The organism is Micromonospora sp. WMMD1155, from assembly GCF_029581275.1.
Classification (GTDB): domain Bacteria; phylum Actinomycetota; class Actinomycetes; order Mycobacteriales; family Micromonosporaceae; genus Micromonospora.
Genome location: NZ_CP120742.1, coordinates 449,072 through 504,020, shown reverse-complemented (window position 1 = coordinate 504,020; position 54,949 = coordinate 449,072). Strand labels below are relative to the sequence as shown.

The 54,949-nt window shown below is 71.9% G+C and carries 58 protein-coding genes (2 of these 58 cut by a window edge); 26 read left to right on the top strand and 32 right to left on the bottom strand.

Going from position 1 to position 54,949, the window contains the following annotated elements; translation table 11 throughout:
* The 7 genes from O7617_RS02065 to O7617_RS02035 form a co-directional block, all read right to left on the bottom strand.
* Window positions 1–747, bottom strand: partial view of a glycosyltransferase gene (locus tag O7617_RS02065; RefSeq protein ID WP_282261095.1) — the 5' portion only. Its footprint begins 675 nt before the window's first position; the window shows 747 of its 1,422 coding nt (coding positions 1–747); its start codon is at window positions 745–747; its stop codon lies off the left edge, out of view.
* A gap of 17 nt (window positions 748–764) precedes the next feature.
* Window positions 765–1,421 carry an SIS domain-containing protein gene (locus O7617_RS02060; protein ID WP_282261093.1) on the bottom strand — a complete coding sequence of 219 codons (657 nt, stop codon included), beginning with the start codon at window positions 1,419–1,421 and terminating at the stop codon, window positions 765–767.
* On the bottom strand, window positions 1,418–2,203 hold the full coding sequence (locus O7617_RS02055; protein WP_282261091.1) for a hypothetical protein: 786 nt from the start codon (window positions 2,201–2,203) through the stop codon (window positions 1,418–1,420). Before O7617_RS02055 ends, O7617_RS02060 begins: the two co-directional genes overlap by 4 nt.
* On the bottom strand, window positions 2,200–3,147 hold the full coding sequence (locus O7617_RS02050) for a transketolase C-terminal domain-containing protein (protein ID WP_282261090.1): 948 nt from the start codon (window positions 3,145–3,147) through the stop codon (window positions 2,200–2,202). Before O7617_RS02050 ends, O7617_RS02055 begins: the two co-directional genes overlap by 4 nt.
* Entirely contained in the window at window positions 3,144–4,013 is an 870-nt protein-coding gene (locus O7617_RS02045; protein ID WP_282261089.1) for a transketolase, read from the bottom strand. Before O7617_RS02045 ends, O7617_RS02050 begins: the two co-directional genes overlap by 4 nt.
* Window positions 4,014–4,615: 602 nt before the next feature.
* Window positions 4,616–5,596 carry an aldo/keto reductase gene (locus O7617_RS02040; RefSeq protein ID WP_282261088.1) on the bottom strand — a complete coding sequence of 327 codons (981 nt, stop codon included), beginning with the start codon at window positions 5,594–5,596 and terminating at the stop codon, window positions 4,616–4,618.
* Between the two features lie 52 nt (window positions 5,597–5,648).
* Window positions 5,649–6,950, bottom strand: coding sequence for an MFS transporter (locus O7617_RS02035; protein WP_282261087.1), 1,302 nt, complete (start codon window positions 6,948–6,950; stop codon window positions 5,649–5,651).
* 76 nt (window positions 6,951–7,026) lie between these two features.
* Between O7617_RS02035 and O7617_RS02030 the strand changes: the two genes are divergently transcribed.
* Entirely contained in the window at window positions 7,027–8,067 is a 1,041-nt protein-coding gene (locus tag O7617_RS02030; protein ID WP_282261086.1) for a LacI family DNA-binding transcriptional regulator, read from the top strand.
* Between the two features lie 51 nt (window positions 8,068–8,118).
* Here the strand turns inward: O7617_RS02030 and O7617_RS02025 are convergent, their stop codons facing one another.
* Both O7617_RS02025 and trmB read right to left on the bottom strand, forming a co-directional pair.
* Window positions 8,119–10,632, bottom strand: coding sequence for a DEAD/DEAH box helicase (locus O7617_RS02025; RefSeq protein WP_282261084.1), 2,514 nt, complete (start codon window positions 10,630–10,632; stop codon window positions 8,119–8,121).
* Window positions 10,633–10,736: 104 nt separating this feature from the next.
* Window positions 10,737–11,366: a tRNA (guanosine(46)-N7)-methyltransferase TrmB gene (trmB, locus tag O7617_RS02020; protein WP_282264612.1), complete on the bottom strand. Its 630-nt coding sequence runs from the start codon at window positions 11,364–11,366 to the stop codon at window positions 10,737–10,739.
* A 433-nt stretch (window positions 11,367–11,799) separates the two neighbouring features.
* Between trmB and O7617_RS02015 the strand changes: the two genes are divergently transcribed.
* Together O7617_RS02015 and O7617_RS02010 are read left to right on the top strand one after the other, a co-directional pair.
* A complete protein-coding gene (locus tag O7617_RS02015; RefSeq protein ID WP_282264611.1) occupies window positions 11,800–12,435 on the top strand; it encodes a hypothetical protein in 636 nt (211 codons plus the stop codon).
* Between the two features lie 310 nt (window positions 12,436–12,745).
* Window positions 12,746–13,411 carry a class F sortase gene (locus O7617_RS02010; RefSeq protein WP_282264610.1) on the top strand — a complete coding sequence of 222 codons (666 nt, stop codon included), beginning with the start codon at window positions 12,746–12,748 and terminating at the stop codon, window positions 13,409–13,411.
* A gap of 123 nt (window positions 13,412–13,534) precedes the next feature.
* On the opposite strand, the gene O7617_RS02005 is transcribed toward O7617_RS02010, so the two are convergent.
* The gene (locus O7617_RS02005) at window positions 13,535–13,759 is read right to left on the bottom strand and encodes a GntR family transcriptional regulator (protein ID WP_269680043.1); all 225 of its coding nucleotides are present in this window, start codon (window positions 13,757–13,759) and stop codon (window positions 13,535–13,537) included.
* Window positions 13,760–13,999: 240 nt separating this feature from the next.
* Here O7617_RS02005 and O7617_RS02000 point away from each other — a divergent pair, with 240 nt between their 5' ends.
* The gene (locus O7617_RS02000) at window positions 14,000–14,203 is read left to right on the top strand and encodes a hypothetical protein (RefSeq protein ID WP_282261083.1); all 204 of its coding nucleotides are present in this window, start codon (window positions 14,000–14,002) and stop codon (window positions 14,201–14,203) included.
* 197 nt (window positions 14,204–14,400) lie between these two features.
* Here O7617_RS02000 and O7617_RS01995 read toward each other — a convergent pair whose 3' ends face one another.
* From O7617_RS01995 to O7617_RS01985, 3 genes are read right to left on the bottom strand one after another with little or no spacing between them, the layout of a single operon-like run.
* Window positions 14,401–14,718, bottom strand: coding sequence for an antibiotic biosynthesis monooxygenase (locus tag O7617_RS01995; protein WP_282261082.1), 318 nt, complete (start codon window positions 14,716–14,718; stop codon window positions 14,401–14,403).
* A 19-nt stretch (window positions 14,719–14,737) separates the two neighbouring features.
* Entirely contained in the window at window positions 14,738–15,535 is a 798-nt protein-coding gene (locus O7617_RS01990) for an exodeoxyribonuclease III (RefSeq protein ID WP_282261081.1), read from the bottom strand.
* Window positions 15,536–15,572: 37 nt separating this feature from the next.
* Complete coding sequence (locus O7617_RS01985) at window positions 15,573–16,493, bottom strand: PAC2 family protein (protein WP_282261080.1); 921 nt, start codon at window positions 16,491–16,493, stop codon at window positions 15,573–15,575.
* Window positions 16,494–16,617: 124 nt separating this feature from the next.
* Between O7617_RS01985 and O7617_RS01980 the strand changes: the two genes are divergently transcribed.
* The 4 genes from O7617_RS01980 to O7617_RS01965 all read left to right on the top strand — a co-directional run bounded on the left by O7617_RS01980 (window position 16,618) and on the right by O7617_RS01965 (window position 18,817).
* Window positions 16,618–16,914 carry a hypothetical protein gene (locus O7617_RS01980; protein ID WP_282261079.1) on the top strand — a complete coding sequence of 99 codons (297 nt, stop codon included), beginning with the start codon at window positions 16,618–16,620 and terminating at the stop codon, window positions 16,912–16,914.
* Window positions 16,914–17,759 carry a peptidase M23 gene (locus tag O7617_RS01975; RefSeq protein ID WP_282261078.1) on the top strand — a complete coding sequence of 282 codons (846 nt, stop codon included), beginning with the start codon at window positions 16,914–16,916 and terminating at the stop codon, window positions 17,757–17,759. The genes O7617_RS01980 and O7617_RS01975 overlap by 1 nt, the downstream gene beginning before the upstream one ends.
* A gap of 106 nt (window positions 17,760–17,865) precedes the next feature.
* On the top strand, window positions 17,866–18,012 hold the full coding sequence (locus tag O7617_RS01970; RefSeq protein WP_165435705.1) for a hypothetical protein: 147 nt from the start codon (window positions 17,866–17,868) through the stop codon (window positions 18,010–18,012).
* Window positions 18,013–18,061: 49 nt separating this feature from the next.
* A complete protein-coding gene (locus tag O7617_RS01965) occupies window positions 18,062–18,817 on the top strand; it encodes an EcsC family protein (RefSeq protein ID WP_282261077.1) in 756 nt (251 codons plus the stop codon).
* A 16-nt stretch (window positions 18,818–18,833) separates the two neighbouring features.
* Here O7617_RS01965 and O7617_RS01960 read toward each other — a convergent pair whose 3' ends face one another.
* Complete coding sequence (locus tag O7617_RS01960) at window positions 18,834–19,685, bottom strand: GDSL-type esterase/lipase family protein (RefSeq protein ID WP_282261076.1); 852 nt, start codon at window positions 19,683–19,685, stop codon at window positions 18,834–18,836.
* 120 nt (window positions 19,686–19,805) lie between these two features.
* A complete protein-coding gene (locus tag O7617_RS01955) occupies window positions 19,806–20,399 on the bottom strand; it encodes an antibiotic biosynthesis monooxygenase (RefSeq protein WP_282261075.1) in 594 nt (197 codons plus the stop codon).
* Window positions 20,400–20,521: 122 nt separating this feature from the next.
* Here O7617_RS01955 and O7617_RS01950 point away from each other — a divergent pair, with 122 nt between their 5' ends.
* The 5 genes from O7617_RS01950 to O7617_RS01930 are packed head-to-tail and all read left to right on the top strand — an operon-like array spanning window position 20,522 to window position 25,084.
* On the top strand, window positions 20,522–20,785 hold the full coding sequence (locus O7617_RS01950; RefSeq protein WP_282261074.1) for a DUF6343 family protein: 264 nt from the start codon (window positions 20,522–20,524) through the stop codon (window positions 20,783–20,785).
* Window positions 20,786–20,797: 12 nt separating this feature from the next.
* Window positions 20,798–22,213, top strand: a complete 1,416-nt coding sequence (locus tag O7617_RS01945) for an NADP-dependent succinic semialdehyde dehydrogenase (RefSeq protein ID WP_282261072.1) — start codon at window positions 20,798–20,800, stop codon at window positions 22,211–22,213.
* Window positions 22,214–22,255: 42 nt separating this feature from the next.
* Window positions 22,256–23,221: a TIGR03885 family FMN-dependent LLM class oxidoreductase gene (locus tag O7617_RS01940; RefSeq protein WP_282261070.1), complete on the top strand. Its 966-nt coding sequence runs from the start codon at window positions 22,256–22,258 to the stop codon at window positions 23,219–23,221.
* Window positions 23,222–23,258: 37 nt separating this feature from the next.
* Complete coding sequence (locus tag O7617_RS01935; protein ID WP_282261067.1) at window positions 23,259–24,830, top strand: Na+/H+ antiporter; 1,572 nt, start codon at window positions 23,259–23,261, stop codon at window positions 24,828–24,830.
* Window positions 24,827–25,084, top strand: coding sequence for a UBP-type zinc finger domain-containing protein (locus O7617_RS01930; protein ID WP_282261065.1), 258 nt, complete (start codon window positions 24,827–24,829; stop codon window positions 25,082–25,084). The genes O7617_RS01935 and O7617_RS01930 overlap by 4 nt, the downstream gene beginning before the upstream one ends.
* On the opposite strand, the gene O7617_RS01925 is transcribed toward O7617_RS01930, so the two are convergent.
* The 4 genes from O7617_RS01925 to O7617_RS01910 all read right to left on the bottom strand — a co-directional run bounded on the left by O7617_RS01925 (window position 25,060) and on the right by O7617_RS01910 (window position 28,695).
* Window positions 25,060–26,334 carry an MFS transporter gene (locus O7617_RS01925; RefSeq protein ID WP_282261063.1) on the bottom strand — a complete coding sequence of 425 codons (1,275 nt, stop codon included), beginning with the start codon at window positions 26,332–26,334 and terminating at the stop codon, window positions 25,060–25,062. The genes O7617_RS01930 and O7617_RS01925 overlap by 25 nt on opposite strands.
* A 68-nt stretch (window positions 26,335–26,402) precedes the next feature.
* Window positions 26,403–26,678 (bottom strand): hypothetical protein, encoded by a 276-nt coding sequence (locus O7617_RS01920; protein ID WP_282261061.1) that lies wholly within the window; start codon window positions 26,676–26,678, stop codon window positions 26,403–26,405.
* A gap of 59 nt (window positions 26,679–26,737) precedes the next feature.
* Window positions 26,738–27,988: an HNH endonuclease signature motif containing protein gene (locus O7617_RS01915; protein ID WP_282261059.1), complete on the bottom strand. Its 1,251-nt coding sequence runs from the start codon at window positions 27,986–27,988 to the stop codon at window positions 26,738–26,740.
* A 140-nt stretch (window positions 27,989–28,128) separates the two neighbouring features.
* Complete coding sequence (locus tag O7617_RS01910) at window positions 28,129–28,695, bottom strand: hypothetical protein (protein ID WP_282261058.1); 567 nt, start codon at window positions 28,693–28,695, stop codon at window positions 28,129–28,131.
* A gap of 394 nt (window positions 28,696–29,089) precedes the next feature.
* Here O7617_RS01910 and O7617_RS01905 point away from each other — a divergent pair, with 394 nt between their 5' ends.
* Window positions 29,090–29,755: an HAD family hydrolase gene (locus tag O7617_RS01905; RefSeq protein WP_282261057.1), complete on the top strand. Its 666-nt coding sequence runs from the start codon at window positions 29,090–29,092 to the stop codon at window positions 29,753–29,755.
* A gap of 50 nt (window positions 29,756–29,805) precedes the next feature.
* Here the strand turns inward: O7617_RS01905 and O7617_RS01900 are convergent, their stop codons facing one another.
* The gene (locus O7617_RS01900; RefSeq protein WP_282261056.1) at window positions 29,806–32,415 is read right to left on the bottom strand and encodes a glycoside hydrolase family 9 protein; all 2,610 of its coding nucleotides are present in this window, start codon (window positions 32,413–32,415) and stop codon (window positions 29,806–29,808) included.
* 260 nt (window positions 32,416–32,675) lie between these two features.
* On the opposite strand from O7617_RS01900, the gene O7617_RS01895 reads away from it, so the two are divergent.
* The gene (locus O7617_RS01895; RefSeq protein ID WP_282261055.1) at window positions 32,676–33,401 is read left to right on the top strand and encodes a protein phosphatase 2C domain-containing protein; all 726 of its coding nucleotides are present in this window, start codon (window positions 32,676–32,678) and stop codon (window positions 33,399–33,401) included.
* Between the two features lie 9 nt (window positions 33,402–33,410).
* On the opposite strand, the gene hrpB is transcribed toward O7617_RS01895, so the two are convergent.
* From hrpB to O7617_RS01880, 3 genes are read right to left on the bottom strand one after another with little or no spacing between them, the layout of a single operon-like run.
* Window positions 33,411–35,951, bottom strand: a complete 2,541-nt coding sequence (gene hrpB, locus O7617_RS01890) for an ATP-dependent helicase HrpB (RefSeq protein ID WP_282264609.1) — start codon at window positions 35,949–35,951, stop codon at window positions 33,411–33,413.
* Window positions 35,952–35,979: 28 nt separating this feature from the next.
* Entirely contained in the window at window positions 35,980–36,180 is a 201-nt protein-coding gene (locus O7617_RS01885) for a DUF397 domain-containing protein (protein ID WP_282261054.1), read from the bottom strand.
* A gap of 41 nt (window positions 36,181–36,221) precedes the next feature.
* The gene (locus O7617_RS01880; protein WP_282264608.1) at window positions 36,222–37,046 is read right to left on the bottom strand and encodes a helix-turn-helix transcriptional regulator; all 825 of its coding nucleotides are present in this window, start codon (window positions 37,044–37,046) and stop codon (window positions 36,222–36,224) included.
* 183 nt (window positions 37,047–37,229) lie between these two features.
* On the opposite strand from O7617_RS01880, the gene O7617_RS01875 reads away from it, so the two are divergent.
* From O7617_RS01875 to O7617_RS01865, 3 genes are read left to right on the top strand one after another with little or no spacing between them, the layout of a single operon-like run.
* Entirely contained in the window at window positions 37,230–37,856 is a 627-nt protein-coding gene (locus tag O7617_RS01875; RefSeq protein WP_282261053.1) for a GPP34 family phosphoprotein, read from the top strand.
* Window positions 37,857–37,904: 48 nt separating this feature from the next.
* On the top strand, window positions 37,905–39,416 hold the full coding sequence (locus tag O7617_RS01870; RefSeq protein ID WP_282261052.1) for an APC family permease: 1,512 nt from the start codon (window positions 37,905–37,907) through the stop codon (window positions 39,414–39,416).
* Window positions 39,413–40,003, top strand: coding sequence for a GNAT family N-acetyltransferase (locus O7617_RS01865; protein ID WP_282261051.1), 591 nt, complete (start codon window positions 39,413–39,415; stop codon window positions 40,001–40,003). The genes O7617_RS01870 and O7617_RS01865 overlap by 4 nt, the downstream gene beginning before the upstream one ends.
* Before the next feature lie 93 nt (window positions 40,004–40,096).
* Here the strand turns inward: O7617_RS01865 and O7617_RS01860 are convergent, their stop codons facing one another.
* Window positions 40,097–40,921, bottom strand: a complete 825-nt coding sequence (locus O7617_RS01860) for a SigB/SigF/SigG family RNA polymerase sigma factor (RefSeq protein WP_282261050.1) — start codon at window positions 40,919–40,921, stop codon at window positions 40,097–40,099.
* Window positions 40,922–41,299: 378 nt separating this feature from the next.
* On the opposite strand from O7617_RS01860, the gene O7617_RS01855 reads away from it, so the two are divergent.
* Window positions 41,300–42,049 carry a hypothetical protein gene (locus tag O7617_RS01855; protein WP_282261049.1) on the top strand — a complete coding sequence of 250 codons (750 nt, stop codon included), beginning with the start codon at window positions 41,300–41,302 and terminating at the stop codon, window positions 42,047–42,049.
* On the opposite strand, the gene O7617_RS01850 is transcribed toward O7617_RS01855, so the two are convergent.
* Window positions 41,998–43,587, bottom strand: a complete 1,590-nt coding sequence (locus tag O7617_RS01850; RefSeq protein WP_282261048.1) for a phospholipase D-like domain-containing protein — start codon at window positions 43,585–43,587, stop codon at window positions 41,998–42,000. The genes O7617_RS01855 and O7617_RS01850 overlap by 52 nt on opposite strands.
* Before the next feature lie 135 nt (window positions 43,588–43,722).
* On the opposite strand from O7617_RS01850, the gene O7617_RS01845 reads away from it, so the two are divergent.
* Entirely contained in the window at window positions 43,723–43,851 is a 129-nt protein-coding gene (locus tag O7617_RS01845) for a hypothetical protein (protein WP_282261047.1), read from the top strand.
* Window positions 43,852–43,915: 64 nt separating this feature from the next.
* Here the strand turns inward: O7617_RS01845 and O7617_RS01840 are convergent, their stop codons facing one another.
* Together O7617_RS01840 and O7617_RS01835 are read right to left on the bottom strand one after the other, a co-directional pair.
* Entirely contained in the window at window positions 43,916–44,902 is a 987-nt protein-coding gene (locus O7617_RS01840) for a pirin family protein (RefSeq protein WP_282261046.1), read from the bottom strand.
* Between the two features lie 9 nt (window positions 44,903–44,911).
* Entirely contained in the window at window positions 44,912–45,394 is a 483-nt protein-coding gene (locus tag O7617_RS01835) for a MarR family transcriptional regulator (protein WP_282261045.1), read from the bottom strand.
* A gap of 157 nt (window positions 45,395–45,551) precedes the next feature.
* Here O7617_RS01835 and O7617_RS01830 point away from each other — a divergent pair, with 157 nt between their 5' ends.
* Window positions 45,552–46,106, top strand: a complete 555-nt coding sequence (locus O7617_RS01830; RefSeq protein WP_282261044.1) for a GNAT family protein — start codon at window positions 45,552–45,554, stop codon at window positions 46,104–46,106.
* Here O7617_RS01830 and O7617_RS01825 read toward each other — a convergent pair.
* Window positions 46,096–46,584: an FBP domain-containing protein gene (locus O7617_RS01825; RefSeq protein ID WP_282261043.1), complete on the bottom strand. Its 489-nt coding sequence runs from the start codon at window positions 46,582–46,584 to the stop codon at window positions 46,096–46,098. The two genes, O7617_RS01830 and O7617_RS01825, sit on opposite strands and share 11 nt — an antisense overlap.
* A 48-nt stretch (window positions 46,585–46,632) precedes the next feature.
* Between O7617_RS01825 and O7617_RS01820 the strand changes: the two genes are divergently transcribed.
* Window positions 46,633–47,202 carry a TetR/AcrR family transcriptional regulator gene (locus O7617_RS01820; RefSeq protein WP_282261042.1) on the top strand — a complete coding sequence of 190 codons (570 nt, stop codon included), beginning with the start codon at window positions 46,633–46,635 and terminating at the stop codon, window positions 47,200–47,202.
* A gap of 33 nt (window positions 47,203–47,235) precedes the next feature.
* Window positions 47,236–47,823 (top strand): DUF1684 domain-containing protein, encoded by a 588-nt coding sequence (locus O7617_RS01815; RefSeq protein ID WP_282261040.1) that lies wholly within the window; start codon window positions 47,236–47,238, stop codon window positions 47,821–47,823.
* Between the two features lie 49 nt (window positions 47,824–47,872).
* Here the strand turns inward: O7617_RS01815 and O7617_RS01810 are convergent, their stop codons facing one another.
* Window positions 47,873–48,454 carry a general stress protein gene (locus O7617_RS01810; protein ID WP_282261039.1) on the bottom strand — a complete coding sequence of 194 codons (582 nt, stop codon included), beginning with the start codon at window positions 48,452–48,454 and terminating at the stop codon, window positions 47,873–47,875.
* 118 nt (window positions 48,455–48,572) lie between these two features.
* On the opposite strand from O7617_RS01810, the gene O7617_RS01805 reads away from it, so the two are divergent.
* Entirely contained in the window at window positions 48,573–50,402 is a 1,830-nt protein-coding gene (locus O7617_RS01805; protein WP_282261038.1) for a glycoside hydrolase family 15 protein, read from the top strand.
* 62 nt (window positions 50,403–50,464) lie between these two features.
* Entirely contained in the window at window positions 50,465–50,965 is a 501-nt protein-coding gene (locus O7617_RS01800; RefSeq protein ID WP_282261037.1) for a YfcE family phosphodiesterase, read from the top strand.
* A gap of 367 nt (window positions 50,966–51,332) precedes the next feature.
* Here O7617_RS01800 and O7617_RS01795 read toward each other — a convergent pair whose 3' ends face one another.
* Window positions 51,333–51,548 carry a DUF3072 domain-containing protein gene (locus O7617_RS01795; RefSeq protein ID WP_282264607.1) on the bottom strand — a complete coding sequence of 72 codons (216 nt, stop codon included), beginning with the start codon at window positions 51,546–51,548 and terminating at the stop codon, window positions 51,333–51,335.
* 478 nt (window positions 51,549–52,026) lie between these two features.
* Entirely contained in the window at window positions 52,027–52,905 is an 879-nt protein-coding gene (locus O7617_RS01790) for a transposase family protein (protein WP_282261036.1), read from the bottom strand.
* A gap of 352 nt (window positions 52,906–53,257) precedes the next feature.
* Between O7617_RS01790 and O7617_RS01785 the strand changes: the two genes are divergently transcribed.
* Window positions 53,258–54,199: an FAD-dependent oxidoreductase gene (locus tag O7617_RS01785; RefSeq protein ID WP_282264606.1), complete on the top strand. Its 942-nt coding sequence runs from the start codon at window positions 53,258–53,260 to the stop codon at window positions 54,197–54,199.
* Window positions 54,200–54,208: 9 nt separating this feature from the next.
* On the opposite strand, the gene O7617_RS01780 is transcribed toward O7617_RS01785, so the two are convergent.
* Window positions 54,209–54,949, bottom strand: the 3' portion of a protein-coding gene (locus O7617_RS01780) for a cation:proton antiporter (RefSeq protein ID WP_282261035.1). The gene runs 549 nt beyond the window's last position; 741 of the gene's 1,290 nt are visible here — the last part of the coding sequence; the start codon falls outside the window, past its right edge — the gene reads right to left on this strand; it ends in the stop codon at window positions 54,209–54,211.

Here is a 54,949-nt window from a genome sequence, read left to right as displayed (position 1 = left end):
CACCGGCACCGGCGACCTCGCCGGTGCCCCGGCCGGGTCGAGACCGCACTGCGCCAGGCAGGCGCGGACGGTGTCGGCCGGGAGGTCGACGTTCTTGGCGTCGAACGGGGAGATGAACGGCGGTTGGATCCGTACGGTCCGGTCACGCAGCCGGATCGGGACGTGGTCGGCCACCGAGAAGATCAGCGAGTCGACCTCGTCCAGCAGTTCGGTCAGGAAGTCCCACCCGCGCTCGGAGGCGTCGGTGGGCTCGTCCACGCCGACGTGACAGCGCCAGTGCACCGACGCGACCCGGCCCGCCAGCGCCGGGACCAGCCCGGCGGTCTGGTGGTCGTGCAGGATGACCACGTCGCGACCGTCGACGGTCTGGACGAGGCGGTCCGCGGCGGGTTTGAGGGCATCGAGGTACGCCGCGCGTTCGGCCGCACCGAGCGGACCCCCGTCGCCGTCGCTGCCGTAGAGCGCCACGCCGAGGCGTTTGGTGATCCGGAAGAAGGCGTCGTCTCCGCTGACCACCGCCCAGCGGGCTCGCACGCCCAGTTCACCGTAGAGGGGCAGCAGTGTCCGCAGCATCTCGGCCACCCCACCGCCGGTGGGTGTGGAGTTGACGTGCCACAGTGTGCCGCCGTCGAGCCTGTCCTGGATCTCCGCGGCGGCCCGCCGGAGCCGGTCGGCCCGCTGCGGGCCGATGAGCCGTTCCAGGGAGGCGAGCACCGGCCTCGACCGGACTGGATTGATCGTCAACATCGGGCCACCTCCTGCGGCTACGCGGTCGGCTGGACCGGTCGGGCCGCCTGCCCGACGCGTTGCTTGAGCAGGCCGACCAGCATGTGGTTGACCGAGAGCATCAGGTCCTCGAAGTGGAAGTTGTTGTCGTTGCGCCCGGTCTGCCCCGGGAACCGGGAGGTGCCCGGCACGACGAGGCACACGTCGGCCAATTCCCGGCAGCGACCGCCGTCGCCCTTGGTCATCGCGAAGGTGCGCGCCCCGGCCTTCGTCGCGGCCTGCAGCGCCCGCACCACGTTCGGCGAGTTGCCACTTCCGCTGTACGCCATGACCAGGTCGCGCTCGGTGGCGAACGGTTCGAGCGAGGCGGAGAACATGGTGTCCGGGCCGAGGTCGTTGACCAGCCCACTGAGCTCCGCGGAGGAGCCGCACAGGTTGACGAAGGTGAGCCGCCGCACCGACGCCGACACCGGTCGGCTCTTGTCCTCGGAGACGAACGGGTGGTGCTTGAAGTCGCAATAGGCGTGGTCGAGGGTGCCGGCGTTGCCGCCGTTGCCCATCGCGTACACCGTGCCGCCCTCGTCGTAGGTGCGGAACAGCATCTCCGCCGCGGCCACGACGGCGTCGACCGGGAAGTGGTCGATGATGGCGCGCTTCTCCGCCAGGTAGAGCTGGATGTCGTCGACGGTGCTCATACCCGCGCCCCCACGTGCTCGACCTCGATGCGACCGTTGCCGCGGTTGGTGTCGTCCGCCCACCGGATCACGTCGTCCAGTTCGGGGGTGGAGACCTCGACGGAGGTGTAGTCCGATTCGGCGATCACCCGGTGCAGCACGTTCGCGGCCGAGGACCAGCCCGACCGGCGGCCGTGCACGGCGCGCGGCAGCGCGTCGGTGTCGATGACGGCGTCGGTGTCGCCGGGGGCCGGCGTGCCGTTGAGGACGGTCGCCTGACCGTCGACGACGTAGTTCGTCTCCACCTTCTGCTGGTGCGACTGCAACGACGACTGGTGCCCGGCGGTCATGTGGATCTGCTTGAGGGCGTACGGGATGCCGCCGAGGTTGTTCGTGTACCAGACCTCGTGCCCCCACGGCTTGTCGACGCGGTAGGAGTCGACGTCGCGGCAGTGCGCTGCTGTGGTGGGGGTGACCGGGACGTCCCAGGACTCGTGCACGGGACCGGTGGTGGATCCGGCCTCCACCACCACGGCCGGCCCGACGCCGACCTGGGTGAAGCGGTAGGTCGCACCCGGCTCCGCGTGCCAGCCCTGTAGGTAGCCGTACTCGCGGTGGCCGCTGCCGTCGGCGTGCCGCGACTCGACGCGGACCCGGCCGCCGATCACGATGAAGCTGCGGTGGTCTGCGGGGTGGCACCGGTACGGCGAGCCGGCGCCGAGGACCAGCTCGTGCTCGACGAAGAGGTAGGGGGCCTGGGCGAGGTCGTGGGCGAGGTTCTTCGGCGGGTCGATTCGCGTCATCGCTGGCTGTCTCCGATCTCGGGGGAGGGGGTGGTCGCGGCCCGGATCCGGCTCGCCACACCGGGCGCGTCGAGTTCGTAGCGTTCGTAGAGTTCCTCCGGGGAACCGGCCTGGCCGTAGTCGTCGACGCCCCAGGCGTGGAACCGGACGTGCCGGTCGAGCCCCAGCACGATCCGGCCGACCTCGTCGATGAGGCCGCCGCGGATGAAGTGGTCCTCGAAGACCAGGACGTGCCGGTGTCGCCGCAGCAGCTCGGTGGTGGCGGGCACGTCCAGGGGGAGGGACGAGGCGTTCACCACGGTGGGTCGCAGACCGGTCGGGGCGAGCAGTTCGACGGCGTCGAGCACCACGGGCACCATTCCGCCCATCGTCACGACGGCGACGTCCGTGCCGTGGCTGACGACGTCCGGGTGGCCGGAGCGGAACCGGTAGTCAGGGTCGTGCACCTCACGCTGGGGCTGCCGGCACAGCCGTAGGTAGATGGGTCGGTCATGGGTCACGGCGTAGGCCAGCATGGCGCGCGTCTCCACCCCGTCGGCCGGTTGCAGCACCTCCACGTTCGGCAGGCTGCGGATCACCGCCAGATCGCGAAGGCCCATCTGGGTCGGGCCGTCCTTGCCGATGGCGAGCCCCGCGTGCGTGCCGACCAGGACGACACCGGCGTTGTTGAGCCCCACCGACTGGAAGATCTCCAGGAACTTGCCGGTCAGGAAGTGGCCGAAGCTGGCGACGAACGGCCGGTACCCCTCCTGGGCCAGGCCCGCCGCGACGCCGATGGCGTTGGCCTCGGCGATGCCGATCTCGAAGAACCGGTCGGGGAAGGTCTTCTTGAACTGCGTCGTCTTGGTCGCCGAGGCGAGGTCGCAGTTGACGACCAGGACGTTCTCGTGGTCCGCGGCGACGTCCACCAACGCGTCGCCGAACCAGTCGCGGGTCGCCTTCACACGCTCACCCGCCCCAGGTATGCGATGGCGTCCTCGTACACCTCGGGGGTCATGGTGCCGCTGTGCGAGCCGTTGAGCAGGATCTGCCCGGGGCCGAGATAGCCCTTGCGGGTGTGCGCGATGATCACGGAAGGCTGCATCCAGTTCTCCCGCGCGTTGGCGACGGCGTCCCGGATCGCCAGATGGGAGTGGCCGTTGACCTCCTGCACGTGCCAGTGGAACGACCGCAGCTTCTCCGGCAGGGGATGCAACGGCAGGATCTCTTCGAGCGTCCCGTCGTTCTGGCTTCGGTTGTAGTCGACGAGCAGCACCACGTTGCCCAGGCCCCGGGCCCCGGCGTACATGATGGCCTCCCACATCTGCCCTTCCTGCAACTCGCCGTCACCGACGAGGCAGTACACGGTGGAGCCCTCGCCCCGCAGGCGTCGTGCCTGGGCTCGCCCGATGCCGACCGACAGGCCCTGGCCGAGCGCGCCGGTGCTCACCGCCACCAGGTCGAGCCGGGTGCGGTCGGGGTGGCCCTGGAGCCGGCTGTCGATCCGGCGCAGGGTGCCGATCTCGGCGACGTCGAGGTCCCCGGCGACCATCAGGGCCGCGTACCAGGCCGGCGCCGCGTGACCCTTGGAGAGGATGAAGACGTCGTCGCCGGCGGTGTCCATCTGGTCGAACTTGAGCGTGCTGACCAGGTCCACGCAGGAGAGCGACGACCCCACATGGCCGGAACCGGCGAGGTGGATCATCTTGAGCAGATGCGCCCGTACGTCGTTGGACAACTGCGCCAGCCGGGAAAGTCGATACGGCAGCTCGAATTCGTCGTCCACCAGGTTCGGGTGACGGTCCGGTGGTAGAGCGTCGAGATACGTCATGCTGGCAGTCACAGAATTCCGCCCTTCGCAACGAAGTGAGGTGAGGTCATTTCGAACCTCTCGATGTCTCGGATTTCGGGCAGCATTCAACGCGCTTTCCGTTGCTGGAAAAGTGTCGCCAGAATGCACGCCGAATCAGCTGCGCGAATGAGGCGCAGCTTTGTCGGTCGCGTATTTTCCATGCGGCGCGCCAGGCGGGCACTCGTGCCGCCGAGGCTCTAGAGGGAGACGACGCAACGCCTCGCAGTGCGAAACTTAATGACACCCCCGGCATAGACATTGTTGACTATCTTCCTGTCACGAGATTTCCACAGGGCGCCATAGGCGTCAAGCGCTCGGTCACAGAAACATCGCCCGATCGGCTATTTTCTCTTCAAACAGTGATCCGCGTCACACCTGAGTCGGCGCAATTCCCATGGGCCTTGGAGATGTATTTAGAGGGATACAGCGACGTCATTTACCGGAAACACATATCACGCCGTCGAGATCAAACGACTCGGCAATGCGGCGATGGTCGGCGAACGCCGAAAAGGTGCCGACGCGGCCTGCGGGCGTCCCTTTTCGGGATAGCCGCCGTCAGGCGCCACGGCGGCCCGTCGTGATCAGTCCAGCGCCACCACGGCGTGCGGCTCGTAGCGCTCCTCGAGCTGGTCGACCTCGTCGGGTGACAACTCGATGTCGAGGGCGCCCAGTGCGTCGTCGAGCTGCCGCACGTCCGTCACGCCGATGATCGGGGCGGTCACCGGCGGCTGCCGCAGCAGCCAGGCCAGCGCGATCTGCGCCCGAGGTGCCCCTCGCGTCCGGGCGACATCGCCGAGTCGGGCCGCGACCGCCCGGTCCGAATCCTCGGTCCGGGCGTACAGGCTGTGCCCGAACGCGTCGTCGGCGGTGCGCCGGGTGCTCGTCGTCCATTCGCGGGCCAGCTTGCCCCGAGCCAACGGACTCCACGGCAGAGTGCCGATGCCCCGGGCCCGGCAGAGCGGGAGCATCTCCCGCTCCTCCTCGCGGTAGATCAGGTTGTGGTAGTTCTGCATGCTGACGAACCGGGACCAGCCGTGCTGCTCGGCGACCTGCAACGCGGTGGCGAACTGCCACGCGTACATCGAGGACGCCCCGAGATAACGGACCTTCCCGGCCCGTACGACGTCGTGCAGGGTCTCCAACGTCTCCTCGATCGGCGTCGTCGGATCCCAGCGGTGGATCTGGTACAGGTCGACGTAGTCGGTGCGGAGCCGGCGCAGGCTGTTGTCCAACTCGGCGAGGATCGCCTTGCGGGACAGCCCCCGCTGGTTGGGCCCCGGCCCCATCGGGCCGAAGACCTTGGTGGCGATGACCACGTCGTCGCGCCGCGCGTACTCGCCGAGGGCGCGGCCGAGGATCTCCTCACTGGAGCCGTCGGAGTAGACGTTGGCGGTGTCGAAGAAGGTGATGCCGGCGTCGAGCGCACTGCGGATCACCCGCCGGCTCTCCTGCTCGGGCAGCGTCCACGAGTCGGCCCCACGGTGTGGTTCGCCGAAGCTCATCCCACCCAGGCAGAGTCGGGAGACGGTGAGCCCCGTCGAGCCGAGCCGCGCATACCGCATCGCCGAACCTCCTGTCACCGTGCCCGGAGACCGTGTCGTGCGGGCGGCCGGGTCACCGGACCGCCCGTGGCAGCGCGCCCAGCACCAGCGCGGCGCCGACTGCCATGATCGCGAAAACCATCCCCATTCCGAACGCGTCGGTCAGCGGCCCCACCACGATCGGCGCCGAGATGGCACCTACCCGGGACAGCGCCGAGACCATGGACGCCGTCCGGGCCGGGGGAATGCCGTGCCGCACGCTGAGCTGGTCCGCCGAGCCGAAGAGCAGCGGGAAGGCCGGCCCGGCCCCGAAGCCGGCCACGGCGACCGCGGCCAGCGCCCACCACACCGGAGCGGCGAGGAGTGTGCACAGCAGACCCACCACCACGGCCGTCATCATCGTGGCGCCGCTGACCGCCGCGACTCGGGCCTGGCCGACCCGGGACACCGCCGCGTCCAGCAGCAGGCGCGAGGCCAGCAGTCCGGCTCCGAAGAGCACCGGTGCCGCGGCCGCCACCTGCGGTGTCGCGTCGAACCCGCGGCTCAGCAGAAGCCCGGTCCACTCCTGCCCCGGGCTCTCCACATAGCTGGCGGCCACCGCCGCGAGCCCCAACACCGGCAGCACGTACCGCAGCCGACGAAGGGTACGCGCCGGTCGCGCCGGGCCGTCACCCGTCCGGACCGGCGTGGACGGGCCGTCGCCTGTCGGGGCCGGTGTGGACGGGCCGCCGCCCGTCGTGGCGGAGGCGGCCGGGCCGTCCACCGGCGGGGTCGGCGCGGGCGTGCCCTCGACCACCATCCCCTTGTGGCCGAGGGCGATCGCGAGCTGGGCGGCCAACGCCACCGTGGCGGCGAGGCCGACGTGCAGGGCCACCGGCACCCGGAGCCCGGCGGCGACCGTTCCGAGCACACCCGCCCCGGCCAGCGAGAGTGACCAGGTGGCGTGCATCCGGCCCATCAGGGTCGTGGCGCGGTGCTGCTGCACCCGGACCGCGAAGGCGTTCATCGCCACGTCGTGCGCGCCGTCGAGGACGCCGAGCAGCAGCAGGGCCCCGCCCAGCAGGATCAACTGCGGTGCCCACGCCACGCCCACGGCCAGCAGCGCGTAGCCCGCCCCGGCGAGCAGGGTGGCCGACCGCTCGCCGACGGCGCGGGCGAGCAGGGGAGCGACGAGGGAGCCGAGCAGCCCGCCGATCGCCGCCGCGAAGAGCACCACACCGAACTGGGTTTCGCTGGCGGACACCCGGTCGGCGATCTCGGGGAAGCGGGTGAGCAGGCTGCCGTAAAGTGCGCCGTTGACCGCGAAGGCGACCGCCGGTATGCGCCAGTCGCTGCTGGTGCGGCCGTCCAGGCCGTCTGCGACATCGACGCTCATGTGGCTAACTTATACGTATCAGAGGACCGGCACAACGCAGGGAGGTTCTCCAGTGCCCAGCGATCCACCCCCACGGATGCGAGACGTCGCGCGAGCGCTCGGCGTCAGTCAGGCCACGGTGAGCAACGCCTTCAACCGGCCCGACCAGCTCAGCCGCGAGCTGCGCGACCGCATCCTGGCCGCGGCACGCGACCTCGGCTATCCCGGCCCCGATCCGATCGCCAACACCTTCCGCCGAGGCCGCACCGGCGCGATCGGGCTGATCATCCACGAGCCCCTGCAGTACCTCTTCGAGGACCCCGCCGCCCGCCTGACCATGGCCGGCGTCGCCCGCGTCTGCGGTGAACACGGCTCCTCACTGGTGCTGGTGCCCCGCGCCGAGCCGGGCCTGCCGGACGTCGTTCCCACCGCGCTCGTGGACGGGTTCGTCGCCTTCTGCGATCCCTTGGAACCCGAGCGGCGGGAGCTGCTGCGGGCCCGGCGGTTGCCGGTCGTCGGGCTCGACGCCCCGGTGACGCCGGGAGAGCCGTATGTCGGCATCGACGACCGCGCGGCGGCCCGCGCGGCGGCGGCCCACCTGGTCGAGCTCGGTCACCGCCGGATCGGCGTGATCAGCTTCGCGCTGGCCCGCCACTCGGAGACCACGGTGGTGCCCGCCGGGCTCGACGCGCCCACCGGGTACGTCGCCAACCGGGCCCGCCTCGACGGCTACCGGGACGCGCTCGGCCCCGCGCTCTCCGACGGCGACGGCCGGATCGTCGTCGTCGCGGCGCGCGGGGTCGAGGAGGCCGACGGGGCCGCCGCCGCGGTGCCCCTGCTCGACCACGCCGAGCCGCCCACCGCGATCCTGGCGATGAGCGACCGGCTCGCGCTCGGTGCGATCGCCGAAGCCACCCGTCGCGGCATCGACGTCCCCGGTGACCTCTCCGTCGTCGGCTTCGACGACGTACCGGCGGCGGCAGCGGCCGACCCGGCGCTCACCACCGTGCGGCAACCGCACGCCCGCAAGGGCGCGGAGGCGGTACGCATGCTCCTGCGGCCCGCGCCGACCCGTCAGGCCCTGATCCTGCCGACCGAGGTCGTCGTCCGCGCCTCGACGGCACCACCTCGGCGGTAGGCCGCTGCCGTCCTGGCTGGGCGCCCCCGACGGCCCGTCGGGGCAGCCGCCTCAGAGTTGACCGACGTCGGTGATCCGGACGACGGCGGCACCGACCTCGTCCGAGGCCGCCAGGTCGACCTCGGCGCTGATGCCCCAGTCGTGGTCGCCGTCCGGGTCGTCGAAGATCTGCCGTACGGTCCACCGCTCCCGACCCTGCTCGATCATCAGCAGCGCCGGCCCCCGGGCGTCCGGGCCGACCCCGATCGAGTCGTACGCCTCGAAGTACGGCCCCAACGCGTCGGACCACGCGTCGTAGTCCCAGCCGTCCTCGGCGTCCAACTCGGCGAGCAGGTCCCAGCGGCGAAGCGCGGCCAGCTCGACGCGACGGAACAACGCGTTGCGCACCAGCACCCGGAACGCCCGGGCGTTGCGGGTCACCGCCGGAGGCCGGTCGGTGAGCGCGGCGTGCGCCTGGGCGACCTCGGCCACGTCGGACGGGTTGCGCAGCCGTTCCCACTCGTCGATCAGGCTGGAGTCGACCTGGCGGACCAGCTCGCCCAGCCACTCGATGAGGTCGATCAGCTCCTCGGTCTTGGCGTCCTCGGGCACGGTCTGCCGCAGCGTCTTGTACGCGTCGGCCAGGTAGCGCAGGACCAGCCCCTCCGAACGGGTCAGCCCGTAGAACTGCACGTACTCGGTGAAGGTCATGGCCCGCTCGTACATGTCCCGGACGACGGCCTTGGGGGAGAGCTGGTGGTCGGCGACCCAGGGGTGGCCCTGCCGGTACATCTCGTAGGCGGCCTCCAGCAGCTCCGCGAGGGGCTTCGGGTGGGTCACCTCCTCGAGCAGTTCGAGGCGGGCCTCGTACTCGATGCCTTCGGCCTTCATCGCGGCGACGGCCTCACCGCGCGCCTTGAACTGCTGCGCGGACAGGATCTGCCGGGGGTCGTCGAGGATCGACTCGATCACGCTCAGCACGTCGAGCGGGTACGACGGCGACTCGGCGTCGAGCAGTTCGATGGTGGCCAGGGCGAGCGGGGAGAGCGGCTGGTTGAGAGCGAAGTCGAGCTGGAGGTCGACGGTGAGCCGGATCCGCCGGCCCGTCTCGTCCGGCTCGGGCAACTCCTCGACGACCCCGCCCGCGCGCAGCGCCCGGTAGATGGCGATCGCCCGGCGGATGTGCCGGCGCTGCGCGGCGGCGTCCTCGTGGTTGTCGGTGAGGAGGTGCCGCATCGCGCTGAACGCGTCCCCGGGGCGGCCGATGACGTTGAGCAGCATCGAGTGGCTGACCTGGAAGCTCGACGTCAGCGGCTCCGGCTCGGCGTCGACGAGCCGGTCGAAGGTGGGCTGCCCCCAGCCGATCGAGCCCTCCGGTGGCTTCTTGCGGACCACCTTGCGCCGCTTCTTCGGGTCGTCCCCGGCCTTGGCGAGCGCCTTCTCGTTGTCGATGACGTGCTCGGGGGCCTGCACCACGACCCGGCCGATGGTGTCGTACCCGGCTCGACCGGCCCGCCCGGCGATCTGGTGGAACTCCCGGTTCTTCAGCAGCCGGGTCCGGACCCCGTCGTACTTGGACAGACCGGTGAACAGTACGGTGCGGATCGGCACGTTGATGCCGACGCCGAGCGTGTCGGTGCCGCAGATGACCTTGAGCAGGCCGGCCTGGGCGAGGGTCTCCACCAGGCGGCGGTACTTGGGGAGCATGCCGGCGTGGTGCACCCCGATGCCGTGCCGGACCAGCCGGGAGAGCGTCTTGCCGAAGCCGGCGGTGAACCGGAAGTTGCCGATCGCCTGGGCGATCATGTCCTTCTCGGCGCGGGTCGCGACGTTGACGCTGGTCAGCGCCTGGGCGCGTTCCAGCGCGGCGGCCTGGGTGAAGTGCACCACGTACACCGGGGCCTGCTTGGTCTCCAGCAGCTCCTCGAGCGTCTCGTGCAGCGGCGTCATCGCGTACGAGAAGATGAGCGGGACCGGCCGCTCCGCCGAGCGCACGACGGCGGTCGGCCGCCCGGTGCGCCGGGTCAGGTCGTCGACGAAGCGGGTGGTGTCCCCCAGGGTGGCGGACATCAGGATGAACTGGGCCTGCGGCAGCTCGATGATCGGCACCTGCCACGCCCAACCCCGGTCGGGTTCGGCGTAGAAGTGGAACTCGTCCATGATCACCTGGCCGACGTCGGCCCGGTCGCCCTCGCGCAGCGCCAGGTTGGCCAGGATCTCCGCGGTGCAGCAGATGATCGGGGCGTCGGCGTTGACGCTGGCGTCGCCGGTCAACATGCCGACGTTCTCGGCGCCGAAGACCTCGCAGAGCGCGAAGAACTTCTCCGACACCAGGGCCTTGATCGGCGCGGTGTAGAAGGTCGTCCGGTTGTCGGCGAGGGCCGCGAAGTGCGCCGCGATCGCCACCAGGCTCTTACCCGAGCCGGTCGGAGTGTTCATGATCAGGTTGGCGCCGGAGACGATCTCGATGACCGCCTCCTCCTGATGGGGGTAGAGGTCGAGGCCGCGCTCCTTCGCCCAACCGGCGAACGCGTCGAAGAGGGTGTCGGGGTCGGCGCTTCTCGGTAGCGCGGCGGTGAGCGTCATAGCCTGTCCATGGTGCCTGGATCATGCCCCGGTACGCCAACCCGGCCTCCGCCGGCCCCTCCACGGGCGGCCTCCGTCGGCCCACGGCGGGTGGCCTCCCTCGGTCAGCGGCGTCGGTAGATCAGGTCGGCGACCGGTCGACCGGCCGTGATCGCCCGCCGCTCGAACTTCGTCACCGGGCGGTGCGCCGGACGCGGCACGAAGCCGCCGTACGCGTCCACCAACTCCGGATCCGCGTCCAGGGTCTCCCGCATCGCCTCGGCGTACTCGGCCCAGTCGGTCGCGCAGTGCAGCGTGCCGCCGGAGCGCAGCCGGGACCGCAGCAACGCCACGTGCGCCGGCTGGATGATCCGCCGTTTGTGGTGGCGCGTCTTCGGCCACGGGTCTGGGAAGAAGACGTGCACGGCATCGAGCGCACCCTCGGGCAAGCCGCTGACCAGGGACAACGCATCGCCCTGCGCGACCCGTACGTTGCGCAGGCCACCCCGCTCCACCAGGTCGAGCAGGTTGGCGATTCCCGGCGTGTGCACCTCGACCGCCAGATAATCTCGGTCCGGGTCGGCGGCAGCCATCGCGGCGGTGCTGTCGCCCATGCCCGAGCCGATCTCCAGCACGACCGGCGCCCGGCGACCGAACAGGTCGGCCAGGTCGACGGGCACGACCGGTCCGTCCGGCACATCCAGGCCGTACGCGGGCCAGAGCCGGCCCAGGGCGTCGGTCTGCCGGTCGCTCATCCGACCCCGGCGGGGGTGGAACGTGCGGATCGTCCGGCTCACGGGCGGGACGGCGGGGTCATGGTCGGTGGTGGTCACAGCGACCCGAGCGTACGCGACCCCGTCGGCTGATCGGATGTGATGTGCGACCGGAAATGAGAGGATCCAACTGGTACGGCAGGTCGGGTGCTCCGCTGCCCGACACGGCCGCACGGCGTCGAGAGGGGGCATCGTGACAGTGACCCGTGGCGGCGTGATCCTTTCCGTGCTGACCGCGCTCGTCGGCCCGCTGCTTGCCGCCCCATTGCTTGCCGCCCCATTGCTTGCCGCCCCATTGCTTGCCGCCCCTGCTGCGGTCGCTGCTCCTCCCTCGCTTGCCGGTTCTGCCGCGCTCGCTGCCCCTCTCTCGCCTGCCGGTTCCTCCGTGCCCGTCGTGTCCGAGCCGGTCGGCGCGGTGCTCGCTGCCCCTGCGGCCGTCGGCGGGGCGCTCGCTGCCCCTGCGGCCGTCGGCGGGGCGCTCGCTGCCCCTGCGGCCGTCGGCGCGGTGCTCGCTGCTCCTGCGGCCGTCGACGCGGTGCTCGCCGTGCCGCAGTACGCCGCCGCCGCGGCGCCCGCGCCGCAGCCCGGAGGGCCGCCCGGTGGCGCGCCCCAGCCGGGGCCGGTGGACATCTTCGTCGAGGTGAGCCCGAGCACGGTGCAGCCCGGCTACCTGGTCGGCATCCGGGCCAGCTGCCGGGACAACTCGGTGGGTGCGACGGTCGTGTCGGACGCGTTCGGCGCGGTCGGCGTGCAGCCGCAGCGCGGGGTGCTCACCGCCGCGCCGATGGTGCGCGAGCGCACCCGCCCCGGCAACTACCGGGTCAAGTTGGAGTGCCGGGACGGCGAGACGGCCTCGACCATGCTCCAGGTGGTCAAGAAGGTGCCGTCCCCCCAACCCAGTCGGGGTCCGGCCACCGGCTTCGGTGGTGGTGCCGGCGGAGTCAGCGGGCAACTGCTGCTGCCCGTCGGTGCGGCGCTGACCATCACGGGGTTGGTCCTCGCTGTGGTGGCGCTGCGTCGGCCGCGTCTGGTCCGTGGCGCCGGGCGCTGAGTCGGCCATGGAGATCTTCCGACCCGCGTCGCCGCCGCCCGGTCCCCGCCCGTCCCCCGGTGCCCGTCCGTCGTCGGGCCCACGCCCGTCGTCGGGCCCACGCCCGTCCTCCGGCCCACGCCCAGCGCGCGACGACCGCCTCGACGACCGCCGCGCCCGGGACGACCGCACGCCGCCGGACGACCGCTTCGACGACCGGTTCCCGCGTGACGACCGGCTTCCGCGTGACGACCGGTGGCCGACGGACGATCGCTTCGACGTCCACCGGCTACCGCTGGACGACAGTCCGCTCAGCCCCGACCGCCCGACTGTGGCCGCACGCCCGCCGACCGCCGTCACGCCCCGGCGTAGCCGGCCCTCTGGTCGTAGCCCCTGGTCGGTGCCGCTGGCCGTGGTGCTGGTGCTGGCCGGGGTCTTCGCCACCGGGGCGGGGTTGGGCCGCTCGGTCGGCCCGTTCGACTTCGCCCCGACCGGCGGCGACCGACCGCCCCGCAGCGAGTCCGTGGGGTTGTCGGCCAGTCGCCCGGTGCGCCTCACCATCCCGACGATCAAGGTGGCCGCGCCGGTGGAGCCGGTCGGGCAGGCACGGGACGGCTCGATCGCCGTACCGCCCTTGGAGCGGCACAACGAGACCGGCTGGTACGACCGTGGGCCCACGCCCGGCGAGCCCGGCCCGTCGGTGATCGTCGGGCACGTGGACACCAAGACCGGCCCGTCGGTCTTCTACGACCTGGGCAAACTGAAGCCCGGCGACCTGATCGAGGTGGCCCGCGCGGACGAGTCGGTGGTGGTGTTCCGGGTCGACACCGTGGAGCACTTCCCGAAGGACCAGTTGCCCGCCGAACGGATCTACGGCCACGACGGGCCTCCCGGTCTGCGGTTGATCACCTGCGGCGGGCAGTTCATCGGTGGACGCACCGGCTACGCCGACAACGTCATCGCCTTTGCCACCTTCCAGTCCACCCGCAAGGCCTGAGGCCACGCTCCGGCGCTTGATCCACTCGCCTTCGCCGAAGTCGGGGTATCCCAGCGGCCCGGACACCCCGAGTTCGCCGAACCGGAGTGGACCAAGCTCTGGGGCGGCCCGTCGGGTGCAGCGCTACTCGGCCTCGGCGACGAACACGCCTTGGCCTTGCTGTCCGTAGACGAGGTTGCGGTCATGCAGCTCTTTGACGGCGCGGTACGCGGTTGACCGGGCGACGTTGTAGATCTCGCCGATCTCCGAGACGGACGGCAACTGGTGCCCAGGTCGGTATTCACCGGAGCGGATCTTCTGCTCGATGTCGTCCGCGACGCGGCGGTAGTGCGGTGGTCTGGTTGGCATGATCGACTCTCCTGGACTTCAGCGGAGATCATGTTTCCAGCCCTGGCACGAACAGGACAAGGCGACGATCCAGCAAAGTAGATACAGTGAGAACCTGACTACACTGAGACAGTGGATACAGTGAGACAGTCGGGTGGTTCTGGACTTCAGCACTCCGAGGTATCCGGCGCCCCCCGGGGAGCAAGACGTCAGACTCTGCCCCCGGGGCAGTTGCTTCCAGGACGCATGGAGGTGTCGCACATGCCCATCGACGAGCCGGTGTCCAGGGCGACCGAGTTGTTCGTGGCGAAGCGCGTACTCGACGCGCATTGGACTCGGGCGGTCGACGGGCCCTGGCAGGCAGGTGGCTGCCTAGAGCGCCGAGGTCACGGTGACTGTCCGCAGCTCGATTGGTCGCTGGCGCTCCTGGCGGACGTCGCCGCAGTCATGTTCCAGAAACAGTGACCACTCGTCCCCGCGGTGTACCGACAGCGACATCGCCGGCCTTCAGTTTCTCCGATAAGCAGCGAGGCGCTCTAGCGCTTGATCCACTCGCCTTCAAGGAAATCGGGGTGACCGAGTCGTCCGGACACCCCGACATCAAAGAAACCGAGTGGATCAAGCCCCGGGTGGGGCTGTGGGCAGGGCTGGGGAGCGGCCGGTCAGGGTCGGGGGACGTGCAGCGCCACCTCGAACTCCAGCAGGCTGGCTCCGGTGGCGACCGGGGGGCGCGGCTTCTCGCCGGGGGCGCTGGCGTGGGCGGCGCGAGAGGGGCCGGCGGCCCACGCCTGGTACGCCTCCTCGCTCTCCCACTTGGTGTAGACGAAGTAGCGGGTCTCGCCGGCCACGGGGCGGAGCAACTCGAAGCCGAGGAAGCCGGGGGAGTCTTCCACGGTGCCGGCTCGGGCGGCGAACCGCTTCTCCAGCTCGGCGCCACCACCGGGCGGGACCTCGATAGCGTTGATCTTCACGACTGCCATCTGCCCACCCTAGCCAGGCTCAGAACGTCTCCACCGCAGGCACCAGGTCCGCGTCGACGACGATCGGCGCGTGGTCGGAGGGGCCCTTGCCCTTGCGCGCCTCCCGGTCCACGTAGGCCGAGCGGACCGCTCGGGCGAACGGCGCGGACGCGTACACCAGGTCGATCCTCATGCCCTTGTTCTGGTGGAACATCCCGGCGCGGTAGTCCCAGTAGGTGAAGGGGTGTGGCCCCTTCATCGGGGTGGGTACGACGTCGCTGAGGCCGAGGTCGCGCAGCGCGGCGAGGGCTGCCCGCTCGGCCGGGGTGACGTGGGTGGAGTGGGTGAAGACCGCCGGGTCCCAGACGTCGGCGTCGGTCGGGGCGACGTTGAAGTCGCCGCTGACCACCAGCGGAAGCCCGCCGGCCAACTCCGTGTCCAGCGCGTCGCGTAGTGCCGCGAACCAGGCCAACTTGTACGCGTAGTGCGGGTCGTCCGGCGTCCGGCCGTTGGGCACGTACACCGACCAGACCCGGACCCCGTCGCAGGTCGCGGAGATGGCCCGGGCCTCCGGGGCGGGGAAGCCGGGCTCGCCGGCGAACCCGACCCGCACGTCGTCCAGCCCGACCCGGGACAGGATGGCGACCCCGTTCCAGCGGCCGTCGCTGTGGCTGGCGACGGTGTAGCCCAGCTCGCCCACCTCGGTCACCGGGAAGGCGCCGTCCGGGCACTTGGTCTCCTGCAGGCAGACGACGTCCGGCCCGGTGTCGGCCAGCCACTCCAGTAGCCGGGGTAGGCGGGCCTTCACCGAGTTGACGTTCCAGGTCGCCAGGCGCATGCCCCCAGCCTGCCGCATCCGCCGCCGCGACGCCGGGTCAGCCGGCCGGGGTGTCGCCGGGACGGGTCTGTTCGGCCAGGAACCGCTCCAGTTCCGCGCCGAGTTCGTCGGCGGTGGGCAGGGGCCCGGCGTCCGGGGCGAGCAGGCTCTTCTCGCCCCGGCCTCGGGCGAACGCGTCGTACTGCTCCTCCAGGGCCTGGACCAGGGCTGCCGCGTCGTCGGTCTGGGCGACCTGCCGGTCGATCTCCACCCGAACCACCTCGGCGGCCGAGCGCAGCCCGTCGCCGGGCAGCAGCAGGCCGGTGCTGCGGGACACCGAGGTGAGCAGCACCTCGGCGGCGGCCGGGTACTCGGTCTGCGCCACGTAGTGCGGCACGTGGGCGGCGAAGCCCAGCGCGTCGCGGCCCTGCTCGCCGAGGCGGAACTCCAGCAGGTGACCGACGCTGCCGGGCACCTGGACGCGTTGCAGCCAGGGCTCGTAGCCGGCGATCAGCTCCGGGCGGGTGGCGTGCGCGGTCACCCCGGTGGGACGGGTGTGCGGCACCGCCATCGGGATCGAGTTGAGGCCGACGGTGAGCCGGACGTCCAACCGGGCGGCGAGCCCGGCTACGGCGGCCACGAACCGTTCCCACTGCAGGTCCGGCTCGGGGCCGGTGAGCAGCAGGAAGGGGGTTTCGTCGTCGTCGTGCAGCAGGTGCAGCTCCAGCGTGGGCGAGTCGACGCTCTCCCAGTGGTCCTCGACGAAGGTCATCACCGGTCGTCGCGATCGGTAGTCGAAGAGCTGGTCGACGTCGAAGGTGGCGATCGGCCGGCCCTCCAGCGAGGTGAGCAGTTGCTCGCGCGCCAGCCGGCTGGCGTTGCCGGCGTCCACGAACCCGGTGAGGGCCTGGATCAGGACCGGTTGCCCGAGGTCGGGCAGATCGTCGGTGAGCTGGTAGAGCTCGTGTGGGTCGAGCACCGGTGCGGACCTCCCTGAAATGTGCCTGCGGGGTGCCGTCGCGACGGAGGGCACCCGTTCGGGCAACGTACCCGCCATCCTGGCGCATTCCTGCTCCGGGCGATCCGCCGCCCGGGGGATGGGCGTGACCGGACCAATCACCTCTTTTCGTCGCGAGGTGTTCCGCGTTGACCGTTCGGTGGAGGTCGAGTTCGGCCCAAAGGCCGAGTTTGTCGATCATGTCAGGTCCGAGGGTTCGATGTCCCGGCCTGTCAACGACCGGACCGACCTGAGTGGGCTGCCGTTTTCATCCGGTACGCGAGGTCTGTTCCCCGACCGGGTCGACCCGACCCGGTCGTCCACCGGTGCGGGCCGGATGTGTGGCGATCGCCACGTGATCACCGTGCGTGATCGGCGTTTCGCCCTGCCTAGCCTCGGTTGATGCGTGACGACGGCACCCTCGACGACCCGTACGCCCCGAGCAGCCCCACTGCCCATATGGAGGACGGCACCTCAACCGAACGGACAACCGCCGCGAGTCGGCTCCGGGCGTACGCCCGGGACCTGACCGGTCGACGGCGGGCGCAGGTGGCCCTCGCCACCGGGGTGGTCTGCTGCCTCGGGCTGGCCGCCGTCGCGCAGGTCCGGTACGAGAGCGCCGACGCCGCGACGCGGGGCGCGTCACCGGCCGGCTCCGAGCTGGCGCAGCGTGCCGAGCAGCAGACCGCCTCGCGTGGCCTCGACCGGACGGCTGCCCCGAGCGCCTCCGCCACGGCGACCCCGGCCGACCCGGACACCACGGCTCCGGCCCGCAAGGCAGCCCCGGCTCGCCCGACCCGTCCGGCTCCCGTCGCCGGCCTGGACCGGGCCCAGATGCAGAACGCCGAGACGATCGTCCGTACCGGCCGGAAGATGGGGGTGCCCCGCCGCGGGTTGGTGATCGCGGTGGCCACCGCCATGCAGGAGAGCAACCTCTACAACGTGGCCAGCGGCGTCCTGCCCGAATCGCAGGACTACCCGCACCAGGGCGTCGGCTGGGACCACGACTCGGTCGGGTTGTTCCAGCAGCGGTCGAGCAGCGGTTGGGGCCCGGTGGGTCGGCTGATGGACCCGGAGTTCGCCACCCGGCAGTTCCTCGCCGCGCTGGAGCAGGTGCCCGGCTGGGAGGGGATGCGGCTGACCGACGCCGCGCAGGCGGTGCAGGTGTCCGCGTACCCCGAGCACTACCAGCAGCACGAATGGCGCGCCACCCGGGTCGTCGACGCCCTCGTACCGGCGGGGCGGTAACCTACCGACCACTATGGACGGTCAGGGTTGAGGCTGTCGCATCCCGGGTACATGTGTTGCGGGTTAGGGGTACACATGACGCAGGGATCATCGACAGGAGGACGCCATGTCACTGATGCAGCGAATCACCACGTTCCTCAGATCGCCGAAGGGGCAGCAGTTGGTGGAGCGAGGCCGCCGGGAGATGGCGAAGCCGGCCAACCAGCAGAAGCTCAAGGGGCTGGCGGCCCGGCTGTCCAACCGCCGCCGCTGACCGCTCCATCGGCCGCCCTGTCCGCCATCTCCACCCCTGGGGAGACCCGGTGACCGACACCCCACCCGTCGGCGGCCAGCCCGCCGTTCCCACTCCACAGCCGTCCGCCGGCCAGCCGGCCGGGCCGGTGGACGCCCCCGAGGGTCCGCCGGCCCGCCTCTGGGACCGGATGCGCGACGACCCGCAGTACGCACCGGAACACCTCGCCCTGGAGGCCGTCCGCCGGCTCGGGCCGGAGGCCGCGCAGTGGGCCGCTCGGGCCCGGGCCGAGCAGCCCGGCGTGTCGGCCGACGTCCTCGCCGACCAGGCGACCCGCAAGTTCGTCAACCTGGCCCGGCTGTCCGGCGCGGTGTCGGGAGCGGCCGGGCTGCCCGGGGCCGTGATCGACGTGGGCGTGCTTGCCTGGACCCAGGCGCGGATGGTGCTGCACATCGCCGCCGCCTACGACGTCGACCCGCTGCACGGCGACCGGGCCACCGACCTGCTGGTCCTCCAGCGCGTGCACAAGGTCGCCGAGAGTGCCCGGTTGGCTCTCGGCGTGGCCGCCGGTCGGGAACGCGCCGACGCGCTCTTCGGCCTGCGTGGCCAGCGCCCGCTCGGTCGGGTCATGCTGCAACTCGGCGTCCGCCTGGCCCAGATGGCCGGTGTCCGGGCCGCCAAGCGGATGGTCGCCAAGGTCATCCCCGGTGCGGCGATAGTGCTCGGCACCTGGGCCAACTCGTCGGCCACCAAGGATCTCGCGAAGCGGTCCCGGGCTCTCTTCCGCTCCCGGGGCGCCTCCGTACCGGAGCCCCGCCAGCGCTGACGGTCGGCCGGGCCGGTCAGCTCGCCAGGCCGGAGGAGCGCCAGGTGACCTCGGCGATGCGGCCCTGACCGGTGGCGTTGGGGTGGAACCAGTCCAGCGGGTTGAGCAGGTCCAGGGTGAACCGGACCTTGTGCACCGCGCCGCCGTCGTGCCGGCAGCGTGAGCCGTACGCCCGGCAGGCCGCCACCAGTTCGGTGTTGTACGCCTGGATCCGCTCCCGCACGGCGGCCCGGCGTGCCCGGTCGGCGGGCGCCGTCGAGGTCGCCTCGGCCAGCAGGGCCGGGCAGATGCCCCGCCGCCAGGCGCGGACGGCCCGGGAGTCGCCGTGCCCGACCTCCCAGAGCCGGTACAGGTCGGGGATGCTCACCACCAGCACCCGGGCCTTCGGGCGGCCCGTCCGCAGCACCCGTAGGCCCCGGTCGACGTCGGCGCGGAACTCGGCGACCGGCGTCATCGCGTCCGCCCCGCCCCGGCAGACGTCGTTGGCGCCGATCAGCACGGTGACGTAGTCGGGGCGGTCGCGTACCGCCGCCCGGGCCTGGCCCTCCAGGGCGTCCGCGCGGGCGCCGGGACGGGCGTGGTTGTACGTCCGGTCGCGGATCGCCGAATCCTGCTCCAGCAGCCGACGGTAGTGGCTCTGCACCCGCAGGCCGTCCCCCGTCGACCAGGAGTTGCGCTCGCAGGACGTCAGCACCAGGCAGGACGCGAAGCCGGTGGTGATCGAATCGCCGAGTGCGGCGATGCCGCCCGGCCCGCCCGACGGCGGGGTGCTCCTGGTGGGGCGGGGGTCCGCGGACGTGCCGCCCTCGCAGGCCAGTGCCACCAGGGCCGCGAGACAGGCCAGGGCGGCGACCCAGCGTCGAGGCATGATGTCTCCCGTTCCGGCAGCACAGAGCGACAGCGCGGTAACTCTATGCGCAGGACGGGGTTTGTCGGGAAGTTGCTGTCGGCTATGCGGCAGAGCGCCGACGTGGGCGCTGGCGGGGTGCTATAAGCCCCGCCAGGGCGCCCGCTGGCCGTGCAGCCACCAGTGCAACGCCCTGGTGATCCGGGGCAGCACCAGGTACGTCATCAGCGGGGTCAGGCAGAGCGTCATCAGCAGCACCCGCGCCGCCAGCGGCACCGCGTCGAGGAAGTGACTCGTCAGCAGTGTGGCGCTGAGGCTCAGCGGAAAGAACGCCAGCCAGATGGTCACCGCCTGCTTCCAGCGGGGCGGCGACGCGGGCGGGGCCGGCTCCACCGGGTCCACCGAGTGCTCCGACGGCGGGTCGAACCAACCCTCGATCCCGGTACGCCGCTCGACCCGGGTGTGCTCGACGATGCCCTGCGCCGAGCTGAGCCACCAGTGCCGCTGCGGGGACTCCTCCCACCGGCGCAGCGTCTCGGCGTCGGCGAATCGGTAGAGCATGTGCCACTCCGGCGAACCCGGGCCGCTCTGCACCCAACCGGCGCCGAGGAACCCGGGGAACGCCTCGGCCAGCGCGGTGCCGGCCCGCATCCAGGCCACCATCTCGCTGGACCGGCCCGGGTCGACACGGCGGGCGATGGCGACGGTCACCGGCACGGTGAGGGTCATTGACATGCGCCCATCCTGCGGTCGGCGGGGCTGCGGCGCGAACGGATGTAATCGAGCACACCAGCCCGCCGGGGGCTGGGAGCGCGCACCGCCGGTTAACCCGGCCGATCGGGGGTAGGTGCGTGGGTATGACGAGATCGCAGCCCCGGCGCGCCCGTGGCACGGTCGGCCACGCCTACAGCGCGCTGAACCTCCGGCTCACCCTCGCCGGCTTCGGGCTGGTGATCATGGTGATCTTCGCGGTGTTGGCGTTCTGGGCCGGCATCGCCTGGCTCGGCGTGCTCTGTGCGATCTTCGCGGTGGTCGCCGTGGTCGACCTGGTCGTGATCCAGCGCCGCCGCGCCGCCCGCCGCCGCGAGGAGCCGGGCGTACGACACTCGCTGTTCGAGTGACAGGAGGACGAGATGCCCCACATCGCCACCACCAACCCCGCCACCGGACAGGTGCTCAAGACCTATGAGGCGATGTCCACCGAGCAGCTCGACGGCGCCATCGAACGCACCGACCTCGCGTACCGGCAGCTGCGGACGACGACAGTCGACCAGCGCGCCCGGTGGATGAACGCCGCCGCGGACCTGCTCGACGCCGAGCGCGACGAGATCGCCCGGATCATGACCACCGAGATGGGCAAGACGTACGTGGCGGCGCAGGCCGAGGTGACCAAGTGCGCCACGGCCGCCCGCTTCTACGCCGACAAGGCCCCCGCGTTCCTCGCCGACGAGCCGGCCGACGCCGCCGCCGTGAAGGCGACCAGGGCGTTCATCCGCTACCAGCCGATCGGTGTGGTGCTCGCCGTGATGCCGTGGAACTTCCCGCTCTGGCAGGTGATGCGTTTCGCGGCACCGGCGTTGATGGCCGGGAACACCGGCCTGCTCAAGCACGCCTCGAACGTGCCGCAGACCGCCCTGCTGCTGGAGGACGTGTTCCGCCGGGCCGGCTTCCCGGAGGGTGCCTTCACCACGGTGCTGGTCGGCTCGGACGCCGTCGACCGGATCCTGAGCGACCCCCGCGTGCGCGCCGCCACGCTCACCGGCAGCGAGCCCGCCGGTCGGTCCATCGCGCAGATCGCCGGGCGGGAGCTGAAGAAGACCGTCCTGGAACTCGGCGGCAGCGACCCCTTCGTGGTGATGCCCTCGGCGGACGTGGACCGGGCCGCCGAGGTGGCCACCACCGCCCGGTGCCAGAACAACGGCCAGTCCTGCATCGCCGCGAAACGGTTCATCGTGCACACCGACGTGTTCGACGCCTTCGCCGAGAGGTTCGCCGCGAACATGGCCGCCCTGCGCGTCGGCGACCCGATGGACTCGAACACCGACGTCGGCCCGCTGGCCAGCGAGCGGGGCCGCGACGAGGTGCACGCCCAGGTCCGCGACGCGGTCGACAAGGGCGCGACGGTGCTCTGCGGCGGCGAGCTGCCCGGCGGTGACGGCTGGTTCTACCCGCCGACGGTGGTCACCGACCTGACCCCGCAGATGCGGATGTGGTCCGAGGAGGTCTTCGGTCCGGTCGCCGGTCTGTTCCGGGTCTCCTCCTACGAGGAGGCGATCGAGGTCGCCAACGGCACCAGCTTCGGCCTCGGCTCGAACGCCTGGACCCGGGACCCGGCCGAACAGGAGCGCTTCGCCACCGACCTGGACGCCGGGAACGTCTTCGTCAACGGCATGACCACCTCCTATCCGGAGCTGCCCTTCGGCGGGGTGAAGAACTCCGGTTACGGGCGGGAGTTGTCCGAGCTGGGTATGCGGGAGTTCTGCAACACCAAGACGGTGTGGGTGGGCGAGGGCGCCGCCTCGGCCGGTGCGGGGGCACACGCGGAATAGCGCACGCATCAGGCGACGCCGACGTGGGTAGGAAGTGCGCCCATGACGACGTTCGGATTCCACGCCTCGCACGAGCAGATCGGTCCGCGCGCCCTCCTGAAGGCGGTGACGCACGCCGAGCGGGCCGGCTTCGACGCCGCCATGTGCTCCGACCACTTCTCCCCGTGGAGCGCCCGGCAGGGCCAATCCGGCTTCGCCTGGTCCTGGCTGGGCGCCGCGCTGCAGGCCACCGGTCTGCCGTTCGGGGTGGTCAACGCACCCGGTCAGCGGTACCACCCGGCGATCATCGCGCAGGCCATCGGCACCCTCGGCGCGATGTACCCGGGCCGTTTCTGGGCGGCGCTGGGCACCGGCGAGGCCAGCAACGAACACATCACCGGCGACCCGTGGCCGCGCAAGGACGTCCGCGCCGCCCGGCTGCGCGAGTGCGTGGACGTGATCCGCGCGCTGCTGGCCGGCGAGGAGGTCAGCCACGACGGTCTGGTCCGGGTGGACCGGGCCCGGCTGTGGACCCGCCCGGAACAGCCGCCCGCGCTGGTCGGCGCCGCCGTCAGCGTCGCCACCGCCCGCTGGTGCGCCGAGTGGGCGGACGGGCTGATCACCGTGAACGCGCCGACCGCGCACCTGCGCGAGATGATCGACGCGTACCGGGACGCCGGTGGGCGCGGGCCCCTGCACCTGCAGGTGCACGTCTCCTGGGCGCCCGACCAGGCACGGGCCGAGGCCATCGCGTACGACCAGTGGCGCAGCAACGTCTTCGCCCCACCGGTGTGTTGGGACCTGGAGACGGCCGAGCACTTCGACGCGGTCTCCGCCGACGTTCCCGCGCAGCGGGTCGCCGAGGTGGTCAACGTGTCGGCGGACCTGGGCCGCCACGTCGGCTGGCTGGAGGAGTACCTGGAACTCGGCTTCGACCAGATCGCCCTGCACCACGTCGGGCAGGAGCAGCGCGACTTCATCGACGCGTTCGGCGCCGAGGTGCTGCCGAAGCTGCGCCCGGCCGGCTGATCGAGGCCGTCCTCCCGTACCCCTAGGCTCGTACCCCATGGAAAGCCTGTTTCCGGTCGTCGTCTTCCTGGCGATCGCCACCCTGGGCGCCGCGCTGGCCCGCCGGCTCGGCCTGCTCGCGCCGATCGTGCTGGTCGTGCTCGGCCTGGCGCTGTCGTACGTGCCGGGCTTCCCGCAGGTGCACCTCGAGCCCGAGTTGGTGCTGATCGGCATCCTGCCGCCACTGCTCTACGTGGCGGCGCTGGAGACCTCGGTGCCGGCGTTCAAGAACAACATCCGGCCGATCCTGCTGCTCGCGGTCGGCCTGGTGCTGTTCACCGCGTTCGTGGTCGGGTTGGTGCTGCACCTGCTGCTGCCGCAACTGCCGTTCGCGATCTGCCTGGCCCTCGGCGCGGTGGTGGCCCCGCCGGACGCGGTGGCCGCCACGGCGGTGGCCCGGCGGGTCGGCCTGCCCCGCCGGGTCGTCACCATCCTGGAGGGGGAGAGCCTGGTCAACGACGCCACCGCGCTGGTGCTGCTGCGGGTGGCGACGATGGCCACCGTCGGCTCGGCGGTCGGCACGGCCGACGTCGCCATCGAGGTGCTGCGGGCCACCGGCGGCGGCATCCTGATCGGGGCGCTCGGGGCGGTCGTCTTCGGCTTCCTGCACCGGCGGATCAGTGACCCGCTGCTGGACAACGCCCTGTCGCTGATCATCCCGTTCGCCGTGGTGTTCACCGCCGAGCACCTGCACGCCTCCGGGGTGGTCGCGGTCGTCGTCACCGGCCTGGTGCTCGGGCACAAGCTGCCCCAGTTGCTGTCGGCGGCGTCCCGCCTGCAGACCGGCGCGTTCTGGCGGCTGGTCCGCTTCCTGCTGGAGGGCCTGGTCTTCCTGCTGGTCGGACTCCAACTGCGGGAGGTGCTGCGCGACCTCGACGAGCCGATCGGCTCGCTCGCCCTGATCACGTTCGCGGTGCTCGCCGCCGTCTTCCTCACCCGGTTCGTCTGGCTCTTCCCGGCCACCTACCTGGCCCGGTTGGTGCCCCGGGTCCGTCGCCGCGACCCCAGGCCGTCGCCGAAGTTCCCGATCATCATCGGCTGGGCCGGGATGCGCGGCGTGGTGACCCTGGCCGCCGCCCTCGCGTTGCCGCTGACCCTCGCCGACGACGAGCCGTACCCCCGGGCGTTGTTCATCTGGTTGGCCTTCGCGGTGATCGTCTTCACACTCGTCGGCCAGGGAGCCACGCTACCGTTGGTCGCGCGTCGGTTGCGGCTGCCACCGGACGACCCGGTGCAGGACGCGCTGTCCGCGGCCGGTGTGCAGCAGCAGGCCAGCCGGGCCGCTCAGGAACGCCTCGACGAGTTGGCCGACAGCGCCCCGGAGGTGGTGGTGGACCGGCTACGTCGAGCGGTGGAGGACCGCACCAACATGGCGTGGGAACGGCTCGGTGGCACCGAGCGGGAGACCCCGTCACAGGCGTACGGTCGGCTGCGGCAGGAGATGATCGACGCCGAGCGGGACGTGTTCCGGGCTGCCCGGGACTCCGGTCAGATTCCTGAGGAGGTGCTGGTGCGGGCCTATCGTGACCTGGACCTGGAAGAGTCGTTGCTGCGGGAGGTCGAGAAGTGAGCTGTCAGCACCTGACCGAGGCGGGTGCCGTCGAGGCGCGCACCCCCGACGAGTGCGCGGACTGCGTCGCCGTCGGCGACACCTACTGGGTGCACCTGCGTACCTGCCTGAGCTGCGGGCAGGTCGGCTGCTGCGACTCGTCGCCGAACCAGCACGCGAGCAAGCACTTCGCCTCCACCGGGCACCCGGTGATCCGCTCCGCGCAGCCCGGCGAGGCGTGGCGCTGGTGCTACGTCGACGAGGAGATCGGCTGACCAGCGGCGGGTAGCGGCTCGGCGCGGTTCGCCAGGGCCCGTCGGGTCAGCGGTGGCACGGCCAGACCGGTGACCGCGAGCAGCCCGGCCAGGGCCAGCCAACCGGCCGGGCCGCCGCCGAGGACCAACCAGGTCAGCAACGCCGGTCCGGCCGCGCGGGCCAGCCCGGCGAGCAGCGTGTCGGCCCCCTGGTAGGCGCCGATGGCGTCCGGGGCGGCGAGGTCGTAGGCCAACGCCGCCCCGGACGCGCCGTGCCACAGATCGCCCAGCGTGTAGATCACCGTCGCGCCCAGGAGCAGACCGATCGCGGCCACGGTGGGCACGACGGCGGTCACGGCCCAGAGCAGCATCCCGGCCGCGAGCACCAGGCCGGCCCGCCGCATCGTCGCCGCCGCCGGCACCGCGTGCCGGGCGCTCCCGCTGAGCCGTACCGCGAGCAGCACGGTGAGCACCGTGTTGACCAGCAGCACGGCCGCGACCGTCACCGGGGGCGCGTCGGTGCGGGTCACCACCCACAGCGGCAGGATCAGCGTCAGCGCGACCCAGTGCAGGGAGAGCACTGCCGAAGCGCCGGCGACCGCGAGGAAGCGCCCGTCGCGCAACGCGCGACCCGGTCGTGGCCGGACGGACCGCCGGACCGGCGGGTACGACGGCAGTCGCATGATCAGCGCCGCCGACAGCAGATAGGTCACGACGTTGCCGACCACCAGCAGCCGGTACGCCCACCCGGTGTCCGCCACCAGCGCGAACGCGGCCAGCCCCGCGCCGAGCGTGACGCCCAGGTTCGCCACCGCGCGGAGGGTCGCGAAGGCGTGCACCCGGCCCTCCGGACCGCCGACCGCGGCGACCAGCGCGGCGCGGACCGCCAGGTTGCCGGAGACCAGCAACGCGTCCACAGTGGCCACCAACAGGAAAACCGGAAAGGAGCCGACCAACAGGTACGCGGCGGCGACAACGGCCTGTGCCAGCTGCAGGACCGCACGCAACGCTCGGGGATCACGCCGGTCGGCGAGCCCACCGAACGGCACGCTCGCGGTGAGCCCGACCAGGCCTGCGATGGTGAGCCCCCACCCCACCTCGGTCGGCGTGAGCCCCACGGAGCGGGTCAGGTAGAGCGCCGCAGCCGTCACCCACAACCCCGTGCCGACAGTGTTGGCCAGGGTGGCCAGCGACAGCGTGCGCAGCCGACCGGGCGGCGGCAGCGGCGACAACGACCGCCAGCGGCCACGAAACCCCGCCCGGGTGCCCATCCACCGACCCTAGAGCCGCTGCCCGCGTACCGATGCCCCGCACAGTGCGGCCCCGGTCACATTCCGTGTCAGGTCATCGACTGATCCCGCCGGCCGTCCTGCCCGGTCGTGCGGACGGAACTGACGAACCAGCCACCTGATCCGACATCTATCGGCTTGTCGACCCAGGGCTGCACGATGGCGGCGACGTCCGAGGTCACCGGCCACACGTCGACAACCCACCCCTGCGGCGTCACGTCGACGTGTGCGCGCAGTGGCTCAACGACATCCGGCGGCAGAACCCACGAACTCTCCAGCGAGTTGTGCGCGCCGAACTCCTCGACCACGTTCACGACCAGCACCATCCCAACCTAGCCATGACAACCCGCCACCTCCCGACCGGCTGGGTGTGGACCGGGGACCGTCAGGTCCGTCGGTGATACTGGTTGCGGCGGGGGAGTTGGTCGGGATCGAGCCAGGCCGGCGGGACGAACTCCGGGTGGCCGTCGCCGCCGAGCCGGACCGCCCACTCGCCTCGGTGGACGTGTCGGTGATGGTGGGCGCAGAGCAGTACGGAGTTGGCCAGGCTGGTGCCGCCACCGTCGACCCAGTGGTGGATGTGGTGGGCGTCGCACCAGCGGGGCGGGCGGTCGCAGCCCGGGAAGGCGCAGCCGCGGTCGCGCAGGACGAGGGCGCGTCGCAGAGGCCCGGTGACCAGTCTGCGTTGCCTGCCCACGTCGAGCGTCTGGCCGCTGCCGCCGAGGACGGCCGGCAGGATCGCCGCGTCGCAGGCGAGGCGACGTACCGTCTCCGGGGTCACCAGTGGCCCGGTGTCGAGGGTGCCTGCGTCGAGCTGCCGGGTCAACACGTCGAAGCTGGTGGTGACGACGACCTGGGCGGGCTCGCCGCCGTGCTCGGGTAGCTCACCGGTGCGCAGAGCGAGCCGGCAGAGGTCGGCGAGCGCGTCGTGACGGCGTTGCCCGGTACAACGACGATCGTCCGGACCGGTCGGCGCGGTCAGGGGATCGAGCGCGGCGCGCAGCAGACCGGCCGCCTCGGCATCCAGGTTGCCGGACAGTCGCAGGCGACCGTCGCGTAGCTGGGAGAGCGTGACGTGACGGTCCCGTTCGGCTCGACGCGCCTCGGCCTCCAACGCCGCCCGCGTCGCGGCTTCGGCGACCTCCGGGGCGACGTGGTCGAGGACCCGGGTGCCCACCTTGCGCAGCAGGGCCGGCTCGAACTGCCCGGCCCACTCGACCAGGACACCTACCGCTTTCTCGGCCGCCTCGGCACCAGCGGCCGTGTGCACAGTGCGGACCGTGTCGCTGATGACCCGGGCCTGCTCCACGCTGATGTCTCCGCTGGCCAACGCGGCGCTCACCCCGGGCGCTCCAGCGTCGAGCGCGGCGGCGAGATCGACCAGCCGGCGAGCGGCGGAGACGCTGAGACGCAACCGGTCCCGCAACCACACCGCCGTCGACGACGCGCCCTGCGTCAGGGCCGTGCCACGGCCGTCCACCTCGCGCACCAGGGCCAGTTGCACGGCCGCCAGGCGCTGCTCGAGCCGGTGCGCGGCGTCGAGTGCCGCGACGAGGTCGTGCTCTGGAAGAGCCCACACTGAGGCGTCGAGGCAGTCCGCGACTGCCGCCTCCGCCTGCGCCAACCCCTCCAACATGAACCGAGATTAGAACACGTGTACGACATTTTCGTCTCCTGGTGCGGACACCGCAGCGCGGCGATCGAAGGGCCCCTGGATGCTCGTCCCCGGCCTTCCCGCCCACGGTCATGGGGTGTGGGGATTGCTCTCGGTCGGCCTCAGTGGGCCACGCGGTCGGCGAGACGTTCGGTGGCGAGGCAGGAGACGAGGCAGCGTTCCTTGGCGTTGCCGCTGAGTCGGGCGGTCCAGTCGGTGAAGCCGCCGTCGCCGATCTCCAGGTCGCCGCCGAGGATGCTGATCCGTAGGGCGCAACCGGTGTAGTAGCCGCGGGCGCGGGTGCGTTCCGGTTCGTCCACGAGCGGCACCGTGCTCCCGTCCAGCGCCGGTCGGACGGTGTCGGCCAGCCGCTCCTGGGTCACCTGGTCGTCGAAGGTCGTGACGTGCAGTTGAGGGGCCGCCGTCGGCGCCAGGTCGGCCAGGACGGTCTGCCGGTAGGTGAGGTGCCGGATCAGCAGTCGGGCCTGGGTGCTGTCCGAGCCGACGGCCCGGGCGCTGGACACCAGGGCGAAGAGCCGGAAGTGCGCCGACATCCCGGGTCCGAAGTCCTGCGCCCGCAGCACGCGGTGGACGGCGGCCAGGTGCACCTCTTCCTGGTGACGGCGGCGCAGGGCCGCCTCGATCGCCAGGGCGTTGGTGGGGTCGCTCACCACCTCGCCGGCCCGCACGGTCGCGGGCCACTCCTAACAGCAGGCTGCGCAGGTCCGCACCGGACAGTCCGGCCAGTGCGGCCCGCGATCCCGCCGGCATCGCCGCCCACACCCGACGCTCCGAGTCGGTCAGATCACCGATGCCCATGGCCCCCACCATGGCCTACCCGGAACGACGGATCCACCGGGTTTGGCGCGCGCGGTTGGTGAATCGTTCACGACATCAGCTCGACAGCACCCGGCAAGCACTGGTGGTCTCCTCGCCCGCCGCCCGCCGCCCGCCGCCCGCCGCCCGCCGCCCGCCGCCCGCCGCCCGCCGCCCGCCGCCCGCCGCCCGCATGCGGTGCGGGGAGCGCGGGCGTCGGTCGCCGCCTATGATCCGCCGAATGGTGCATCAGGACGGGGGCCGGGCGTGATCAGTGCGGTCTTCTTCGACGTCGGCGGGACGATCATCGACGAGTCCCGCGAGTTCGCCGACTGGGCGGACTGGCTCGGCGTTCCACGGCACACGTTCTCGGCGGTCTTCGGTGCGGTTGTCGCCCGAGGGCTGGACTACCAGGAGACGTTCCGAACCTTCCGCCCCGACTTCGATCTCGCCGCCGAACTCGACCGTCGCGCGAGGGCCGGTCGGCCGGAGACGTTCGGCGAGGAGGACCTCTACCCGGACGCACGAGGGTGCCTGACCGCGTTGCGGGACCAGGGGCTGTTGGTGGGCCTGGCCGGTAACCAGCCGGCCCACGCCGAGGCCACCCTGCGCGCTCTCGGCCTTCCCGTGGACGTCATCGGCACCTCGCACGGTTGGGGCGTGGCGAAGCCGTCGGCCGCCTTCTTCGAGCGGGTCGTCGCCGAGGGTGGCGGGGACGCGTCGTCGATCCTGTACGTCGGCGACCGGCCCGACAACGACGCCCGTCCGGCGCTGGCGGCCGGGCTCGAGGCCTGCCTGATCCGGCGTTCGCCGTGGGGGCACATCCTCGACCTCCCGGCCGTGGCCGAGCAGTGCCTGTTCCGGATCGACTCGCTCGACGACCTGCCGGGTCTGGTCGCCGAGCACAACGCGGCACGCGCCCGGGGCGGGTAGCCCTGTGGTGGCCGCCCCGGGGGGAGGGGCGGCCACCACAGGAACCAGCGTCAGGTCAGCGAGCAGGCCGACCCGTTGACGGTCACCAGACCGGGACCGGGATTGGCGCCGCCGGTGGTCGTCGCGTTGAAGCCGAACGTCACCGAGCCGCCGGGTGCGACCTTGGCGTTGTACGACTCGTTGCGCGCGGTCACCGTCGCGCCGGACTGGGTGACCTTCGCCAGCCATGCCTCGCGGACCCGCTGGTCGCCGGTGAACGCGAACCGCACGTTCCACCCGTTGACCGCCGTGGCGCCGGTGTTGCGGACGGTCAGCTGGGCGGTGAACCCGGTGCCACCCTGCCAGGCGCCGTAGTTGGTGTAGGCCACCGAGCAGGTGGTCGCCGGCACCGCGCCGGAGTCACCCTGGTCGGCCAGGAACGAGGCAATCCAGGTCAGCGCCGAGTTCCAGTTGATCGCCACCTCGTTCGTCGAGTACGAGTTGATGTCGTCGACGTAGCAGAACATCGGCTCGCACCCGGCCAGCAACTGCGCCACGAACGGGTCCTGGAGGGCCGCGTTCGGGCCACCGGCGATCGAACCGGCCGGCGGCCGGGGCATCGTCGGGTCGAGTTGGTGGCCGAAGATGCGGCTGTGCTGGTTCTGTGCCGCGTGCTCGCCCCAACCGGTGACGTAGGAGATGTTCAGGGCGTTGCGACCGAGGATGTAGTCCATCGCCTGCACGGCGCCGTCGCGGTAGGCGGCGTTGCGGGTCAGGTCGAAGGCGGTGGCCAGGACGACGGCGTTGTTGATGACGTTGCTGTTGCCGCCCCAGAAGTAGCTGTCGGCGTCACCGGGCATCGGCAGCCCGTACGCCTGCCGGCGCAGCTCGGCCAGGTACGTGTCGGCGGCGGCGGTGACCGAGGCGCGTACCCGGGCCAGGTCGGCGGCGGGTAGCCCGTTCGGCACGGTCGCCAGGTCGAGGCGGCCCAGCGCGGCGACGCTCTGCCAGCCGAAGCCGCGCGGTTCGAACACGTCGCCGGTGTGGTGCGGCGACGCGGTCAGGTCGGTCAGGTAGGTCTGTGCTCCGGTGGTCAGGTACAGCTCGACGGCCGCCCAGTAGAACTCGTCGGAGACGTTGCTGTCGTCGTACGCGCCGCCGCCGGTGCCGTCGGTCGGGCTGGCGTACACCGCCGGGTTGGCCTTGGCCGCGCTGTAGGCGGTCTTCGCCGCGGCGGCGCAGCGGTTCGCGAACGCCGCGTCGTAGGGGGCGAACAGGCGCGCGCACTGGGCGGCGGTGGCGGCCATGTTGAGGGTCGCGGCGGTCGACGGCGGGTGCAGCTCGCGCCGCTGCGGGTCGTCCTCCGGGGCGAGCGGCAGCCCGGTCCAGTTCTGGTCGTGGATCTTGTGGTGGACCATTCCGGCGAGCGGCTTGCCGGCGGGCACCTGCATGCGCAGCAGGAACTCCAGCTCCCAGCGGGCCTCGTCGAGGATGTCCGGTACGCCGTTGCCGCGCTCGGGCACCCGCAGGGTGCTGTCGCCCAGCGCGGCGCCGCCGTCGGCGGTGGCCGCCGTCTTGGTCCGCTCGAAGGTGCTCAGCAGCTGGTAGGTGGCGATGCCGCCGTTGACCACGTACTTGCCGTGGTCGCCTGCGTCGTACCAGCCGCCGCGCACGTCGAGGGAGTAGTCGCAGACGCCCGGCTGGCAGGGCACGTTGGTGTCGCCCTGGTTGGGTGCCACGCCGAGGTGACCGGCGGGGCGGGCGTACTCGTCCCCGATCAGGTCACCGTCGATGGCGATGCCGCTGCGCTGGGCGTAGAAGAACTGCAGCGAGTCGGAGCGCAACCGGTCGTAGAGGGTGCCCGAGATGTCGAACGGGTGGCTGGTCTCGCCGTCCACGGTGAGCGTCAGCCCGCTGGCCGGGGTGCGGTAGCTGGAGAAGTCGACGGTGTGCACGTTCTGCCCGGAGGCGGCGTCGACACCGCGTGCGGTGGTGGTGCCGCTGGCCACGACGGCGCCGGCGGAGGAGCGCAGCTGCCAGGGCAACGCCGCGGTGGCCTCGGTGACGACGGTGGCGTTCTTCGGCCCACCGGGCAGGTAGCCGACCTGGTTGACGCGCACCCGTGGCCCGGTGTCCGGCACGTACGGCTCGGGGGGCTCGCCGCCGCGCAGGGAGACGTCGTCCAGGCAGATGGTCTGCGCCTCGGCGGCGCCACCGACCTGGAAGATCAGTTGGGCGTTGGGGTTGGTGTCCGGCACGGTGAAGGTCTGCTCGACCCGCTGCAGGGTGCCGGTCGCGGTGGCGTCCACCGCCGCGTACGTGGTGTAGGGGGCGCTGCCGAGCTGCAGTACGGCCTTGACGGCGGCGCCGGGGGTGGCGGAGACGGCGAAGCCGAGGGTGTATTCGGCGCCGGCGATCAGCGGCACGCCGTCCTGGCCGATGCCGGCGTCCCACGGGTTGGCCAGCCCACCGGCGACGGTGGTGCAGAGCCGGCCGTCGGTGACCGCGAGCGCGCCGGTGCCGAAGGAGAACCAGGGGCTCACTCCGGCGCTGAAGTCGCCGTTGTCGATCTGCTCGGGTGCGTCCGGGGGTGGGTCGGCGTGGGCCGCGCCGGCGCCCGCGCCGGTGAGGGCCAGAGTGGTCGCCGCAGCCAACAGCAGGCGGCGTCGGGATGACGTCACGGGGAGTCCTTCCGGGACGGAGACGGGACGGTGGTGGCGACAAGAAGCTGGGAGCGCTCCCAATATCGGCTCGATGTTTCCAGCGTCGGTAGACGATGTCAATTGATCCGGTTGGATGGGTTGGGGCGTCCGACGAGGGCGGTCGGTGTGCGGGGTGGGCCGACACGCGGTGGCACCAAGACGTGAGATTGGCCGCGCCACGCGCCGTCGTCCTGATCTCCTAGAGACAACTGCGCCCTTCGCCTGGCAGGCTGCCTCCCATGACCCTGAAGCTGCGTTCCGTGGGAACGAGCGATCCTGGGCTGATCCGCAGCGGGAACCAGGACGCCCTGCACGCCGGCACCTGGCTCGTCGCCGTCGCCGACGGCATGGGCGGGATGGCCGCCGGCGACCTGGCCAGCGCCCTCACCATCGACGCGGTCGCCCCGCTCGACGTGGAGACACCCGAGGACGCCCTGGTGGCCGCGCTCGAAGGCGGCATCGCGTTGGCCACCTCCCGGATCCGCCAGGCGGTCGCCGAGGATCCCGAGCGTCAGGGCATGGGCACCACCCTCACCGCCCTGCTCTTCGCCCGTACCGGCAGTTGCCTGGCCCTGGCGCACGTCGGCGACTCCCGGGCCTACCTGTACCGCGACGGCGTGCTCAAGCAGGTCACCCGCGACGACACGTTCGTCCAGATGCTGGTGGACCAGGGCGTGATCACCCCGGACCAGGCCAGCAGCCACCCGCGACGCGCCGTGGTCACCCAGGCGTTGCAGGGCGACGAGGTCTCCCCGGCGTACGCGACGATGGTGCCCCGGGCCGGCGACCGGTGGTTGCTGTGCAGCGACGGGCTCTCCAACGTCGTCCGTCCGGACACCCTCACCGAGGTGCTCGCCGGTTACCCGGACCGGGCGGAGTGCGTCGGCAAGCTCATCGACCTGGCGCTGCACGCCGGCGCGCCGGACAACGTCACCGTCGTGGTGGCCGACGTCGCGGAGGAGTAGCGCCGACGATCAGCGCCGCCGTGGCGTGGCGTGCCGGGTGGGCGTCGCCGTTCCCGGGTCCTCCGGCCACGGGTGCCGTGGATAGCGCCCGCGCAACTCGGAACGGACCTGCGGGTAGCCGGTGCGCCAGAACGAGGCCAGATCGGCGGTGACCGCCACCGGCCGACCGGCGGGGGAGAGCAGGTGCAGCAGCACCGGCACCCGTCCGTCGCCGACGTGTGGTGCCACCGCCCAACCGAACGTCTCCTGGAGCTTCACCGCCAGCACCGGCGCGGCCGGGTCGGTGTAGTCCACCCGGATCCGGGACCCGCTGGGCACCTCGATCCGCTCCGGGGCCACCGCGTCCAGCCGGGCCGCCAGCGGCCAGGGCAGCAGCCGGCGCAGCGCCGACGTCACGTCCGCCCGGGCCAGGTCGGCGCGGCGTCGGGCGGCTGCCAACTCCGGCCCCAACCAGGTCGGCGCCGCGTCGAGCAACGTCTCGTCGCCGACGTCCGGCCACGGGTCGCCGAGGTGGTGCCGGAGGAACGCGAGCCGCTCGCGCAGCGCCCGCGCCGACGGTGTCCAGGACAGCAGGCCCAGGCCCTCCTGACGCAGACCGGTGAGCAACGCCTCGGCCACCTCGGCCCGGTCCGGCCGGTCCAGTCGCCGCTGGACCAGCTCGATCGCGCCCAGCCGGGTCACCTCCCGGGCCACCACGTCCCCGTCGGCCCAGCCCACCTCCCGTTCCGTGCGCAGCAGTGGGCCCGCCGCCTCCCGGGCCGTCGCCTCGTCCACCGGCGAGGCCCGGCGGATCCGCGCCGCCCGCGCGCCGGGCGTGCGGTCCGCGACGGCCACCGCCAGCCAGTCGGCACCGGCCAGCCCCGAGCCGGCCGTCAGGTCCGCGGCGGTCCCGCCCGTCATCAGGTACGCCGAGCCGCCCGGCCGCCGCACCCGGGCCAACCGTTCCGGGTACGCCAGACCGACGAGCAGCCCGGCGGCGAGATCGTCGCTCAACGCACCCGCGGTGGCCCGTCCCGTCGAGTCGGTGGCCCGACCGTTCGCCCCATCGGTGGGCAGCGCGGCCCGCAGCCGTCGTACCTCCGTGCGCCAGCGGGCGGTCGTGCCCGCGTCGACACCGGCTCGCAGCCGACGCCAGCCGGCCACCAGGTCGTCGCCGGGGCCGGCCACGCTCTCCTCGGCGAGGAGGGCGACCACCTCGGCCGCCCGGTCGGCGCCGACCCGGTCGGCGCCGTCGAGCAGTGCCCGGGCCAGTCGGGGGTGCGCCCCGGCGGCGGCGATCGTCCGTCCCCGGGTGGTGATCCGGCCCTCGGCGTCGACCGCTCCGAGGGTGTGCAGCGTGTCCCGGGCCACCGTCATGGCGGCGACCGGTGGCGGGTCGGGCAGCGCGAGCCCGACACCGTCCGGCCGACCCCAGGCGGCCAGCTCCAACGCGAAGCCGCTGAGGTCGGCGGTGGCGATCTCCGGTTCGGGGCGCGCGGGCAGCCGCTCATGGGTCGCCTCGGACCAGCACCGGTAGACGTACCCGGGAGCCTCCCGACCGGCCCGGCCCGCCCGTTGGGTGGCGGCGGCTCGGGAGACCGGCACGGTGACCAGCGCGCCCAGCCCTCGGGCCAGGTCGATGCGGGGCACCCGGGACAACCCCGCGTCCACCACGACCCGCACGCCCGGGACGGTCAGGCTGGTCTCGGCGAGCGCGGTGGCCAGCACGACCCGGCGTCGATCGGCGGGACGCAGGGCGGCGTCCTGCTCGGTGCCGCGTTGACGGCCGTGCAGCGGCAGCAGCGCGACAGTCTCCCGCAGGTCGGCCAGGCGGCCGGTGACCGCCGCGATCTCGCCGGCCCCGGGCAGGAAGACCAGCACGTCGCCGTCGCGTTCGCGCAAGGCGCGCCGGACGGTGGCCGCCACGTGGTCGAGCAGGGCCCGGTCCACCGGCCCGGCCCCGGGTGGGGCGATCGGGCGTGGCGGCGGCGACCAGATCCGCGTCACCGGGTGCAGAGCCGCGTCGGCCCGTACCACCGGGGCCGGGGCGGACCCGCCGAGCAGCGCGCCGAACCGGTCGGTGTCCGGGGTGGCGGACATCGCCAGCAACCACAGGTCCGGCCGGAGGGTGGCCCGGGCCTCCACGGTGAAGGCCAGCGCGAGATCGGCGTCGAGCTGTCGTTCGTGGCACTCGTCGAGCAGCACGGCACCCGTGCCGGGCAGCTCCGGGTCGTGGTGCAGCCTGCGGAGCAGCAGACCGGTGGTGACCACCTCCACCCGGGTGTGCGGCCCCACCCGGCGTTCGCCGCGGACCGCGTAGCCGACGCGCTCGCCCACCCGCTCGCCGAGCAGCTCGGCCATCCGTCGGGCGGCGGCGCGGGCCGCCACCCGACGGGGTTGGGCGATCACCACCCGGCCGGTGACCCGGTCGGCCACGGCCAGCGGCGCGAGGGTGGTCTTGCCGGTGCCCGGCGGGGCCACCAGGACGGCGGTGCCGGCCCTGTCGAGTGCCGCGACCAGCGCCGGCAGCACCGGGCGTACCGGCAGGTCCACTGTCACGTCGGAGAGCACGGCCCAGTCTCGCACCGGCGGAGACACCTCAGCGGCGACGGACCTCACCGACGCCGGACACGAAGGCCCGCCAGGCTGCCGGGCCGAAGGCGAGCACCGGGCCGGTCCGGTCCTTGCTGTCGCGTACGGCGACTCGACCGTCGGCTGTCGCGACCTCCACGCAGTTGCCGTTGCCACTGCTGCGCGTGCTGGTGCGCCAGGCCGCTCGGGTCGGGTCGTGCGCGGTCATCCGTGGTACCTCTCGTCTGCGTCGGCGTGCCGCCGAAGCGGTCACGCAAAGTTACGAGAAGCATCCGAAAGGCGGGTCAAGGACGCCGTCGGATCGAGCGCCATCCGGCACAGCTCCTCGTGCAGAAGGCTATACCCGAGCACCTGGTCGGCCTCCTCCAGAGCCAGCCCCATCGTGAGGTTATCCAGGTAAACCACGGACGCGTCGGCGGCGTCGGCGAAGTTGAGGATCACGTACGGGGTGCTCATCGCGGGATGGCCGCCGGCTGCGAAGGGAAGTACCTGAATTGTCACGTTGGGTAACTGTGCGATGCGGCTCATGTGGATCAACTGTTCGGCCATCACGGCGGGACCGCCGACCGGGCGCAACAGCACCGCCTCGTTGAGCACCACCGAGAGGTGGACGGGGTTCTCGCGGCGCAGCACCTCCTGCCGGTGCAGTCGGGCGGCGACCTTGCGCTCCAGGCCGTCCTCGCCGGCGGTGCGTCGGAAGATCTCCCGGGCGTACGCCTCGGTCTGCAGCAGCCCCGGCACCGACTCGGCCTCGTACGTGCGCAACGCCGCCGCCTCGGCCTCCAGCCCCACGTAGAACTCGAACCACTCGGGCAGCACGTCGCTGTAGTTCTGCCACCAGCCGCGTTGCTGGGCCCCTCGGGCGATCTCGATCAGGGCCTCCGCGTCCGAGCCGGTGACCTCGTACAGGGCGAGGGCGGCACGGACGTCGCGGGGTTTGATGCCGATCTGCGCGGTCTCGATCCGGGAGAGGTTGCTCTTCGACATGTCGAGCTGGCGGGCGGCCACGTCGAGGGTCATCCCGGCGCGTTCCCGGAGCTGGCGAAGCTCCCGGGCGATGCGTCGGCGGCGCACGGTCGGGCTGGCGGCGGGTCGGCTGGTGGGGGTGGCGGTCACTGTCCGAGTCTGACAGACCAAGATCCGCAGGTCGTGCCTGCACGGAGTGCAACTTTCAAATCTGGGAGTTGCGTTGCAATAGCTCTCGGTGCATCCTTTCCCGGTCACGAACACTGTGGACACACCTGTGCGGGAGGACCGTTGCTCATCGCCGACGAGTTCTTCCTGATCGCCCACAACGACAGTCGTGGCAAGGCCAAGCTGCACCCCGCGGCGACCGGGTTCGGGCTGGCCGGCGGGCTGCTCGGCGAGCTGATCCTCTACGGACACATCACCGTGTCGGGCGGGCAGGTCACCGTCATCGACCGCCGTCCACCGGCGGACGCGCTGGCGCACACCGTGCTCGACCAGTTGATCGGCGAGCCCCAGCACCAGGAGCTGCGTACCTGGCTCAGCTTCCTGGCGCAGAGCGCGACGACCTCGGTGGGGGAGCGCCTGGCCCGGGCCGGCGTGCTGCGTCGGCAGGAGAGTCGACGGCTGCTGCGTACCTCGGTCACCTACCTGCCGATCGACCTCAACGCGGTGGCCTGGCCGGCGACCCGGCTACGGGCGCTGTTGGAGCGGCCCGACCCGCCGAACGTGCCGGACGCCCTGCTGCTCGGCCTCGTCGTGGCCGCGGGGCTGACCCGTGAGGTGCTGTGGAGCGCCGGTCCGCGCGCCCACCACCGGCTGAACGTCCTCATCCCCGCACTGCCGGCGCCGCTGAAGGAACTGGTCGGGCACACCGAGGCCGCCGTCGGCGCCGCCGTGCTGCGCGGCATCCCCTGATTTCCCCGGTAACCCCTGCCCCTCCCCCTCGACGACCGGAGTAGTCGTATGCCCCCGACATCGACAGTCGACCGACCCAGCAACGTCTCCGATGCCCTGGCCCGAGGCCGCCTCGGCATCCCTTCGGTGATCTTCTTCGTGCTCTCCGCGGCCGCGCCGCTGACCGTGGTCGCCGGCGTCGTCACCACCGGCTACGGCGTCATCGGGGTGACCGGCATCCCGCTGGCCTTCCTGCTGGTCGCCGCGGTGCTCGCCCTGTTCTCGGTGGGCTACGTGGCGATGTCGCGCCGGGTGGAGAACGCCGGTGCCTTCTACGCCTACATCTCCCGTGGTCTCGGGCGACCGGTGGGTGTGGGTGCCTCCTGGGTCGCGTTGATCGCGTACAACGCGTTGCAGGTCGGGCTGTACGGCACCATCGGCGCGGCGGCCGAGCCGGTGCTCGACCGGATCTTCGGTGGGCACCCGCACTGGGCGGTCGTGGCCCTGGTGGCGTGGGCGTTGGTCGGCCTGCTCGGCCTGCTCCGGGTGGACATCAACGGTCTGGTCCTGGCCGCGCTGCTGGTCGCCGAGATCGTGGTGATCCTCGTCTTCGACCTGGGACAGATCGGCAACCCGGCCGGCGACCAGGTCAGCTTCGCCGGCTTCGCACCGGACAACCTCTTCGTGCCGGGTGTCGGCGCCGTGCTGGTGCTGGCCATCCTGGGCTTCGTCGGCTTCGAGTCCGCGGTGGTCTTCAGCGAGGAGAGCAAGGATCCCAAGCGGACGGTGCCACTCGCGACGTACCTGTCAGTGGTGATCATCGCGGGGCTGTACGCGCTGTCGTCCTGGACCATGGCGGTTGCCGTGGGTCCGGACCAGATCGTCGCCGAGGCCGGCGAGCAGAGCGTCGGGCTGATCTTCAACCTGGCCGCCGCGCATCTCGGCGACACCGTGGTCACCATCGGGCAGGTGCTCTTCCTGACCTCGGTGCTCGCCGCGATGATCTCGTTTCACAACACCACGGCCCGCTACACGTTCGCGCTGGGCCGCGAGCGGGTGCTGCCCGCGGTGTTCGGGCAGACCTCGGCCCGGTCCGGCGCGCCCCGGGCGGCCTCGGTGGCGCAGAGCGTCCTCGGCCTGGTGGTCATCCTCGTGTACGCGGTCAACGGCTGGGATCCGGTGGTCCAACTGTTCTTCTGGGGCGGCACCACCGGCGGGTTCGGCGTACTGCTACTGATCGCCACCACCTCGGTCGCGGTGATCGCCTACTTCGCCCGCTCCGACGGCGGGGAGAACGTGTGGCGGCGGGCCGTCGCGCCCAGCCTGGCCAGCATCGCGCTCTTCGTGATCATCTGGTTGGCGGTGTCGAACTTCGCCAACCTGCTCGGCGTCGCGCCGGACTCCACCCTGCGCTGGGCGTTGCCCGCCGTGTACCCGGTGGCCGCCCTGCTGGGCATCGGCTGGGCGCTGGTGCTGCGCGCGAACCGGCCGGACACGTACGCCCGGATCGGCCTGGGCGCGGCGAGCAGCGCCGCCGTCGTCACGCCGGCCGCCCCGTCCACCGTGGAGGCGACCCGATGAGCGTGGTCATCGAGCGGCTCGGGCCGGAGGAGACCGCCCTCGTGGCGGGTCGGATCGCCGAGGCGTTCACCGTGCTGGAGGTGACGTACTGGTTGGTACCCGACGCGAGCAAGCGGGAGGCGGTGCTGGCCGGGGACTTCGAGATCCTGGTCGGCCACGCCATGCGGCACGGCATGGTGCACGCCACCGAGGACCGGGCGTCGGTGGCGGTCTGGTTCCCGTCGGTCGGCGAGCCGGCGCCGCCACCGGCGGACTACGACGCCCGACTGGCCGCCGCCTGCGGTGAGTGGACCGACCGGTTCCAGCACCTGGACGAACTGTTCGCGGCGAACCACCCGCACCCGGACCACCACCACCTGGCCTTCCTGGCGACCCGGCCGGACCGGCAGGGGCAGGGGCTGGGCAGCGCGTTGATGCGGCACCACCACGCCTGGCTGGACGCCAACGGGATGCCCGCGTACCTGGAGGCGAGCAGCCCGCGCAGCCGGGACCTGTACGCGAGGCACGGCTATCTGGCGGGCGAGCCGTTCCGGGTGCCCGACGGCACACCGTTCTGGCCGATGTGGCGGGAGCCGGCGGGGAACTGACACCGCCCCGCACCCGCTGTCACGTGAGCGTGACAACACGGAGACGAGCGGAGGGCCGGGTCCACGGACCCGGCCCTCCGCTTCGTCAGGTGCTCAGTACGTGCCGTCCAGCTGGCCGCGCAGCTTGGTCAGCGCCCGGGTCAGCAGCCGGGAGACGTGCATCTGCGAGACGCCGATCTGGTCGGCGATCTGCGACTGGGTCAGGTTGCCGTAGAAGCGCAGCGTGAGGATCTTCTGCTCGCGCTCGTCCAGGGTGGCCAGCGCCGGGCCGAGGGCGACCCGCAGCTCGGCCAGCTCGAACTCGTTGTCCTCGCCGCCGAGCATGTCGCCCAGTTCGGTGGCCCGCTCGCCGTCGCCGGTCGGGGTGGACAGCGACACCGCGTTGTAGGCGCGGGCGCCCTCCAGGCCCTCCAGGACCTCTTCCTCGGTGAGCTTGAGGTGGGCGGCGATGTCGGCGACCGTCGGCGAGCGGCCGAGGGTCTGCAGCAGCGAGCTGTTGGCGTCGGAGATGGCCAGCCGCAGCTCCTGGAGCCGGCGGGGCACGCGGATGTCCCAGGTGCGGTCCCGGAAGTGTCGCTTGAGTTCGCCGATGATGGTGGGGATCGCGTAGCCGGCGAAGTCGACACCCCGGGAGGGGTCGAACTTGTCGATGGCCTTGATCAGGCCGACAGCGGCGGTCTGGGCCAGGTCGTCGGTGGGCTCGCCGCGCCCGCTGTAGCGGTGGGCCAGGTGGTTGGCCAGCGGCAGCCAGGCCTCGATCGCGCGGTCCCGCAGGGCGGCGCGCGACGGGTGGTTGGCGGGCAGTGCGGCCATGGCGTTGAGCAGGTCGGCGGCGCTGTCGGTGAGAGCGCGCGGGTCGAGCTTGGTGGTGGCCTTGACGGCGGTGCTCGGCTGCTCGGTAATCGTTGGCGCGGTCATGGGTGGTCCTCCCTGCACCTCGTCCGCGGACAAAAAAGGTGTGACTCTTTGGTTTAGCTTTCTATTGGCCGTTCGGGAGTCACCTTAGCCTGATCGTCTCGCAGAAATCTAGCCGAAAGGCTGATGTACTTAAGGTGTGTTGAGCAACAAAAGGCGCAAAGCCGACATAAGTCGGTCAGGCTGTGAGGATCCTTACCCGTTCTCTCCGGTCGCGTCGCGTCATCCGGTCATCCGTCCGGCCTGACCGTGCGGTCTTGCCAGACCGCCAAGCGGTCAACATGAAATCCGACATCAGGGCAGCAGTGTCGCCTATCCGTCGTTGTCCCGCTGGCGGGACCGGCCGTAGCGTCGCGGGTACACACCCGGTTCGGAGGCACCGTGCTCGATCCAGCCGCTCCCCAGCTCGTCGTGAACAGTCGAACGCTCTACTTCAGTTGGCTGCCGGCGGACCCGGACGCGGTCGCCGCACTGGTTCCGCCGGGGCTGTGCCCCCGCCCGGACCGCCAGGTGTTCCTCAACCAGTACATCGTCGACGACGAGACCCAGACCTCCGGCTTCGGCGCGTACTCGCTGACCTACCTCGGGGTCTCACTGGTGGGCGTGGACGCCCCCGGTGGCCTCAACCCGGGGGGCTGGTGGAGCCACTACGTGGCCTCCAGCCGGCGGGTCCGTGAGTACGCCGCCGCCCGTGGTGCCCCGGTGCTCGCCGGGCGGACCAGGATCGAGGTGAGGGGCGAGGACCTGCTCTCCGAAACGGAGATCGACGGGACGACGGTGATCCAGGCCCGGTGCCGCGTCGGGCAGACCGGTCACGTGATCAGCAGCGGGCACCACCGCTACTTCACCCGTCGTGACGGTCAGCTGCTCAGCTCGGTGTACCCCTTCATCGCCGAGCCGGTCGCCCCGTTCGAGATCGAGTCGGTGGAGTTCCTCCAGCCGGGGCACCCGTTGTACGCGCTCCGCCCGGCCAACCCGCTGACCATCGGGTTCGGCTACTACGCGCCGCGCTCCTCGTTCGCGTACCCGGGCGGCCTGACCGTGCACCCGGTCGCCGCCCCGGAGCCGCTCCGGCCGGTTCACCAGGTGCCGGCCAACCTCGCCCGCAGTGGCCTGCCGTCCGGGTCGTAGACCAGCCGGTACACCGGCAACGCCCAGGCCCGGGTGTACCACGGCAACCGCTCGGGGCGGTGTGGACGCAGCCGACCGGGCGGCCGTTCGCCCACCTGACCACCGTCGTACCACCGCTGGAGCGCGTCGGCGGCGGCGGTGACCGCCGCGACGGCGGCCGCCGGGTCGAGCAGGTCGGCGTCGTCCGCGCCGTCCGGGTCCCGGTCCAGGTGCTCGCGCCACAGCCGCAGCCGCACGTCCCGGGCGAAGACCCGAGCGCCGTCCCCCTGCCCGGCGGGATCGGTTGGCTCGCGCCGGTCCCGGGTGTCGTCGAGCACCGCGCAGGACAACTCGCTGTCGTGCGTCCAGGACCGGCGGTTGAAGTTGTCGCTGCCCACGCTGGCCCAGACGTCGTCGACGACACACACCTTCGCGTGTACGTAGACCGGGTCGCCGGAGCGGTTCTCCACGTCGAACACGTGCACCCGGTCCGGTGCGGCGCGCTCGCACAGCGACAGTGCCTGCTCCCGCCCGACCATGTTCGGCGGCAGCGCCAGCCGGCCGTCCACGTCCGGGTGTCGCGGCACCACGGCGACCAGGTGCAGCTCCGGGTTGTCCCGCAACGCGTGCGCGAACAGGTCCGCGACCTCGGCGGACCAGAGGTACTGGTCCTCCAGGTAGATGAGTCGGCGGGCACGGTGCACCGCCTTGGTGTAACCCCGGGCCACGGTCCGCTCGCCGTCGGGCGCGAACGAGTAACGAGGGCGGACGGCCGGGTAGGTGCGCAGCACCTGGATCTGGTGCGGACCGCAGGGCGGTGGGTCGGCCGGCTGCTCGGGCAGTGGGTCCGGGCGCAGGTCCGCGCCGCGCAGCCGGTCCCGCAGGTAGGCGATCGGGTTCTCCGAATCCAGCGGCATCGGGTCGGTCCAGCGTTCCCGGAACAGGGTGTCCAACGCGCCCACCACCGGGCCGCGTACCGCGAGCTGGACGTCGTGCCAGGGCGGGTTAGATCCGTAACGGGGGGACATCTGCACCGGTTGCGGGTCACCACGATGATCGGCGTCGTCGCGGCGGCTGTGGCACAGGTCGATCCCGCCGGCGAACGCGATGTCCCGCTCCGGTGCGCCCGGATGCCGCAACACGACGAGCTTCTGGTGGTGTGACCCGCCGCGCCGGACCCGCTGGTCGAGCAGCACCTCGCCACCGGCTGCCGAGATCGACTCGCTGAGGTCGCGGTTCTCCGCCTCGCTGTAGGCCAGCACGTCGAGGTGCGAGCGCCAGATCAGCCCCTTGACCACCACGCCGCGTTGGGCGGCCTGGGCGAAGAGCTGGGCCACGGTCGGGCCGTCCGGGCGTAGCCGCTGGTCCGGGTCACCCCGCCAGTCGGTGAAGAACAGGTGGTCACCGGGGCCCAGCGCCTGCACCTCCTCGACCAGCCGGTCGAAGTACGCGGCACCGTGAATCAACGGCTCGGCGAGGTTTCCCGTGGTCCAGACGGGTAACCCAGACACCGGGTTGGCGCGTTCCTCAGCGGTGAGAAACCAGTCCTGCAACGGCACCGTCCAGCCCCCCTGGAGGTCGGCAACGTCCTCACGGTAGGACGACCGCCCCCCGTGCGCACGCCAGGCCGGAGGACCAGTGACCCGGCCAACGCCATCGACCAGCGACGCGACGACAGCCGAGGAGGCCACACCATGCCCCGCGACACGACGAACCCCGTGACCGAGGACCGCGAGCAGGCGGTGGAGAGCGAACGGGGTGCGCTGGTAGCGGTGTTGCTGATGGTGATTCTGGGCGTCGCCGGGATCTTCGCGGTCTCCTGAGGCGGCGCCGACGCCCCGGAGGTGACGCGGGGACGTCGGCGCCGACAGCGGTGGTGACCTGTGGTCAGGGCCGGGCGCCCTGGCCGCCGGTGTGCGGCAGACGCTCGCTGGGGATCACCCCGAGGCGGCCGGCCCGGAAGTCCTCGAACGCCTGGATCAGCTCGTCCCGGGTGTTCATCACGAACGGGCCGTACTGCGCCACCGGCTCCCGGATCGGCCGGCCACCCATGATGTAGAGGTCCAGCGCCGGGGTGTTGCCGTCCTGTGCGGCGTCGGCGGTGAACCGCAGCGCGTCACCCGGACCGTGCACCGCGAGCTGGCCGGTACGCACCGGCCGCCGGCCGGTGCCGACCGTGCCGCGCCCGCCGAGCACGTACACCAGGGCGTTGAACTCGGGCTGCCAGGGCAGGTCGACCTGCGCCCCCGGTTGCACGGTGACGTGCGTGATGGTGATCGGGGTGAAGGTCGAACCGGGCCCGCGGTGCCCGGCGATCTCACCGGCGATGACCCGGATCAGCGCGCCGCCGTCGGGGGTGGTGAGCAGTGCCGACTCGCCGCCCCGGATGTCCTGGTAGCGGGGCGGGTTCATCTTGGCCGAGCGGGGCAGGTTGACCCAGAGCTGGGTGCCGTGGAAGAGCCCACCGCGCATCACCAGGTGCTCCGGCGGCGCCTCGATGTGCAGCAGGCCGCTGCCCGCCGTCATCCACTGCGTGTCGCCGTCGGTGATGGTGCCCCCACCGCCGTGCGAGTCCTGGTGGTCGAAGACGCCGTCGATGATGTACGTGACGGTCTCGAAGCCGCGGTGCGGGTGCCACGGGGTGCCCTTCGGCTCGCCCGGCGCGTAGTCGACCTCGCCCATCTGGTCGAGGTGGATGAACGGGTCGAGGTCGGTGGTCGACACCCCGGCGAAGGCCCGGCGGACCGGGAAGCCCTCGCCCTCGAAGCCGCTGGGCGCGGTGGTCACCGTGCGGACCGGCCGGAAGGTGGTGGACTCCGCCAGCCGGGGCAGGCGGGGCAGGACGAGAACGTTGTCGACGGTGATCGCGGGCATCGAATGCTCCTAGCTCGTGGCATGGGTGGTCGAACCGGACCGGGACGCCCGCAGGCGGTCACCGATCCGGCCGAAGACCCGGGTGAGGCAGGCGACCTCGGCGTCGTCGAGGTCGTCCATCAGGTGGGTGCGCACCGACGCCAGGTGGTGTGGTGCGGCTTCCCGTAGTGCGAGCAGCCCGGCGGCGGTGAGGACCGCCTCGCTGCCGCGTCGGTCGTCCGGGCAGGGCTCCTTGCTGACCATGCCGCGGCGCTGCATCGAGGAGATCTGGTAGGTCAGTCGGCTCGGCGAGAAGATGAGTCGACTGGCCAGCTCACCCATCCGCAGTCGCTGCCCCGGTGCCTCGGAGAGCAGGACCAGCACGTGGTAGTCGGCGAAGCTGAGGTCGCTCTCGGCGCGCAGGTCTTCTTCCAGCTGGGTGTAGAGACGCTGGCTGGCCTCGATGTAGGCCCGCCAGGCGGCCTCTCGGGTGCTGTCCAGGCTCTCGGTCATGCGGTTGACGAGAGCACTAGTTCAAAATTTAACTAGTGCTCTCGCGCGTTGCCTGGGTCACCTTTGCGGCGTGCGGCAGGTGTTTCGTGCAGCTTTGAAAGAAGTGGCCGACAATGCGGCGGCGCGGTCGGTACGCGATGTGTCAGACTCCGGCCTCGTGGAACACGTACACCTCACCACCGACGACCTGCTGCTTCGTCCCTGGCGGGACGAGGACGCCCCGGCGGTGCGCGACGCCCTGCGCGACCCGGCCATCGCCCAGTGGAACCCGCAGGGCGGCGGCCCGATCGACGACGAGGTCGCGCTGTCCTGGGTGCGCCGCCGCGCCGACTGGTCCGCCGGGGACCACGCCTCGATGGCGGTGACCTCGGCGGTCGACGGCGGCCTGCTCGGCTCGGTGTCGCTGCACCGCATCCACGACGGCGACGCGTCCATCGGCTACTGGACGGTCCCGTCGGCGCGCGGGCGTGGCGTGGCGGTGCGCGCAGTCCGGCGGCTCACCGGGTGGGCGTTCGCCGACCTCGGGCTGCACCGCGTGGAGTTGTGTCACGCGGTGGCCAACCCGGCCTCCTGCCGGGTGGCCGACCGGGCCGGCTACCGGGCGGAGGGCACGCTACGCGAGTCGTACCGGTACGGCGACGGCCGCCGCTACGACGAGCACCTGCACGCCCGCCTGGCGACCGACCCGGCGGATCACCGGCTCACTCGGTGACCTTGCGGAGGAACGCCGTGAGGGCGGTGCGGGTGCGCTCGACCTTCTCGGGCACTGTCAGCGTCTCGTGCATGCGCGGCCCAGCGTGCTTCTTGCCGCGCAGGTAGAGCGAGCAGGCCAGGTCGGAGCAGACGTACACGCCGACCGAGTTGCCCTGCCGCCCGTCCGGCCCCGCCTTGCGGGCGGTCATCAGTGAGACGCCGTCGCCGCTGTGGTTGGTCAGGCAGAGCGAGCACATGCTGCGTCGGCCCCGCCCGGTCTGCTGGGGTGCCACCCGCAGCGCCACCCCGATCAGCCCCTCGTCGGCCTCGGCCACCAGGTAGGCCCGCTGCGGTGCGGCCGGGTCCCGCCAGCCGAGGAAGTCGAGATCGTCCCAGGGTCGTCCGTCGAGGTCGTTCGGTACGGCCAGCCGCTTCGCCTCGCCCTGGGTGGTGTTGACGAAGGAGGCGCGGATGGCGGACTCGGAATGGACTAACATAGGCAATAGCCTAGTCTTCCTAGGTGAAAAACTAGGGGAGTGTGTTTAATGGCACGTGCCGGAGTCACCGCCGAGCGCCTCACGCTGGCCGCCGCCGAGCTGGCCGACGAGGTGGGTGTGGAGAACGTGACGGTCGCCGCGCTCGCGCGCCACTTCGGGGTGAAGGACGCGAGCCTGTACTTCCACCTCAAGAACGCGCGGGACCTGCGCGTCCGGATCGCCCTGCTGGCCCTGCAGGAACTGGCGGACCGGGTCGCCGGCGCCCTCGCCGGTCGCGCCGGCAAGGACGCGCTGGTGGCCTTCGCCAACGCGTACCGGGACTACGCGAGGCAGCACCCCGGCCGGTACGCCGCGATGCAGATCGACCTCGACCCGGAGACCGCCATGGCGAGCGCCGGCCCCCGGCACGCGGAGATGACCCGGGCCATCCTGCGCGGCTACCGCCTCGCCGAGCCCGACCAGACCGACGCGGTGCGGATGATGCACAGCACGTTCCACGGGTTCGTCAGCCTGGAGAAGACCGGCGGCTTCCGGCACACCCCCCGGACGACCGACGACTCGTGGACCCGCACGTTGGACGCCCTCGACGCCCTGCTGAGCAACTGGCCGTCCCGCTGAGGTGGCCGACCACCACGGCATAGGCTCGACGACGTGGATCATCTTGAACTGGCCGACTGGCGGGAGCGGGTGGCCCGGCTGTACCTGTCCGACGTCGACCTGACCGGCTTCCGGGCGCAGCGCGACGAGCTTTTCGCCACCCACCCGCAGAGTCCGATCCCACCGGCGGAGCGAGCCGACTTCACCGGGGTCCGCTACTTCCCCGCCAACCCGGACGCCGTGGTGGAGGCACCGCTGCGGCCGGGCGGCGGCGAGCTGCGGATCGACACCGGTGGCCCGGACGGGGTGGTCGCGTACCGGCGGGTGGCGGTGGCCGAGACGCCGTGGGGACCGCTGACCCTGTGGTGGATCGAGGCGTACGGGGGTGGGCTGTTCGTGCCGGTGCGCGACGGCACCTGCGGGCAGGACACCTACGGGGGTGGGCGGTACCTCACCGACACGGTGAAGGGGACCTTCGGCCGGGGCGTCGAACTGCTGCCCGGCGACCGCGTCCGGTTGGACGGCAACTATCTCTACAACCCGAGCTGCGCTTACGACGACCGTTGGGCCTGCCCACTGGCGCCGCCGGAGAACCGGGTCGCTGTCGACATCCGCGCGGGTGAGCTGGCGTACCACGACTGAACGGCCGCCCCGGCGTACTGCCGGGACGGCCGGTCGTCAGGGTCGTGGCTCAGCGGGCGTTCGCGCCGGGCACCTGCATCCGTGCCAACAACTGGCGGGCCTGGTCGGCGAGCTGTGCGTCGACGGTCACCGCGTACTGACCGGCGCGCAGCGAGCTGGCCGAGGTGAAGTCGCGCTGTCCGCCGGTCATGGCGTGGGCGACCGCGCCGAACACGGCACCCCAGATCGCACCGATGACCAGCCCGACCAGGATCACCGCCAGCCAGTTGCCGACCGTGAAGATGCCGAACAGCAGGCCGATGAAGAGCCCGAACCAGGCGCCGGTGCCCGCGCCGAGCAGGCCGGCGCGACCGGTGGTCATCCGCCCGAGCACCGTCTCCACGAGCGTGAGGTTCGTGCCGACGATGGCGCTGTGTTCCACCGGGAAACGGTTGTCGGCCAGATAGTCGACGACCCGCTGTGCGGCCGGATAGTCCGGGTACGAGCCGATCGTCACTGTCGGCGCACCGGCCTCCGGCCCGTGGCCGTCGCCGGCCGGTGTCGACAGGCGGCCGGCCGGCCCGGACGGAAGCAGGTCGCCACCCTGTGTGCCGGGCCGCCACGCGGCGGTCGGCCCCGAAGCTGACGTCATGAGCATCCTCCCTCGTCAGCTCCCGGGGTTCCCGCCCACGGCCGGCGGTAACACCGGCCGGCGCGCCTCGCCCGCCGAAGCGCTGGCATGGGTCCGACCAGCCCGGGTAGACACTCGGGTGCGGAGCGGACAGATCAGCGACTACGGCTTCCTGGCCGACGGCCGCAGCGCGGCGCTGGTGGACCACACCGGCTCGGTGAACTGGTGGTGCCCGGGTCGGTTCGACGCCCCGTCGGTCTTCGCGCGGCTGCTCGACGACGGCGCCGGCCACTGGTCGATCCGCCCGGAGGGCGACTTCACGGTCGAACGCCACTACCTCGACGACACCCTGGTGCTGCGGACGGTCTTCCGCACCGCACACGGGGAGGTGGCGCTCACCGACGCGCTCGCCTTCGAGCCCGGCTCCCGTGGTCACGACATCGGCATGGACTCGCCGCAGGTGCTGGTCCGCTCGGTGGAAGGGCTGTCCGGTGAGGTGCCGATGCGGTCGCTCTACCGGCCGCGCTTCGAGTACGGCCGGACCATCGCGTACCTGGTCGAGCGGGACGACATGCTGGAAGCCATCGCCGGTGCCGCCCGACTCACCCTGCGGTGCAGCGTGGGGTTCACCCCCGGCGACGGCGAGGCCACCGCGACGTTCACCGTCCGCGCCGGCACGAAACACAACTTCACCCTCGGGTACGCCCCGACCTACGACTCGCCGTTGCCGGAGGTGCCGGACGCCGACCAGACCATCGCCGACACGGTGGCCGGATGGCGCTCCTGGGCCGAGGATCATCCGTACGACGGGCTCTACCCCGAGCACGTGCGGCGCAGCCGGCTGGTGGTGCAGGGCATGACGTACGGTCCGAGCGGTGCGGTGGTGGCCTCGGTGACCACCTCACTGCCGGAGAAGCTCGGCGGCGACCGCAACTACGACTACCGCTATGTCTGGGTGCGCGACTTCAGTCTGACCCTGCGGGCGTTGTGGCGCTCGTCGTGCGTGACCGAGGTGCAGCGGCAGTTCGCCTGGTTGGGCCGGGCGATGGGCCGGGTCGACGACAAGCCGGTACCCATCATGTACGGCGTGCTGGGCGAACGGGACCTCACCGAGCACCGCTTGGAGCAGCTCGGCGGGTACCGCGACAGCCCGCCGGTGGTGATCGGCAACGACGCCTGGCAGCAGCGGCAGACCGACATCTTCGGCGAGACGATGGATGCCGCCTGGTTGATGCGCGACAGGTTGGTGCCGCTGGATCAGGAGGTACGCCACGTCCTCCGGGTGCTCGCCGACCAGGCCGCGAGGGACTGGAATCTGCCTGACGCGGGGATGTGGGAGGAACGTGGCGTCGAGCACCACCACGTGTCGTCGAAAGTGCAGTGTTGGGTCGCGCTCGACCGGGCGGTCCGCTTCGGTGACCGGCTCGGCGAGCCGCAGGACGTGGCCCGCTGGACGGCCGCCCGCGACGAGGTACGCGCCGAGGTGCTCGAACGGGGGTGGAACGAGCGTATCCAGGCGTACACCGGGAGTTTCGACTCCGACGAGCTGGACGCCTCGGTGTTGGTGATGCCGTTGGTGGGGTTTCTCCGGGCCGACGACCCGCGGATGCGCGCGACGATCCATGCGGTGGAGGAGCGGCTGTCGCACGACGGCCTGTTGCGGCGCTGGGACGGCGACCCGGCCGGTTTCCTCATCTGCTCGTTCTGGCTGGTGAGCTGCCTGGCGCTGGCCGGTGAGCGGGAGCGGGCGCACGAGCTGTTCCGGGGGTTGGCGGCGCGGGTCAACGACCTCGGTCTGTTCGCCGAGCAGATCGATCCGCTGACCGGGGAGCAGGTCGGCAACTTTCCGCAGGCGTTCTCGCACATCGGCCTGATCAACGCCGCCGGTGTGCTCACCGACGTCGAGCGTGACCCGGCCCTGCGCGGCCTGGGCATGCCACCGAAACACTTCAGCCCGGCGCGTCGCTGAACCACCCGACTGCCGGCGCGCGTCACCCGGCCGACGGCCGGGGCGCGAGGGAGAATGCCGGCATGCGGTTGGTGCTCACGGCGGACACCCACGTACCGAAGCGGGCCCGGGACCTGCCCGCCCCGCTCTGGGCCGCGATCGAGGCGGCCGACGTGGTCGTCCACGCCGGTGACTGGGTGGACGAGGCGCTGCTGGACGCGATGACGGCGCGTTCGCGCCGACTCGTCGGGGTGTACGGCAACAACGACGGGCCGGCGCTGCGCGCCCGGCTGCCGGAGGTGGCCCGGGTCGACCTCGACGGCCTACGGGTCGCCGTGGTGCACGAGACCGGCCAACGGACCGGTCGCGAGAAGCGGTGCGCGGCCCGCTTCCCCGACGTCGACCTGCTGGTCTTCGGTCACTCGCACATCCCCTGGGACACCGAGGCGCCCGGTGGGCTGCGCCTGCTCAACCCCGGGTCGCCCACCGACCGGCGCTCCCAACCGCACGCCACCTACCTCAGCGCCACGATCAGCGCCGGCCACCTGACCGAGGTGACACTGCACCGGGTCATCCGGGAGTGACCGCGCCACCCGTGCACGCGCGGTCCCGCGCCGTCCCGTGCACGTGCAGTCCTGCGCGACCTGCGCACGCGCGGGCCCGCGCCGTCCCGTGCACGTGCAGTCCTGCGCGACCTGGCACGCGCGGTCCCGCGCCGTCCCGTGCACGTGCAGTCCTGCGCGACCTGCGCACGCGCGGTCCCGCGCCGTCCCGTGCACGTGCAGTCCTGCGCGACCTGCGCACGCGCGGTCCCGCGCCGTCCCGTGCACGTGCAGTCCTGCGCGACCTGCGCACGCGCGGTCCCGCGCCGTCGATCATGGAGTTGTGGTGGGTGACAAACTGCTTGCATCGCATCGAATCGGCCACCACAACTCCATGATCAACGGGGTCTTACTGGCCTCGGCCGGTTCGGGCCTGGAGTTCATCGATCTGCCTGGAAGCTTCGGCCTTGGTCAGGTCGGCCGGGATCTCCGCGTTCGCCTCCCGGGCCAGGGTGCCCAGGTAGGACTCCTGAGCCGCGGTGGGCGGCTCGTCACCGGTGACCCACTCGTCCGGGTCCTTGATCGCGGCGCTCTGGTCGGCCTGCTGGTTGTCGCGGTCGGTCATCGTCATCACCCTTCCTTCGAACAGGTGTGCCAGTACCCCGATCATCGGCGGTTCATGCGCGCCGGCCCCGCCCCGGCCTCAGCCCGGTCCCGCCCCCGGTCCTGGCCCCGGGCTCAGCCCGCCCCCGCCCCCGCCCCCGCCCCCGGTCCCGGTCCCGCCCCCGGTCCCGGTCCCGCCCCCGGTCCCGCCCCCGGTCCCGCCCCCGGTCCCGCCCCCGGTCCCGCCCCCGGTCCCGCCCCCGGTCCCGGTCCCGGTCCCGGTCCCGGTCCCGCCCGCCACCGTCCGTCCTCGCGCCTGCCGCCGCCTGCCCCCGTCGACCGCCGCCCGCTCGCCCCGGGCGCTCGTCGCCAAGATCCGCGCAACATCAGGGGGGTAGTTCCATCCTGAGTTGGCTGGTCAGGGGGTCTTGACGGTTGGTGGTGGTGGGTGGGAGGTCCAGGTTGGTGGTGAGGTGATCTTTGGGTTGATCGTTTGCCGGTTAGCGGGTGGTGTGGGTTTGGGTGAGGACGGTGAGTGCGCGGATCAGGGTGGTGGCGTGGTGGTGGTTGCCGCGTAGTCGGTCGAGGATTCGCCAGTTCTTGAGGTCGCTGAAGGCGTGTTCGTTGGTTGCTCGTTCGCGGCTGATGAGGGTGTTGACGATTGTTTGGTGGCGGGTGAGGGGTTTGCCGCGGGCGGCGCGGCGGCCGGTGATGATGGTGGGTTGGTCGTGGGGGTGGCCGGGGTGAGCGCGGGGGCGAGGTGTGTGGCTGATGCCGGGTTGGTCGTCGAGGCGGGTGAAGCCGAGGTCGCAGATGGCGGCGAGGTCGGCTGCGCGTAGGTGTGCGGGGATGCGGTTGCGGCGGGCGGCGGTGATTTCCGCGGTGCGTGCGGGTAGGGCTGCGGAGGTCCACAGCAGGTTGCCGTTGAGGTCGGTGATGGCGAGGACGAGCAGGCCGAAGGTTTTGTGTTTACCGCTGTAGTGGGTGCGGCGGCGGTGTCGGTCGTGGGGGCGTTGGACCGGGATGAGGGTGCCGTCGAGCAGGACTACCTCGCTGTGGTGGCGGGCGCGGCGCAGGACCCGTGACAGGCGGGGCATCTCAGCGGCCAGGACAGCGATGACTTGCGCGACCCATCGACGGACGGTGGAGGCGGATATGCCGTTGCCGGCGGCCAGGTCGTGAGGGCGTTGGTTATGGCGTAATACCGCCAGCACGATCATCGCCGCGCGGTGATCGGGCAGTTTGCGCCATCGGGAACGCACCCGTGAGCGGTGCTGACGGATCGCGTTGACGACCAGGGTCAGGGTCTTCGTGGACAGCGCAAGGCTGGACTGGTAGACAAGCGGCGAGCCCTCAGCCACCGGGTTTTTGTGTGTCACGACCGAACACCCTGGCCGAGGGCTCGTCTATCTTCTGCACGCCACACCGTCACCACCGGCAAACGATCACCGCGAAGATCACCAGCGGTTGACCTGCCCCATCCCCGCCACCCCCACGCCGTCAAGACCCCCTGACCAGCCAACTCAGGATGGAACTACCCCAGGGATGTTGCTGTCTCCGGCTGCTCTGAGACAGCAACATCCGGGAAGTTGCTCGGATCTTGGCCGTGGGGCGTGGGGCGTGGTCGTGGGGCGTGGTCGTGGGGCGTGGGGCGTGGTCGTGGGGCTTGGGGCGAAATCCTGGTCGTCGTCCGCCGCCTACGATCATCGGATGACTGTGGACCGATCGGGTGTGGTGGTGGTCGGAGCGGGCATCGCCGGGACGGCCTGCGCGCTGGAGTTGGTGCGCGCCGGGGTGCCGGTGCAGGTCCGGGAGCGGGGGCACGTCTGCGGCGGCCGGATGGCCAGCAAACGTTTCGGGGGTCGGCCCGCCGACATCGGCGCCGCGTACTTCACCGCCACCGACCCGGACTTCGTCGACGTGGTCGAGCAGTGGCGCGCCGCCGGCCTGGTGCGCGAATGGACCGACACCTTCCAGTCGTACGACCGCGACGGGCGGCGGGACGTGCCCGGGCCGATGCGCTTCGCCGCGCCGCGCGGGCTGCGGTCGCTCGTCGAACACCTGGCGGGCGCGGTGCCGGTGACGGTCGACCGGCTGGTGCTCACCGTCGAGCCGGGGCCGACCGTCGACGGCGAGTCGTGTGCGGCGGTCGCCCTGGCCATGCCCGGCCCGCAGGCCGCCCTGCTGCTCGACCCCGCCCTGCTCGACGCCACCCGGGCGGTCCAGGCCCAGGGCTGGTCGCCGACGATGGCCGCGGTGCTGCGCTTCCCGACCCGGCGGTGGCCGGACTTCCGGGGCGCGTTCGTCAACGACCATCCGGTGCTCAGCCTCGTCTGCGACGACGGTGACCGGCGCGGTGACGGGGCACCGGTGCTCGTCGCGCACACCGTCGCGGAGTTCGCCGCCGGTCACCTGGCCCAGCCCACCGGGGCGGGTCCGGCGATCGAGCAGGCCGTCCGCGACCTCCTGGGCCTCTCCGAGCAGGCCGTCGAGGTGCACGTGCACCGCTGGACGTACGCGAAGCCGACGACCACCGGCACCGACGACGCCACCCATCACCTCGACGCCGACGGGATCGGCCTGGCCGGTGACGCGTTCGGCAAGCCGCAGGTGCAGACCGCCTGGCGCTCGGGGCGGGACCTGGGCCGGGCCCTGGTCGCCCGGCTGGCCTGACGCCCGGCCCTAACCGGCCGCCGCGACGGGCCGGGCGTCGGTGTCCCGCTCGGCCGGGTCGGACGTCCGCTCACCCTCCCGGTCCAGCAGTTGCATCACGGGGGTCGCCGTGATGCCGTGCACCACGACCGACACGAGCACCACCAGGCCGACGGTCGCCCAGAGCAGCTCGGCCTGCGGGAAGTCGGCCTTCGTGGTGGCGTACGCGAGGTAGTAGAACGAGCCGACGCCACGGATGCCGAACGACGAGATGACCCAGTGCTCGGCCGGTCGCCCCGGCGCCCCGCGCAGCGACAGCCAACCGGCCAGCGGCCGGACCAGGAACACCAGCGCCAACCCGACGGCGGCGGCCGACCAGGTCAACGGGATCAGCAGACCACCCACGATCGCGCCGCCGAGCAGCAGCAACAGCACCAGGGTGAGCAGCCGTTCGACCTGCTCGGCGAAGTCGTGCAGCACCGAGTGGAACTCGTGGGTCCGCTCGGCGGCCCGGATCGCCCGGGCGGCCACGAACACCGCCAGGAAGCCGTACCCGCCGACTACCTCCACCAGCCCGTACGCCAGGAAGGTGGCGGCCAGCGCCAGGAAACCCTCGGCGTGCCGGGCCAGCCGCAGCTCGCTGGGAGCGCGGAAGAACAACTTGCCCAGCAGCCAGCCGATGAGAAGACCGCCGCCGACCCCGACGCCGACCTTCCACAGCACGTCCACGGTGAACCACTCGACGAACCACTCGCGGGGGGCGAGGCTGGT

What these genes read in the sequence shown, in the direction of transcription:
- O7617_RS02060 (WP_282261093.1), bottom strand. Translation starts at nt 1,421, where the DNA reads ATGAGCACCGTCGACGACATCCAGCTCTACCTGGCGGAGAAGCGCGCC.
- O7617_RS02055 (WP_282261091.1), bottom strand. Translation starts at nt 2,203, where the DNA reads ATGACGCGAATCGACCCGCCGAAGAACCTCGCCCACGACCTCGCCCAG.
- O7617_RS02045 (WP_282261089.1), bottom strand. Translation starts at nt 4,013, where the DNA reads ATGACGTATCTCGACGCTCTACCACCGGACCGTCACCCGAACCTGGTG.
- O7617_RS02040 (WP_282261088.1), bottom strand. Translation starts at nt 5,596, where the DNA reads ATGCGGTATGCGCGGCTCGGCTCGACGGGGCTCACCGTCTCCCGACTC.
- O7617_RS02035 (WP_282261087.1), bottom strand. Translation starts at nt 6,950, where the DNA reads ATGAGCGTCGATGTCGCAGACGGCCTGGACGGCCGCACCAGCAGCGAC.
- O7617_RS02030 (WP_282261086.1), top strand. Translation starts at nt 7,027, where the DNA reads ATGCGAGACGTCGCGCGAGCGCTCGGCGTCAGTCAGGCCACGGTGAGC.
- O7617_RS02025 (WP_282261084.1), bottom strand. Translation starts at nt 10,632, where the DNA reads ATGACGCTCACCGCCGCGCTACCGAGAAGCGCCGACCCCGACACCCTC.
- trmB (WP_282264612.1), bottom strand. Translation starts at nt 11,366, where the DNA reads ATGAGCGACCGGCAGACCGACGCCCTGGGCCGGCTCTGGCCCGCGTAC.
- O7617_RS02005 (WP_269680043.1), bottom strand. Translation starts at nt 13,759, where the DNA reads ATGCCAACCAGACCACCGCACTACCGCCGCGTCGCGGACGACATCGAG.
- O7617_RS02000 (WP_282261083.1), top strand. Translation starts at nt 14,000, where the DNA reads ATGCCCATCGACGAGCCGGTGTCCAGGGCGACCGAGTTGTTCGTGGCG.
- O7617_RS01995 (WP_282261082.1), bottom strand. Translation starts at nt 14,718, where the DNA reads ATGGCAGTCGTGAAGATCAACGCTATCGAGGTCCCGCCCGGTGGTGGC.
- O7617_RS01990 (WP_282261081.1), bottom strand. Translation starts at nt 15,535, where the DNA reads ATGCGCCTGGCGACCTGGAACGTCAACTCGGTGAAGGCCCGCCTACCC.
- O7617_RS01975 (WP_282261078.1), top strand. Translation starts at nt 16,914, where the DNA reads ATGCGTGACGACGGCACCCTCGACGACCCGTACGCCCCGAGCAGCCCC.
- O7617_RS01970 (WP_165435705.1), top strand. Translation starts at nt 17,866, where the DNA reads ATGTCACTGATGCAGCGAATCACCACGTTCCTCAGATCGCCGAAGGGG.
- O7617_RS01960 (WP_282261076.1), bottom strand. Translation starts at nt 19,685, where the DNA reads ATGCCTCGACGCTGGGTCGCCGCCCTGGCCTGTCTCGCGGCCCTGGTG.
- O7617_RS01955 (WP_282261075.1), bottom strand. Translation starts at nt 20,399, where the DNA reads ATGTCAATGACCCTCACCGTGCCGGTGACCGTCGCCATCGCCCGCCGT.
- O7617_RS01950 (WP_282261074.1), top strand. Translation starts at nt 20,522, where the DNA reads ATGACGAGATCGCAGCCCCGGCGCGCCCGTGGCACGGTCGGCCACGCC.
- O7617_RS01945 (WP_282261072.1), top strand. Translation starts at nt 20,798, where the DNA reads ATGCCCCACATCGCCACCACCAACCCCGCCACCGGACAGGTGCTCAAG.
- O7617_RS01940 (WP_282261070.1), top strand. Translation starts at nt 22,256, where the DNA reads ATGACGACGTTCGGATTCCACGCCTCGCACGAGCAGATCGGTCCGCGC.
- O7617_RS01935 (WP_282261067.1), top strand. Translation starts at nt 23,259, where the DNA reads ATGGAAAGCCTGTTTCCGGTCGTCGTCTTCCTGGCGATCGCCACCCTG.
- O7617_RS01925 (WP_282261063.1), bottom strand. Translation starts at nt 26,334, where the DNA reads ATGGGCACCCGGGCGGGGTTTCGTGGCCGCTGGCGGTCGTTGTCGCCG.
- O7617_RS01920 (WP_282261061.1), bottom strand. Translation starts at nt 26,678, where the DNA reads ATGGTGCTGGTCGTGAACGTGGTCGAGGAGTTCGGCGCGCACAACTCG.
- O7617_RS01915 (WP_282261059.1), bottom strand. Translation starts at nt 27,988, where the DNA reads ATGTTGGAGGGGTTGGCGCAGGCGGAGGCGGCAGTCGCGGACTGCCTC.
- O7617_RS01895 (WP_282261055.1), top strand. Translation starts at nt 32,676, where the DNA reads ATGACCCTGAAGCTGCGTTCCGTGGGAACGAGCGATCCTGGGCTGATC.
- O7617_RS01885 (WP_282261054.1), bottom strand. Translation starts at nt 36,180, where the DNA reads ATGACCGCGCACGACCCGACCCGAGCGGCCTGGCGCACCAGCACGCGC.
- O7617_RS01870 (WP_282261052.1), top strand. Translation starts at nt 37,905, where the DNA reads ATGCCCCCGACATCGACAGTCGACCGACCCAGCAACGTCTCCGATGCC.
- O7617_RS01865 (WP_282261051.1), top strand. Translation starts at nt 39,413, where the DNA reads ATGAGCGTGGTCATCGAGCGGCTCGGGCCGGAGGAGACCGCCCTCGTG.
- O7617_RS01860 (WP_282261050.1), bottom strand. Translation starts at nt 40,921, where the DNA reads ATGACCGCGCCAACGATTACCGAGCAGCCGAGCACCGCCGTCAAGGCC.
- O7617_RS01845 (WP_282261047.1), top strand. Translation starts at nt 43,723, where the DNA reads ATGCCCCGCGACACGACGAACCCCGTGACCGAGGACCGCGAGCAGGCG.
- O7617_RS01840 (WP_282261046.1), bottom strand. Translation starts at nt 44,902, where the DNA reads ATGCCCGCGATCACCGTCGACAACGTTCTCGTCCTGCCCCGCCTGCCC.
- O7617_RS01835 (WP_282261045.1), bottom strand. Translation starts at nt 45,394, where the DNA reads ATGACCGAGAGCCTGGACAGCACCCGAGAGGCCGCCTGGCGGGCCTAC.
- O7617_RS01825 (WP_282261043.1), bottom strand. Translation starts at nt 46,584, where the DNA reads ATGTTAGTCCATTCCGAGTCCGCCATCCGCGCCTCCTTCGTCAACACC.
- O7617_RS01820 (WP_282261042.1), top strand. Translation starts at nt 46,633, where the DNA reads ATGGCACGTGCCGGAGTCACCGCCGAGCGCCTCACGCTGGCCGCCGCC.
- O7617_RS01810 (WP_282261039.1), bottom strand. Translation starts at nt 48,454, where the DNA reads ATGACGTCAGCTTCGGGGCCGACCGCCGCGTGGCGGCCCGGCACACAG.
- O7617_RS01800 (WP_282261037.1), top strand. Translation starts at nt 50,465, where the DNA reads ATGCGGTTGGTGCTCACGGCGGACACCCACGTACCGAAGCGGGCCCGG.
- O7617_RS01795 (WP_282264607.1), bottom strand. Translation starts at nt 51,548, where the DNA reads ATGACCGACCGCGACAACCAGCAGGCCGACCAGAGCGCCGCGATCAAG.